The sequence below is a fragment of the Methylomonas koyamae genome (assembly GCF_019669905.1).
Taxonomy (GTDB): domain Bacteria; phylum Pseudomonadota; class Gammaproteobacteria; order Methylococcales; family Methylomonadaceae; genus Methylomonas; species Methylomonas koyamae.
Map to the genome: position 1 here is coordinate 676,368 of NZ_AP019777.1, position 54,875 is coordinate 731,242.

58 protein-coding genes (2 of these 58 cut by a window edge) are annotated in these 54,875 nt (G+C 58.9%); 11 read left to right on the forward strand and 47 right to left on the reverse strand.

Annotation, left to right across the window (positions count from 1 at the left end; all coding sequences use genetic code 11):
• The 9 genes from MKFW12EY_RS03270 to MKFW12EY_RS23165 all read right to left on the reverse strand — a co-directional run.
• Positions 1-580, reverse strand: the 5' portion of a protein-coding gene (locus tag MKFW12EY_RS03270) for a formylmethanofuran dehydrogenase subunit C (RefSeq protein ID WP_054761288.1). 236 nt of this gene lie to the left of the window's left edge; only the first 580 of its 816 coding nucleotides appear in the window; it begins with the start codon at positions 578-580; the stop codon falls past the left edge of the window.
• Positions 577-1,473 carry a formylmethanofuran--tetrahydromethanopterin N-formyltransferase gene (gene fhcD, locus MKFW12EY_RS03275; RefSeq protein WP_221053999.1) on the reverse strand — a complete coding sequence of 299 codons (897 nt, stop codon included), beginning with the start codon at positions 1,471-1,473 and terminating at the stop codon, positions 577-579. Before fhcD ends, MKFW12EY_RS03270 begins: the two co-directional genes overlap by 4 nt.
• Positions 1,474-1,522: 49 nt before the next feature.
• On the reverse strand, positions 1,523-2,188 hold the full coding sequence (locus MKFW12EY_RS03280) for a methyltransferase (RefSeq protein ID WP_221054000.1): 666 nt from the start codon (positions 2,186-2,188) through the stop codon (positions 1,523-1,525).
• A gap of 293 nt (positions 2,189-2,481) precedes the next feature.
• Positions 2,482-3,117: a hypothetical protein gene (locus tag MKFW12EY_RS03285; protein WP_221054001.1), complete on the reverse strand. Its 636-nt coding sequence runs from the start codon at positions 3,115-3,117 to the stop codon at positions 2,482-2,484.
• A gap of 191 nt (positions 3,118-3,308) precedes the next feature.
• The gene (locus MKFW12EY_RS03290; RefSeq protein WP_054761284.1) at positions 3,309-3,605 is read right to left on the reverse strand and encodes a coiled-coil domain-containing protein; all 297 of its coding nucleotides are present in this window, start codon (positions 3,603-3,605) and stop codon (positions 3,309-3,311) included.
• Complete coding sequence (locus MKFW12EY_RS03295) at positions 3,605-5,269, reverse strand: formylmethanofuran dehydrogenase subunit A (protein ID WP_054761282.1); 1,665 nt, start codon at positions 5,267-5,269, stop codon at positions 3,605-3,607. Before MKFW12EY_RS03295 ends, MKFW12EY_RS03290 begins: the two co-directional genes overlap by 1 nt.
• Before the next feature lie 9 nt (positions 5,270-5,278).
• Positions 5,279-6,538 carry a formylmethanofuran dehydrogenase subunit B gene (locus MKFW12EY_RS03300; protein ID WP_054761280.1) on the reverse strand — a complete coding sequence of 420 codons (1,260 nt, stop codon included), beginning with the start codon at positions 6,536-6,538 and terminating at the stop codon, positions 5,279-5,281.
• Between the two features lie 10 nt (positions 6,539-6,548).
• On the reverse strand, positions 6,549-6,926 hold the full coding sequence (locus MKFW12EY_RS03305) for a 4a-hydroxytetrahydrobiopterin dehydratase (protein WP_054761278.1): 378 nt from the start codon (positions 6,924-6,926) through the stop codon (positions 6,549-6,551).
• A 211-nt stretch (positions 6,927-7,137) separates the two neighbouring features.
• Entirely contained in the window at positions 7,138-7,272 is a 135-nt protein-coding gene (locus tag MKFW12EY_RS23165) for a hypothetical protein (RefSeq protein ID WP_256360821.1), read from the reverse strand.
• A gap of 96 nt (positions 7,273-7,368) precedes the next feature.
• Between MKFW12EY_RS23165 and MKFW12EY_RS03310 the strand changes: the two genes are divergently transcribed.
• Complete coding sequence (locus MKFW12EY_RS03310) at positions 7,369-7,575, forward strand: hypothetical protein (RefSeq protein WP_054761276.1); 207 nt, start codon at positions 7,369-7,371, stop codon at positions 7,573-7,575.
• A 51-nt stretch (positions 7,576-7,626) separates the two neighbouring features.
• Here the strand turns inward: MKFW12EY_RS03310 and MKFW12EY_RS03315 are convergent, their stop codons facing one another.
• Positions 7,627-7,818 carry a hypothetical protein gene (locus MKFW12EY_RS03315; protein ID WP_064040978.1) on the reverse strand — a complete coding sequence of 64 codons (192 nt, stop codon included), beginning with the start codon at positions 7,816-7,818 and terminating at the stop codon, positions 7,627-7,629.
• A 421-nt stretch (positions 7,819-8,239) separates the two neighbouring features.
• On the opposite strand from MKFW12EY_RS03315, the gene MKFW12EY_RS03320 reads away from it, so the two are divergent.
• Positions 8,240-8,536 (forward strand): VOC family protein, encoded by a 297-nt coding sequence (locus tag MKFW12EY_RS03320; protein WP_054761308.1) that lies wholly within the window; start codon positions 8,240-8,242, stop codon positions 8,534-8,536.
• 9 nt (positions 8,537-8,545) lie between these two features.
• Here the strand turns inward: MKFW12EY_RS03320 and MKFW12EY_RS03325 are convergent, their stop codons facing one another.
• The 5 genes from MKFW12EY_RS03325 to MKFW12EY_RS03345 form a co-directional block, all read right to left on the reverse strand.
• Positions 8,546-9,055, reverse strand: a complete 510-nt coding sequence (locus MKFW12EY_RS03325) for a J domain-containing protein (protein WP_054761274.1) — start codon at positions 9,053-9,055, stop codon at positions 8,546-8,548.
• A gap of 144 nt (positions 9,056-9,199) precedes the next feature.
• Positions 9,200-9,883, reverse strand: a complete 684-nt coding sequence (locus tag MKFW12EY_RS03330) for a Fe2+-dependent dioxygenase (protein WP_221054002.1) — start codon at positions 9,881-9,883, stop codon at positions 9,200-9,202.
• A gap of 3 nt (positions 9,884-9,886) precedes the next feature.
• Positions 9,887-10,597 carry a PepSY-associated TM helix domain-containing protein gene (locus MKFW12EY_RS03335; protein WP_221054003.1) on the reverse strand — a complete coding sequence of 237 codons (711 nt, stop codon included), beginning with the start codon at positions 10,595-10,597 and terminating at the stop codon, positions 9,887-9,889.
• Between the two features lie 66 nt (positions 10,598-10,663).
• On the reverse strand, positions 10,664-12,853 hold the full coding sequence (locus tag MKFW12EY_RS03340) for a TonB-dependent receptor (protein WP_221054004.1): 2,190 nt from the start codon (positions 12,851-12,853) through the stop codon (positions 10,664-10,666).
• Between the two features lie 169 nt (positions 12,854-13,022).
• Positions 13,023-13,337: a hypothetical protein gene (locus MKFW12EY_RS03345; protein ID WP_221054005.1), complete on the reverse strand. Its 315-nt coding sequence runs from the start codon at positions 13,335-13,337 to the stop codon at positions 13,023-13,025.
• A gap of 211 nt (positions 13,338-13,548) precedes the next feature.
• Between MKFW12EY_RS03345 and MKFW12EY_RS03350 the strand changes: the two genes are divergently transcribed.
• Together MKFW12EY_RS03350 and MKFW12EY_RS03355 are read left to right on the forward strand one after the other, a co-directional pair.
• Positions 13,549-13,794, forward strand: a complete 246-nt coding sequence (locus MKFW12EY_RS03350) for a hypothetical protein (protein WP_054761270.1) — start codon at positions 13,549-13,551, stop codon at positions 13,792-13,794.
• A gap of 10 nt (positions 13,795-13,804) precedes the next feature.
• A complete protein-coding gene (locus tag MKFW12EY_RS03355; RefSeq protein WP_221054006.1) occupies positions 13,805-14,098 on the forward strand; it encodes a hypothetical protein in 294 nt (97 codons plus the stop codon).
• 7 nt (positions 14,099-14,105) lie between these two features.
• Here MKFW12EY_RS03355 and MKFW12EY_RS03360 read toward each other — a convergent pair whose 3' ends face one another.
• Both MKFW12EY_RS03360 and MKFW12EY_RS03365 read right to left on the reverse strand, forming a co-directional pair.
• A complete protein-coding gene (locus tag MKFW12EY_RS03360) occupies positions 14,106-14,258 on the reverse strand; it encodes a hypothetical protein (protein ID WP_157199346.1) in 153 nt (50 codons plus the stop codon).
• Between the two features lie 463 nt (positions 14,259-14,721).
• Positions 14,722-15,264, reverse strand: a complete 543-nt coding sequence (locus MKFW12EY_RS03365) for a hypothetical protein (RefSeq protein ID WP_157199345.1) — start codon at positions 15,262-15,264, stop codon at positions 14,722-14,724.
• 79 nt (positions 15,265-15,343) lie between these two features.
• On the opposite strand from MKFW12EY_RS03365, the gene MKFW12EY_RS03370 reads away from it, so the two are divergent.
• Positions 15,344-15,580, forward strand: a complete 237-nt coding sequence (locus tag MKFW12EY_RS03370; RefSeq protein WP_157199344.1) for a hypothetical protein — start codon at positions 15,344-15,346, stop codon at positions 15,578-15,580.
• Positions 15,581-15,633: 53 nt separating this feature from the next.
• Here MKFW12EY_RS03370 and MKFW12EY_RS03375 read toward each other — a convergent pair whose 3' ends face one another.
• From MKFW12EY_RS03375 to MKFW12EY_RS03445, 15 genes are all read right to left on the reverse strand, one after another.
• The gene (locus MKFW12EY_RS03375; protein WP_221054007.1) at positions 15,634-16,446 is read right to left on the reverse strand and encodes a heme ABC transporter ATP-binding protein; all 813 of its coding nucleotides are present in this window, start codon (positions 16,444-16,446) and stop codon (positions 15,634-15,636) included.
• Position 16,447: 1 nt separating this feature from the next.
• Positions 16,448-17,542 carry a FecCD family ABC transporter permease gene (locus MKFW12EY_RS03380; RefSeq protein ID WP_221054008.1) on the reverse strand — a complete coding sequence of 365 codons (1,095 nt, stop codon included), beginning with the start codon at positions 17,540-17,542 and terminating at the stop codon, positions 16,448-16,450.
• On the reverse strand, positions 17,539-18,417 hold the full coding sequence (locus MKFW12EY_RS03385) for a heme/hemin ABC transporter substrate-binding protein (protein ID WP_221054009.1): 879 nt from the start codon (positions 18,415-18,417) through the stop codon (positions 17,539-17,541). Before MKFW12EY_RS03385 ends, MKFW12EY_RS03380 begins: the two co-directional genes overlap by 4 nt.
• A gap of 167 nt (positions 18,418-18,584) precedes the next feature.
• A complete protein-coding gene (locus MKFW12EY_RS03390) occupies positions 18,585-19,682 on the reverse strand; it encodes an IS5 family transposase (protein WP_221053058.1) in 1,098 nt (365 codons plus the stop codon).
• Positions 19,683-19,954: 272 nt separating this feature from the next.
• Positions 19,955-20,491, reverse strand: a complete 537-nt coding sequence (locus MKFW12EY_RS03395; RefSeq protein ID WP_054763819.1) for a HugZ family pyridoxamine 5'-phosphate oxidase — start codon at positions 20,489-20,491, stop codon at positions 19,955-19,957.
• Positions 20,492-20,524: 33 nt separating this feature from the next.
• Entirely contained in the window at positions 20,525-21,541 is a 1,017-nt protein-coding gene (locus MKFW12EY_RS03400) for a ChuX/HutX family heme-like substrate-binding protein (protein ID WP_221054010.1), read from the reverse strand.
• A gap of 91 nt (positions 21,542-21,632) precedes the next feature.
• Positions 21,633-22,364, reverse strand: coding sequence for a VPLPA-CTERM sorting domain-containing protein (locus tag MKFW12EY_RS03405; RefSeq protein WP_221054011.1), 732 nt, complete (start codon positions 22,362-22,364; stop codon positions 21,633-21,635).
• Between the two features lie 145 nt (positions 22,365-22,509).
• Complete coding sequence (locus tag MKFW12EY_RS03410; RefSeq protein WP_054763632.1) at positions 22,510-22,740, reverse strand: hypothetical protein; 231 nt, start codon at positions 22,738-22,740, stop codon at positions 22,510-22,512.
• Between the two features lie 11 nt (positions 22,741-22,751).
• The gene (locus MKFW12EY_RS03415; RefSeq protein ID WP_245006426.1) at positions 22,752-25,160 is read right to left on the reverse strand and encodes a TonB-dependent hemoglobin/transferrin/lactoferrin family receptor; all 2,409 of its coding nucleotides are present in this window, start codon (positions 25,158-25,160) and stop codon (positions 22,752-22,754) included.
• Positions 25,161-25,240: 80 nt separating this feature from the next.
• Entirely contained in the window at positions 25,241-25,423 is a 183-nt protein-coding gene (locus tag MKFW12EY_RS03420; protein ID WP_157199643.1) for a hypothetical protein, read from the reverse strand.
• 355 nt (positions 25,424-25,778) lie between these two features.
• Positions 25,779-26,204 (reverse strand): ExbD/TolR family protein, encoded by a 426-nt coding sequence (locus MKFW12EY_RS03425; RefSeq protein ID WP_054763634.1) that lies wholly within the window; start codon positions 26,202-26,204, stop codon positions 25,779-25,781.
• Positions 26,204-26,947, reverse strand: a complete 744-nt coding sequence (locus MKFW12EY_RS03430) for a MotA/TolQ/ExbB proton channel family protein (RefSeq protein WP_054763635.1) — start codon at positions 26,945-26,947, stop codon at positions 26,204-26,206. The genes MKFW12EY_RS03425 and MKFW12EY_RS03430 overlap by 1 nt, the downstream gene beginning before the upstream one ends.
• A gap of 4 nt (positions 26,948-26,951) precedes the next feature.
• The gene (locus MKFW12EY_RS03435; RefSeq protein WP_221054012.1) at positions 26,952-27,731 is read right to left on the reverse strand and encodes an energy transducer TonB; all 780 of its coding nucleotides are present in this window, start codon (positions 27,729-27,731) and stop codon (positions 26,952-26,954) included.
• Between the two features lie 77 nt (positions 27,732-27,808).
• On the reverse strand, positions 27,809-27,985 hold the full coding sequence (gene hemP / locus MKFW12EY_RS03440; protein ID WP_054763631.1) for a hemin uptake protein HemP: 177 nt from the start codon (positions 27,983-27,985) through the stop codon (positions 27,809-27,811).
• 8 nt (positions 27,986-27,993) lie between these two features.
• A complete protein-coding gene (locus MKFW12EY_RS03445; RefSeq protein WP_054763630.1) occupies positions 27,994-28,272 on the reverse strand; it encodes a hypothetical protein in 279 nt (92 codons plus the stop codon).
• An 800-nt stretch (positions 28,273-29,072) separates the two neighbouring features.
• Between MKFW12EY_RS03445 and MKFW12EY_RS03450 the strand changes: the two genes are divergently transcribed.
• From MKFW12EY_RS03450 to MKFW12EY_RS03460, 3 genes are read left to right on the forward strand one after another with little or no spacing between them, the layout of a single operon-like run.
• The gene (locus MKFW12EY_RS03450; RefSeq protein ID WP_054763629.1) at positions 29,073-29,684 is read left to right on the forward strand and encodes a TetR/AcrR family transcriptional regulator; all 612 of its coding nucleotides are present in this window, start codon (positions 29,073-29,075) and stop codon (positions 29,682-29,684) included.
• 1 nt (position 29,685) lies between these two features.
• Entirely contained in the window at positions 29,686-30,822 is a 1,137-nt protein-coding gene (locus tag MKFW12EY_RS03455; RefSeq protein ID WP_054763628.1) for a methyltransferase, read from the forward strand.
• A gap of 51 nt (positions 30,823-30,873) precedes the next feature.
• Positions 30,874-31,017 (forward strand): hypothetical protein, encoded by a 144-nt coding sequence (locus MKFW12EY_RS03460; RefSeq protein WP_157199642.1) that lies wholly within the window; start codon positions 30,874-30,876, stop codon positions 31,015-31,017.
• An 879-nt stretch (positions 31,018-31,896) separates the two neighbouring features.
• Here the strand turns inward: MKFW12EY_RS03460 and groL are convergent.
• From groL to glnE, 7 genes are all read right to left on the reverse strand, one after another.
• The gene (gene groL, locus MKFW12EY_RS03465; RefSeq protein ID WP_221054013.1) at positions 31,897-33,519 is read right to left on the reverse strand and encodes a chaperonin GroEL; all 1,623 of its coding nucleotides are present in this window, start codon (positions 33,517-33,519) and stop codon (positions 31,897-31,899) included.
• A gap of 59 nt (positions 33,520-33,578) precedes the next feature.
• Positions 33,579-33,869, reverse strand: a complete 291-nt coding sequence (locus tag MKFW12EY_RS03470) for a co-chaperone GroES (RefSeq protein WP_054763742.1) — start codon at positions 33,867-33,869, stop codon at positions 33,579-33,581.
• A 236-nt stretch (positions 33,870-34,105) separates the two neighbouring features.
• Entirely contained in the window at positions 34,106-36,853 is a 2,748-nt protein-coding gene (locus tag MKFW12EY_RS03475; protein WP_221054014.1) for an EAL domain-containing protein, read from the reverse strand.
• Positions 36,850-39,789, reverse strand: coding sequence for a PAS domain S-box protein (locus tag MKFW12EY_RS03480; protein ID WP_221054015.1), 2,940 nt, complete (start codon positions 39,787-39,789; stop codon positions 36,850-36,852). Before MKFW12EY_RS03480 ends, MKFW12EY_RS03475 begins: the two co-directional genes overlap by 4 nt.
• Before the next feature lie 3 nt (positions 39,790-39,792).
• Complete coding sequence (locus MKFW12EY_RS03485) at positions 39,793-40,398, reverse strand: YfiR family protein (protein ID WP_221054016.1); 606 nt, start codon at positions 40,396-40,398, stop codon at positions 39,793-39,795.
• A gap of 13 nt (positions 40,399-40,411) precedes the next feature.
• Positions 40,412-42,805 carry a TonB-dependent siderophore receptor gene (locus tag MKFW12EY_RS03490; protein WP_221054017.1) on the reverse strand — a complete coding sequence of 798 codons (2,394 nt, stop codon included), beginning with the start codon at positions 42,803-42,805 and terminating at the stop codon, positions 40,412-40,414.
• A 136-nt stretch (positions 42,806-42,941) separates the two neighbouring features.
• On the reverse strand, positions 42,942-45,818 hold the full coding sequence (gene glnE, locus MKFW12EY_RS03495) for a bifunctional [glutamate--ammonia ligase]-adenylyl-L-tyrosine phosphorylase/[glutamate--ammonia-ligase] adenylyltransferase (protein ID WP_221054018.1): 2,877 nt from the start codon (positions 45,816-45,818) through the stop codon (positions 42,942-42,944).
• 166 nt (positions 45,819-45,984) lie between these two features.
• On the opposite strand from glnE, the gene MKFW12EY_RS03500 reads away from it, so the two are divergent.
• Positions 45,985-46,464 (forward strand): cytochrome c, encoded by a 480-nt coding sequence (locus MKFW12EY_RS03500; RefSeq protein WP_054760186.1) that lies wholly within the window; start codon positions 45,985-45,987, stop codon positions 46,462-46,464.
• Between the two features lies 1 nt (position 46,465).
• Positions 46,466-47,950 carry a DcaP family trimeric outer membrane transporter gene (locus MKFW12EY_RS03505; protein ID WP_245006427.1) on the forward strand — a complete coding sequence of 495 codons (1,485 nt, stop codon included), beginning with the start codon at positions 46,466-46,468 and terminating at the stop codon, positions 47,948-47,950.
• A 187-nt stretch (positions 47,951-48,137) separates the two neighbouring features.
• Here the strand turns inward: MKFW12EY_RS03505 and ubiB are convergent, their stop codons facing one another.
• The 7 genes from ubiB to hslV are packed head-to-tail and all read right to left on the reverse strand — an operon-like array spanning position 48,138 to position 53,968.
• Positions 48,138-49,706, reverse strand: coding sequence for a ubiquinone biosynthesis regulatory protein kinase UbiB (gene ubiB, locus MKFW12EY_RS03510; RefSeq protein WP_082409716.1), 1,569 nt, complete (start codon positions 49,704-49,706; stop codon positions 48,138-48,140).
• A gap of 12 nt (positions 49,707-49,718) precedes the next feature.
• Positions 49,719-50,354 (reverse strand): ubiquinone biosynthesis accessory factor UbiJ, encoded by a 636-nt coding sequence (locus MKFW12EY_RS03515; RefSeq protein WP_221054020.1) that lies wholly within the window; start codon positions 50,352-50,354, stop codon positions 49,719-49,721.
• Entirely contained in the window at positions 50,355-50,894 is a 540-nt protein-coding gene (locus tag MKFW12EY_RS03520; protein WP_221054021.1) for a Uma2 family endonuclease, read from the reverse strand. It abuts the gene before it with no gap.
• A gap of 33 nt (positions 50,895-50,927) precedes the next feature.
• Positions 50,928-51,677: a bifunctional demethylmenaquinone methyltransferase/2-methoxy-6-polyprenyl-1,4-benzoquinol methylase UbiE gene (gene ubiE / locus MKFW12EY_RS03525; protein ID WP_054760192.1), complete on the reverse strand. Its 750-nt coding sequence runs from the start codon at positions 51,675-51,677 to the stop codon at positions 50,928-50,930.
• Between the two features lie 8 nt (positions 51,678-51,685).
• A complete protein-coding gene (locus MKFW12EY_RS03530; RefSeq protein ID WP_054760194.1) occupies positions 51,686-52,075 on the reverse strand; it encodes a gamma-butyrobetaine hydroxylase family protein in 390 nt (129 codons plus the stop codon).
• 6 nt (positions 52,076-52,081) lie between these two features.
• Entirely contained in the window at positions 52,082-53,401 is a 1,320-nt protein-coding gene (gene hslU, locus MKFW12EY_RS03535) for an ATP-dependent protease ATPase subunit HslU (protein WP_054760196.1), read from the reverse strand.
• Positions 53,402-53,404: 3 nt separating this feature from the next.
• The gene (hslV, locus tag MKFW12EY_RS03540) at positions 53,405-53,968 is read right to left on the reverse strand and encodes an ATP-dependent protease subunit HslV (protein ID WP_054760199.1); all 564 of its coding nucleotides are present in this window, start codon (positions 53,966-53,968) and stop codon (positions 53,405-53,407) included.
• Positions 53,969-54,181: 213 nt separating this feature from the next.
• Between hslV and MKFW12EY_RS03545 the strand changes: the two genes are divergently transcribed.
• Positions 54,182-54,619 carry a hypothetical protein gene (locus tag MKFW12EY_RS03545; RefSeq protein ID WP_054760201.1) on the forward strand — a complete coding sequence of 146 codons (438 nt, stop codon included), beginning with the start codon at positions 54,182-54,184 and terminating at the stop codon, positions 54,617-54,619.
• A 154-nt stretch (positions 54,620-54,773) separates the two neighbouring features.
• Here MKFW12EY_RS03545 and MKFW12EY_RS03550 read toward each other — a convergent pair whose 3' ends face one another.
• Positions 54,774-54,875, reverse strand: partial view of a hypothetical protein gene (locus tag MKFW12EY_RS03550; protein ID WP_054760203.1) — the final stretch only. The gene runs 546 nt beyond the window's last position; the window shows 102 of its 648 coding nt (coding positions 547-648); the start codon falls outside the window, past its right edge; it ends in the stop codon at positions 54,774-54,776.

Here is a 54,875-nt window from a genome sequence, read left to right on the forward strand (position 1 = left end):
GGCCGACTTGGCCCATCACGGCAATGGTTCCGGCCACCATGCGGGAGCCGCAATAATCGCCGGCATTGCCTTCCACCAGGATCTGACCGCGGCGCATATGGTCGCCGGCGCGTTGGCCGACATTGCCTTTGACCAGGATCGTACCGCCTTTCATGCCTTGCTTATTGCCGGGCAGTGCGCCGCCGAGAAAATCTCCGGCATCGCCTTCGATTTGAATCAGGCCGTTCTTCATTTCGCAGCCGGCATACAGGCCGACATCGCCAATGACGTTGATGGTGCCGCCTTTCATCTGCATGCCCAAATACGCGCCGGCTTCGCCCTGTACGCTGATGTTGCCGCTCGCCAGCTCCTTGCCGATCAAATCCAGCTTGCCTGTGCTGCCGACGATGCTAATGTCGTCGGCATTGCTACCGGTAATATGGAACAGTTGATCGACGCGAAGCTTTTGTTTGCCGCATTGCAGTTCGATTCCTGCAATCTGGTCCAGACTCAGGCCGGCCAGTTTTTGGCAGACCAGCGGCGACATGTCGATGCGCTGTGACGGCGGCGTTTCGATCAAAGTAAACGTCAACGAGGTCATGCCATGATCTCCTGCAAGTGAAAGTGGAACGGGCCGAGTTTGCCGCCGTAGTTACCGGCGCTGATGCGCTTGATGCCGTTGGCTGCACCCAGATCGCAGACGGCCTGGATACCTACTCGCATCGCCCTATCGATGTCTTCTTTGGTTAAACCGTCGATGACGATTTCCATCACCGATTCGATCTCCGGCGACAAATCGGTCCTGGTCACACCTTTCAAGGTTGGGCAGAACGCGTCGTTGGTCGAGGCGCTCAAGGCTTTGTATTTGGAACCGACCTTGGAACCGGAACGCACCACGCCGCCAGGGAAGGGCATGATCACGTTGGGGATTTGTTTCATCGCTTCGATTGCCGCTTCGCAGGCCGCCAAAGCTTGCGGTTGCGATTCGGCCAGCACCAGGAAATTGCCGCCGCCGACCGCGTCGACCATGCCGGTGGTGGCTTCGGTCAGGAATTCGCCGTCCATCACCGGCACCCGCCAATAGCGCTTGCCGCCGATTTTCTTGGCGATTTGGAAGCCGTCGCCGAAAAAGCGCAGATTTTTGCCCAACGGAATCGGCTTGCCGCCTTCGATGCCGGAGAACAGAGCGGATGTCGGTGAAGTCAAAACGCACTGGCCGGCCCGGGTTTCCAATTGCTTGGCCAAACCCTTGCCGCCCATCGCGTAGATCATGATGGCGACGCCAGGCCGTCCGTCCGGGGTTTCGTCCGGGCTCAATACCCGCTCGATGCCGGCCTCGCAGCCGCAGGCAATCACCGAAGTGGCAAAGCCGGTCATCGCCTGGGCGGAAATCATCGCCCATTTCTCATTCTGGGCGGTGATGATGGCTCGCGTCGCCTTCATCGGAAAGGCTTCGGCGAAGGTTTTGTCTATGGTGACGCCGTTAATAATCATCGTGGTTACTCATAGTTCGGAGTTCTGCATGTCGATTAGCCGTGCCGGTTTAATCGATTGGATTTTGATTGATTTGGTAAATCACGTGTCGGCCCGCATGGTTGTGGGTTTCGGCAACGGCATTTACGTTAAAGCCATATTCCGGAGCGACATGTTTAGGGTCGTGCTCGGCGCCGACGAAATCGGAAAACGGAATGAATATCTGCGCGTTCGGTTCGAGGTAGTCCGGCGCCTCGCTAAAAAACCGACGTAGTATCTGTTGGCCGCCGTCCGGGTTCAAGCCGAAAGTGCCGTTGGACGGATAGTAATTAAAGTTGAACACAACCAGGTCGAAACGCTTGGCCGGTACCGAAGCGAACAAATCGCTGTGAATGAATGCGTCCGGCGACAACTCCGGATTTTGCAAACCGTTGTGGCGGGCACAGGCAACGGCGTCGGGGTTAAAGTCGACGCCGACAACTTCTTCGCAGCCGATTTTTTTCAAGATGAACGCGAAATAGCCGCTGCCGCAGCCCATGTCCAATCCCGTCTTGCCGGGTTTTTGTTTCAACATGAAGTTGCCGAAAAACGAACTGGTCAAGCCAAAATCCGACGGAAATACGTTTTTGGCTATCGTTAGTTTGATGCCATCTTGTTCAACCGAATAGGGTTGGCGCGCCAGATAGTCGGCTAATTCCGCTTCCCGGTCGGCTATAGTGATGCCAGTTGTAGTCATATTTTGTTTGTATCGACTTTGAAGTTATTGTTTACCAAGTAGTCGGTGAATTTACTATTCATTATATTCGACTTTGTGTAATACCAAGGCATTTTCAAAAGCCGATTGCGAGGTTATTTGCACCGCTAAAAAGTCAGCCTGAAAATTAGCGGCCTTTATAATCAACACAGGTCTCTTTTTATGCGCGGCAGATAATCTCTATTTAATGTCTAATCAATTGTTTTTCAAAAACCTACTAACTTAAAAATTAGTTGCCCAAGTACTAGATATTCCTTGAGAAGCTTGTTTTATAATTACTTAATTAATGACAAAATGCTCTTTTCAAGATTTCCTGTGGGAATGCACTCGGTGGATTGTGCTTGGTTATTTATAGGAAATGATGCTCCGTTACCAGTTCCAAATGAAATCGTATCTGAAAAGTCGCCTCTTGCCCCGTCGCCAGCATGGATAGCAGTTCCTTGTTTTGTAAGGATATATTTGGTATTAACCGTAACTTGTGTTTTATCTGGAGTTAGCTCCTGAAAAATAACGTTTATGCGCCCCTCCAGGCTCATTTTTCTTTGTATTGAGAATAAGTTAATTCCATCGAGCATTTCATAGGTTTGTAGCGAGCTTGACGCAGGGAAATTATATGTTCTTTCTCCACGCGCATTTTTTACATAGGACGAAATTGTTCCGCAATCAACATACTGCTCAGGGTCTCCGCTATAGCTTATGTTAATCAGTCCTGATGACTTATCCAGATTATTGATTACAAAAAATTTTTTCCCAAGTTCGGGGACGCTTGAATTCCAAACCAGATCACGTGGGCGGTCTATTAATTTGATATTAGTATTGCCAGAATGATTGCTTGGTTTTATGTAATCCAACTTTCCTGATGCACAACCTGATAGAAAAAATACAGCGAACAACACTAGAATGCGTTTCATTTTTTGTCCATTTTAATGTTAAATCCACTGAGTTTTTGTCTGGTAGAACGCATAGTCCTGTAGGGTTACGCATCGCGTACCTTTAGGTATTGGTTATCGTCCAGCTAATTGGTACGCAATGCGTACCCTACGGTGTTTTGGACGCAAGCCCGAGCAGCTCAGATTAGCGATAGCGTAATCGGAGAAACCACTCATATCCCGTTGCTCAATTTCAGCAGCAAAGCCGTAATCAAGGCGGTTTGTAAGAATCCCGCGCCCACTATCCAGCGAATCAAATCGGATTTGGTTTCGGCTATTTTCAATTCGAGCCGTAACTCGGTTTCTTTCAAATCCTGTTTGCTGGCTAACTCACGTTGGTGAATTTGTTCCAGGGTTGCATTGACAATTTCCTGAGACAACTCAGCCAATCGTTCCGCTTGCTCGTCGGTAAAGCCAACTTCATGCAGGCGTTTTACAAAGGCATGTGTATCGAACGCCAGCGTAGTCATTACGCCACACCTCGCAACGGATGCGCCGTCAAGCTGCCGCGCCCGTCCTCAGAAATTTCGTCGTCGCTGATTTTAAAGTTGCCCAGTTTCATCGTCAGGTATTTGTCGAAATACGGTTTCAGCTCGCTTTCTATCGACAAATCGTATTCCGGTTTGACGATGTGGGTGGTGCCCCAGGTGACCTTGACGACTTGACCGTCCTTGACCACCAGCTCGCCGTCCTTGAACACGTAATCCGGCTTGGTAAACATCGCCTGTCTGTCGGCATTTTCGGTGTAGACCGTGATGTCGGCGAAGTTGCCGGGAGTCAGTGCGCCACGGTCTTTGAGGCCGATGATGCGGGCCGCGCCGGCGCGGGTCATGATGGCGATTTCGTTCAGCGTGTATTCGCGCTCGATGGATGCCAGCGTGGTCATTTTTTGCGCTTCCGGATGGATGGTCGCCAGCATGTCGTTACGGAAGCTGCGGTCCATCAGCAGACGGATCAAGTGTGGATAGCTGGTGAACGGCGCGCCGTTGGGGTGGTCGGTGGTCAGGAAAATCCGCCAGGGGTCTTCGACCAGCAGGAAGATTTCCAAACCAATCGCCCATTGCAAGGCGTTGACGAAATTTTGGTCTTTGTATTTGAACGGCACCACGCCACAGCCGGCGTCGCATTCGATGTCCATGCACACCCATTTGTTGGGGCTGGCGAAGCGGTGGTTGGCGTGTTGGCGCATATTGTCGCCGGAGGCGGTGACGGTTTGGCCGAACAGGATTTGACCGACGTCGGCGGTGATATTTGGATTGCTGTTGATCGCTTCGGCGATTTGCGCGGCGCCTGAGGAGAATTTGAAGTCGCCCTCGGTACCGTAGCTGTGGAACTGGATGTGGGTCAAATGCATCGGCAAACCTTCCACGCCTTGAATGGTATTCAAGGTGGTGTCGACGTTGCCGGGCACGCCCAGGTTACAGCCATGCACGTGCAGCGGGTGGGTGATGCCCAGTTCTTTCACGGCGCGAGCCAGGGTTTGCAGGATTTGCCTTGGCGTGACGTCGTAATGGCTGTTCTTCTCGTCCAGGTCCAGTTGGCGCTGGTTGAATTTGAAGGCGCTGATGCCGCCGGCGTTGACCACTTTAATGCCGATGCCTTTGGCAGCGTTCAGCGTCCAGGCTACGTAATCGTTGATGGCCTTTTGATCTTTTTTCGCGGTCAGCATGCGCAGCAAAAAGTCGTCGCTGCCCAGCATCACATAGCCGCCCTTATCCACAATCGGCGTATCACCCATTTCCATATGTGCTTGGCGGGCGTTGACCGGCAGCACTGCAGGTTCGAAGCATGCCGTGTAGCCCATTTCCGCGTAGCGATAGCCCGCGACATAGGTGCTGGGCATCGCGTGACCGTTACCGGAGCGAGTAATCGACGTGCGGTGTACCGGGTCGGCGCGGTGGTCTTCCGGCAGCAGGGTACGGGCGATGTTGCCTTTGCCGCCGCCGATGTGGGTGTGCATGTCGATGGCGCCGGACATGACTACTTTGCCGCGCAAATCGTATTCTTGGTCGACCGGGCGGCCGTCTTTCGGCGCGTCGACGATGCGGCCGTCTTGTACATAAATGTCCTGCTGCTGGCCGTCGATGCCGCTGGCCGGGTCGTAAACGGTGCCGCCTGTGAGTTTTATCAGCATGTCGGTATCCTAAAGGGCTTGTTCAATGGCGTGTAGCACTTCGGCGGTGCTAGGCAGGCCGGAATCGCGGAGTTTTTTCAGGCGGATCGCCACTACGTTGTCCAGCCGGTAGGCATGGCCTGCATGGTCGATGCCAGGCGTGCCGACCGGGATGAACACGTCGGGTTCTTTATCGAACACCATGCCGGAGCGGCCAACCACGATGGTGGGTAACTCGGTTATAGGCGGCTTGGCGCTGGCGTTGAAAGCGTTAACCCAAACCAAGGCATCGGCTTCGCCGCTGGCGAGCATGGCCTGGCTGTCGTACAGAAACGGATCGTATTCCGGGTAGCCGCGGGCGAAATTGACCCGCGCCGGATAGCCGGTGGTCCAGCCGCACACCTGGTTGGCGGTCTGGTCGCCTTCCTTGCCGCCGAGCGGGAAACCGGAGCAGCGCGTGCCTTGCAAATTGATGTCCTTGACGATGTTGCAAATGGCTTGCACGGTCAGTTCGGCGTGGTCGTAGGCCAGAGTGCCGGCTCCCCACAACACGACGCTGTATTTAGCGCCGCGCAATTTATCGGCGACGGTTTGCAAGTCGGCGACGGCGATGCCGGCTACGCTTTGCGCCTGTATCGGTTGTTTCTTGACCAGCGCCGATAATACCGCGACGACATCGGGCAGATCGGCATCGGCGCAAGCCAGTACTTGGGCTTTTTGCCCGGACGGTGAGGTGGAGGCGTCGCCGCAGGGCGTTTTACCCAAATAAACGACTTCGCGGGCGGAGGTATCCGGCAGATACATCGCGTCTTCGGTCCACAGATAGCGTTCGAAAAAACGCGGCGCGAAACCCTCCGGCACGGTGCCGACGATGAGCAGCAAGTCGCAACGGTTTTTGATTTCCGCCAAGGTGGTGTTCATCCAGCCGCTATCCTGTAAGGCCAGCAAGTTGCGGCGGGCAATGTTGAAATTCCCGGTATCGACCACGGCACCAGCTTTGTCGGCCAAGGCCAACAGCGCGCGCATGCCGTTGACGTCGGTCGCGCAGCCGCCGATGGCCGGTTGCTTGGTGCCGCGCAGCAATTCGGCCGCTTTAGCCGCTGCCGTTGCCAGGTCTACCGCTTGGCCCTGCACGCGTGGGGATAGGTCGCCGATCGGCTGTTCGAAAGCCGGCGTGTTGACCGCGCAACCGTTGGCGGTCACTTTCAAATTTACGCCTTCCACCCTGATCGTCAGGTCGTCGGTACCGATACCGCAGAACGGGCTGGGTACCTCGGTGATTTCAGTCATCGTGCTGTCCTCAGTCTTTTTTAATGTATTTGAAACGCGGATCGTCCGGCGTGCCTTCGAAGATGCCGTTGGACTCGTTCGCCGCATCCCACTGCAAGACGTCCTCGATTTTCTTGGCCAACGCAAAATCCTTGTCGGTCACGCCTTTGGCGGCGTGAGTGACCAGTTTAACGATCACGAAAGCATAGGAAACCGTCAGGTCCGGGTGGTGCCAGGCTTTTTCCGCCAAATGGCCTACCGTGTTGACTACCATCAACGTGGCTTTCCAACCGCTGGTCTTATATTTGCGGCGAATCCAGCCGTTTTCGTAGTACCAATGCGGTAATTCGCGGCTTAAACGTTCGGCAATTTCGGCTTCGCTGTAAACCTTGGGCGTATCGTGCGGCATCGTCTATCCCCGGGCTAAAGTCAATGCGGCATTCTATCGCACAGTTTGGTCCGGTGTCTTTATGCTGCGGGGCGGCTCAGTCGTTTTAACCAATTTTCCAGCCGCCGCCGAGTCGGATCGCTCATTCGACCGCAAACCGCTTGCCGCCAATCGGGCAAATTGCCCAATTTCCACAGGAGCCAACGGTTGCCGATAATTTTCCGGATAAGTGTCACAGTTTGGCGCTCGCCCGGTACAGATTTTTCTGCGCCGGCCGCTTAACCGGATGAGCGTTGCCGATATCGCTTTCATGCAGACTTCCGCCGTCGATGCGGCCGGTCAGGCGGGGCCGGCAAACGTGGGGCATTGAAAATCCGAGGTTTCGTCTCCAATTCGGCACTGAACTCAACGCCGATAACCGGAGTTCGAAGCCAAAAAACTAACTCAAACGGGGGATAAAAATATGTCTACGATGTCTTTGGAAGCATTATTACGAACCGTGTCCGAGCAGGAAGCCCAGATCGTTGAATTGAAGCGCCAAGTCATGTGGCTGCAATCCTTGCTGGAGAACCAGCGCCGGCTGCATTTGGCGCAAGAATTGGTCCAGATGGTTTGCCAGTATCCGGACAAACTGGACCGGCCGATGGTGGTTTCGACCGAGATACATTGATTCGGCCTGCGCTTGGCGTGAGCGATTTGGTGCGCTTACGCCGGTCCGGGTCTAGCCTTTCGACAGCCACTCGTTGCGCATCTCTTCGACTCGCCGCATCATCTCGTCGAGCGCTTTAACGGATTCCTGATGCAGCGGGTGGGCGCGGTTATGCACCGGATGCTTGGTGTCGTTGAGCAATTCTTCAATGAACCGCTCGTATTCCATCAGTTCGGTGGGTATGGAGTCTGGCTTTTCTTTCATCAGAATAACAAGTTGAATGAAGTGATAAGAACATAAAAAAGCCCACGATAAAGTGGGCTCCGTCCGGTGTTTTTATGTTTTTTGATGGACGCCTACCCGATGTGGCGGTAGGTTAAAGTGTTGCGCTATTTTTCTTGTTATACCGCCGAAGCGGTCGCTTACCTCCTCCCCCTTTTTAAAGATGCGCCGTTGCAAGGCGCATTGACCTGAGTCAAGGTGGGCGCATTCTATTGAAGAAAAATGCGCTTGTCCAGAAAAAACGCGACAATTTGTCGCATAATGAATTTATGGGTTTTACCCGGCGTGCGAATAGCGGCTCGCTGCTACGCTAGTGCTTGATTTCACTGAACTTGCCGCAAAACTGTTGTGCGGTATAAATTGGCCGGAAATTTCTCCGCAACCGGCCGTTGGAGCTTACCCGATGGACACCATTCACCACATTGCCATTCAAGTCGACGATATTCAGCAAAGCGTGGACTGGTACAAAAGCCGCTACCAACTAAAGGTGGCATACCAGGACGAAACCTGGGCTTTGCTGCAATTCGCCAACGTGGCCCTGGCGTTGGTATTGCCCAACCAACACCCGCCGCATTTCGCGATTGTATCCGAGCATGCCGAGGACTACGGCCCGTTGCAAACCCATCGCGACGGCACCGCGTCGGTCTATATCCAGGACCCGGCCGGCAATCAGATCGAGATGATCCGTCTGGCCAAATGACGCCGGTAGTCATACCCGACCGGCTTCCTGCAGCATCGCATAGGCGGCATTAATTCTTCGGGTTTCATCTTCCGCGACCTGCCTGATTTTCGCGCCCAGATTTTCCACCTTGTCCGGGTGGTATTCCGAAATTTTCTTTTTGTAAGCGGTGCGAATGTCCATTGGAATCGCATCGGCCTTGACATCCAGAACGGTAAAGCATTCGTCCAAGGTTTTGATCGCGGTATCGTCTTCCGGCAGTTTGATTTCGGTGATATAGACGTTGCCGTGCGCGTCCACGTCCAATTTAAATTGCGCCGCACATTTGCGGCATTGGGCCTTATTGCTTTTGAGCGGGAGCGTGAATTTGATTTGCTGGGCGCAAGCCGGGCAGGAGATGACCCGGTCGTCGGGATTGGGCTTGGTTACCGCGGGCTTCGGCAATTTCCGCCGCTTTTGTCTGGCGCGGTGCCTGATCAGCAAATAGCTAAAGGCCAGTGCGGCGACGAATGCCGCTATGGCGAAAATAATCGGATTCATTGGCGGGTGGTCTGCGAAGCTTTGAGCGCGGGTTGCCGGTGTCGAAAAGTGTAGACGATACCGGCGCAACCGGCTGCCGCCGCGGCTCGGCTGCCATGTGAAACAGTGCCCGCGCCGCCGCTTGCAGAAAGTTTGGCAGCGCGCTTAAACCTCAGCCCACATCCGCAGCAGGTTATGGTAGCAGCCGGTTAGATTGACCACCGGCTCGCTGTCGCCGCCGGTATTGCGCAATTGCAGGACGGCCATGTCCATTTCGAACAGCAGCCGGCGGCGCTCGGTTTCGCGAACCATGCTTTCCAACCAAAAAAATGACGCCACTCTGGCGCCGCGGGTTACCGGTTCCACCCGATGCAGGCTGGAACCGGGGTACAGCACCATGTCGCCGGCTGCGAGTTTGACGGCGTGCTGGCCGTAGGTGTCTTCGATCACCAGTTCGCCGCCGTCGTAACTGTCCGGATCGGCCAGAAAAATCGTCGCCGACAGGTCGGTGCGCACCCGCTGGCCGGTCACCGGACAATGGCGGACCGCATTGTCGATATGGTTACCGAAGGTGTTGTGTTTGCCCTCGTAACGGTTGAACAAGGGCGGGAAAATGCGCTTGGGCAAGGCCGCCGAGAGGAACAGCGCGTTTCGATTCAAAGCCGCCAGTAACACGGCACGAGCGGCCGCACTCTGTTCCGATTGTTCCGGCAATTGCCAATTGTTTTTGACTTGCGCCGACTGGCTGCCGGCCGTGATGAGGCCATCGGCCCAGGCAGCGTCGGCCAGGATGGCGCGAACTTGGTTAAGTTCGTCCGCGTTCAACACCTCCGGAATTTCGATCAGCATGGTTCAAGCCCCAATCGCATCGAAAGCAAAATAAAGCATCAGGCTCAACGAACCCAAACCCAAGCCGGCCGCGGCCAGCCGGTTGCCGTGCAGCCGGGTCCACAGCAAAGTGCCGGTCAAGCTTAATAAGATCAAGCCGCCAGCCAGCGTATCGACCAACAACACCCAACCCATGCCCATGCCGACGCCCTTGTGCAGATTGTTCAAGGTTTGCAACAGGTTGGCATCGCTTTGTTTGACCGTGACGAAGGCGTTGCCTTCCCAATATTCTGCCGACAACAGGTGTTGCGGGTTGCGCAAATTGATTTGCCACGACGCCGGCTGTTGTACCGGCTGGTTATTCCAGGTCACGGTCTTGCCCGGCTCTTTACGCGCCCTGGCGTGGCTGGTATCGACGTTGAGGGTTTGGCCCAGCCAGGCCGCCAACGCTTTCGGGTCGGCCGGTTTCGGCTCGGGCAGGGCCATCTGGATTTCCTTGGGTTCCATGCGGCCAATCGGTATTTTCAAGATGTCGCGATGATTCATCAAAATCCCGGTAAAGCCAAACAACAGGCCCAGTGTCGCCCCCCACAGTCCGAACCAGGCATGGGTGCGGCGCAGCCATTTTAAAAATGCGCCGCGGGACAGGCTTCTCGGCAAAAAAAGATAGCCGCCGTTGGTTTTCTGCGGCGGGCGGTTGGCTGGCTTAGACAAAATTTCGGCGCTGCTATTCATGGCGATTTACCCAATAAAGCGGAATCAGGTTACGGGAAACGCCGGCTTCGGCGTTTCCCGGCAAGGTTAATATTTGAAACTGACGGTCAATTGGCCGGACACCGGGCTACCCGGCAGAGCCGAGTTTTGCTGGCCCGACTCGTAATACACCGTATCGGTCAGGTTGAACACGTTCAGTTGCACATCGTAATGCTTCTGGTGGTAAGCCACCACTGCGTCCAACCGGGCATAGCCGGGCAGCACGGCTTCGTTGACGTTGTCGGCGTAACGGTGGCTGGCGTAAAACACGCCGCCGCCGATTTCCCAATGGTCGGTTAAATGGTAAGTGGTCCAGGCCACGCCGCTATCCTCCGGCACGTTGACCGGCGTCATGCCCAGAAAGGATTTGACCGCGCCGCTGACCGAGCCGGTGGCCGTTGACGTTGATTTGGTAATTTCCGCATCGAGGTGGGCATAGGTGATCGATGCATCCCAGTTCGGCATGATTTCTCCGGCCAAGCCCAGCTCGAAGCCGTCGGTGCGTTGCTCGCCGGCCAAAATTTGCAAATTTGGGTCTAGCGGCGACGTGGTGCGGGCGTTGGTTTTTTCCAGGCGGAATATCGCGGCGGTGGCCGACAGTTTGCCGTCGAACAAATCCCACTTGGCACCGATCTCGTAATTGTGGTTTTGCTCGGGCGGCAGGTTGGCGTTGTTGGCCGACAAACTCAGGCTTTCCGCCGACGGATTGAAGGATTTGCCGTAGCTGAAGTAGTAAGACTGCTCCTTGCTGGGTTGCCAGATAATGCCGCCGCGCGGGCTCCATTGCGAGACGCTGGAATCGAAATTGCCGGTGCTGATCCGGTCGATTTGCTGGGCTTCGAATACGTCGTAACGAGTGCCACCGAGGATTTTCCATTCCGGCGTGATTTCGAATTGGTCCATCAAATAGCCGGCGTAGGTTTGAGCCCGAGTCAAGCGGTTGGTGGCCAAAACGCCGCTGAAGTCGTAAGCCAGGCCGCTGGTGCTGGCCGTGATGCGCGGATCGAACACCGAGACTCGGCTCAAGCCGGTCGAGTTTTTGGATTTGAAGTCGTACTCTTCCCAACCGAATTCGCTGCCGAACATCAAGGTATTGACGTGGCCGAACAGCGGTTTCTTGTACACGAAGTCGGTCTGGTTATAGACGTTTTCCTGCGTGTTCAGCCGCAAGGCCTGGCTGCGGTTGATGGTGCCGGCATTGACGCCGGAAAGCGCCGCGGCTCCCGAATAGAGATGAGTCAGGTATTTACGCTCGTAGTCGCCGTAACGCACAGTGTTTTTCACCGAAAAATCCTGGTTGAAGCGGTGGGTCAGGGCGACGGTGGCGACGTTGACGTCAGTGTCCATCATCCGGTTGTCGTAATAACCGTAGAAGGTATTGATCGGCACGTCGGCCGGTCGGCCGTTATACATCGGTACGCCGTAGTCGAAGACGCCGTCTTCCTGTTGGTGCAACAGATTCAAGGTCAAGTCGGTGTCGGCCGTAATATCCCATTTGAACGACGGCGCGATGCCCCAGCGGTTGGTGTAGTTGTAGTCGCGGAACGAATCGGCATCCTGGTACAGCACATTCAAACGTGCGCCAAAATCCTGGTATTTGGTTTCGGCGTCGATGGTGGTGCGTTTGAAGTCGTACAGGCCGTAGGTAAAGTTACCGGTGATGCCGGTTTTGCCCGTGGGCTTTTTGAACACCTGGTTGATCACGCCGCCGGTGGCGCCGCGGCCGAACAGAATCGACGATGCGCCCTTCAGCACTTCGGCGCGTTCTATGAAAAACGTATCGCGGGCATACTGGCCGTTGTCCTTGACCCCGTCCAGATATTGGTCGGAGTTGGCGGAAAAACCGCGCAGCGTGATCGAGTCGCCGGTACGGCCGCCTTCGCCGGCGGCGATGGTCAGGCCGCTGACGTTGCGCAAAGCGTCGCGCAAATTAAAGGCGTTTTGCGATTCGATCAATTCTTCCTTGACCACGCTGATCGATTGCGGAATGTCGCGAATCGCCATTTCGGTTTTACTGCCGGTGGTCGAGGTGTCGGCCTTGAACCGGTTGACCGGTTTGTCGCGGTTGGCTTTGACCTTAACGTCGTCCAGCACCACTTCTTGGTCGGGATCGGCGGCTTGCTCGGCCGGCGGCGCGGCTAAAGCCATGCCGCTCAAGGCTGCGCCAAGCGGCAATAAGGCGCCCAGCCGCCACTTGGCGTTGCCGGATTTAGTACGGAGTTGTTTGGTGTCGGACATACGTTCCCCTAAGTTGGCATGATTCGGTTGGCTGCCTGGCGAGGAACGCTGGGTGGCTATTTCAGTGTTGCGATTCTTGTCTCCGGCGCGGTTGACGGCGGAAGATCGGACTATTGAGAACTTGGATAAAAACAGCGTTGCTGGAATCGTTCTCAAATAATAACGATTCTCATTTTATGTGTTTCGTTTTGATTGTCAACCGTTGCTCAAGCGCAACAAGTTGCAATGGACGCCGTTTTTGGTGGCCTAATCCACAGGCCACAGAGCCGGCGTGGAAGGTGCTATTTCTATTCGAAATTCCGGCGAGCTTGGGTTTGGTGCGGCCAAGCTTGATCAATTCCTCGAACTGATCCGGCATTGTTGGGTGCGGCGAAAAAAATAATTTCATCGCAACAAGGGAAAAAGCTTTACTGTGCAAATGAGAATAATTATCATTTGTTTCAAATTCACTGCCTGTCAGTACCCGTGAAACGACTATTTTCATTTTTAGACAAAGCGGATTGTGTCAATCTGGCGATTGCACCGGACGTGCTGGCGGCGTTGGTCGAAAAAGGCCAACTGCACGCCACCGATTTTCGTTGCCTGGATCTGGGTTCCAAGCAAATCGTTTGGAAGATGTTTTTAGGATTAGCCGCGGCCAAACTAGGCGGCCGGCAGCGCCAGACGGAACTTTCACTTAACTTGAGGAACCAGCGATGAGCAAGAAACCCTGCAACCACGAATACCTGGCGGCGACCGAATTCGGTAAGGCGCAAATCTGCCGCGAATGCGGCGTCGTCCATCTGCACATCCAGAATTTGACGATGCGCTTCGAAGTGGCGGATTTTCTTGGATTGGCCGATACGCTGGCCGATGCGGCAATCCAGGCCAGAACCGGCGACAAGGAAAAAGCCAAACGCGCCGGCTTTACCGTGCTCAAATCCAGCCAACGTTTGAACTAGGCGTGCGGCCATGCGTTACCATCCGCAGGCGCTTGTCATCGCCATTCTGTCGGCAACGATAGGATTCAGCTTCGTCGTTAACGTCCTGTTTCCGCAGACCAGCGCGGAGATTTTCGCCGCGTTGACCGACGACGCGGCGCCCATCGTCTGGCTGGCCTTGCTGCTGACGCTGATTGCATTGGCGTTTTTCGTCAAAGCCAACAAACCCATCATCGACAAGGTATTGAGCGGCCGGGCAACGCCGGCGGAAGTCTGGCGCTCGTTTGCCAAACCCGGCGCCAGCCAATCCCGCAAGCGCGATTAAGTAGCCGTTATTGGCTGGGCTCACCCTGGGCTTTAACTGCGACGGTCGGCAGGGTCGTGACGCTATCGGTTTTGGCGGCGTATGCGCCGGGCTGGCTGTATAAAAAGAGGAACGTCGCGGCAACTGCCGGCGCGACACCGGGCACTTTGGTCAATGACATGGCTTGCTTCACCTTGGGTCAATTTAATAGGTTAGGCTGCCTGGCACGGGGCTGGGGGGCGGTGGGTGGTTGTTACATCGTTGTTTTCTCGGTTTTTATGGCTGGATGCGTGCTCGGGGCAGTCTATGGGTTCTCACGCGGAAGCATGGAAACCGGAGAAACAAAGCCCCGCAGCTGGTAGGCGGCCGATGTTGGTTGCCCCTGGCTTTCCGCCGTCCAACCGTCGCGTGCGGTGAGGTAACGAACCGCACGGAATAAAGTAAGCCGTTTCGCGAAGGGTGCGGTTCGCAAGCTCACCGGTATCTATGTCAGCGGATGTTGCGAGCAGAGGTAGGGTGGGCAAAATTGCCCACCATTCAAATCCGCGTGGGCATAAAGCTCGTGCCCTCCCTACGGGACCAAGAGGTGCGTCGAAGGCGCGTCCCAGCGACCAAAGGGAGCGAACTTGAGCGCAGGGCTAGGGTTATTCCTTGTAAAGGCCAATAAGCTTTTCATAGGTGATTTCCGTTGCATCGTAGCCTGATTTTGAGCGTGAACTGACAGTGAAAATAAGAAAGAACTCGCCTTCTTCGCCATAGGTTACGCGCTCCCAATTACCAGAGCCCTTTGGAATAAACAAGAAAGACTTGAATTGCTTTCCATCAGCCGTGACAAGAGATTTAACTTCCCGAATTTCAACTCCCGGCACATTTGCCAAGAAATCTTTTTTGTCTCTCGCTATGAGCATTTCGAGGGATTTTATCTCGGGATCGCGAGGCTTAAAGATGGCCTTTGCGTACATGACGGTCTCGCTATTCGAGAACGTGGAATTGTCTGAGGCTAGTGCGTTCACGCTGAGGTGAAAGCTGGCATCTTTGTCTTGATGCCAGCCCGCAATACTGGGCAATTTTGGCCACCAATAAAACGACATTCCTTTTTCGCCAGGAATGGCAATCTTTTCAATATCCGCTTGCGCACTTGGGGCAGCGAACAAAAGAGCTATGAAGAATAATGGAAGGCGGCGCATGAGAACCATAACTAGTAATTAAACAGTTTCCGTATATCACCAAGCTAATACTCATTTCTGCAATAACTGATTGGTTAGCATGGAATTTTCCTATTCGTATACCGTTCGGCAATTAAAACCAATGACCGGTAACGGAGCAAGCGGCGTCATTGAATCACTGGATCGACCGATTGCCACAGGGCTTGCGTTGGCTGCCAGTTTATTCGATTCCAGTTCCGATAACACCATTGTCACGCCGGATAAATCTGTGGCATTGAATCGTAAGGTGCCGCCATCCCTGGCGGCTTTTGTTAACGCATTCCTCCGAACACGCTAAATCGGTCAACAATCCGGGGCGGCCGATTGCCTGCCGCATTACCGCAGACCTCTTTATCCCGCCAAGCCCGGCGCCACTTGCCGCCGCGGAATCACCAACGGCGCCGCCGGGATTTGCGGATGGCTGGCGATGCTGACCGGGTAAGCGAATACTTGCCGGATCAGCTCGCTGTTCAGGGTTTGCGCGGGCGTGCCGATGGCGGCCAGCCGGCCTTGGTGCAACAGGGCGATGCGGTCGGCGTACAGCGCGGCCAGGTTCAGGTCGTGCAATACCGCCAGCACCCCGGCCTGTTGTTCGTCGGCGAAGCGGCGGGCGATGGCCAACACCGCGTGCTGGTGGGCCAGGTCCAGCGCCGAGGTGGGTTCGTCCAGCAATAAATAGCGGTGCAGCGGGTCTTGCGGCTCCCATATTTGCGCCAGCACCCGCGCCAGTTGCACCCGTTGGCGTTCGCCGCCGGACAGCGTGGTGTAGATGCGCTCGGCCAGATGGCCGGTATCGGTCATCGCCAGCGCCTGTTCGGCGATGGCCCGGTTTTGCGCGGCGTTGTGGGTTTTGCGTTGCGGGCTGCGGCCCATCAGCGCCACGTCGCGCACCGTGAAGCGGAAGGCCAGTCCGGCACTTTGCGGCAACACGCCGCGCAGCAAGGCCGCCTGTTGCGGCGGCCATTCCGCCAGCGGCCGGCCGTTCATCAATACTTGGCCGGCGAACGGCACCAGCTCGCCGCTCAAGGCCCGCAGCAGGCTGGATTTGCCGGCGCCGTTCGGGCCGGCCACGGCCAGCACTTCGCCGGGGAGCAGTTCCAGCGTCACGTCGTCCAGCAAGGTTTTCGCGCCGGCGCGCAGGGTCAGGGCTATGGCTTGCAGCATGTCAATGGCCCATTAGTTTTTGGCGGAACAGCAGCCACAGAAAAAACGGACTGCCGAGCAGGCCGGTGACGATGCCGATTGGGATTTCGGCCGGTGCCGCCAAAGTGCGTGCCAGATAATCGGCGCAGATCAGCAATAAGGCGCCGAGCAGCGCCGACGCCGGCAACAGCCAGCGGTGGTCCGGCCCCAGCGCCAGCCGCAATAGGTGCGGCACCACCAGGCCGACGAAGCCGATCACACCGGACAAGGCCACCGCCGCGCCGACACCGAGCGCGACCAGGGCCACCACGCCGGTTTTGATGCGTTCCACCGGAAAACCCAGGTGGCCGGCTTCGGCCTCGCCGAGCAGCAAGGCGTTCAAGGCATCGGCCAACCACGGCAACAGCAGCAGATTGGCGAGTAAAAACGGCGCGCCGATGGCGACCCCGTCCCAGCCGGCGCCGTTCAGGCTGCCCAGGCTCCAGAAGGTCAAGCTGCGCAACTGGTCGTCGTCGGCCAGATACACCAGCAAGCCGGTGGCCGAGCCGGCCAGCGCGTTGATCGCGATGCCGGACAACAGCAGCGAGGCCACGTCCAGCCGCTCGCCGCTGTCGGCCAGCCGGTACACCAGCCAACTGACCCCAAAACCGCCGGCGATGGCCGCGACCGGCGATAAATAGGCACCGAACGCGCCGGCCACGGCGCCGAACAGGCTGTCGCGCAACACGATGACCGCCACCGCGGCCAGTGCCGCGCCGCTGGAAACGCCGATCAAGACCGGATCGGACAGCGGATTGCGGAACAAGCCCTGCATCGCCGCACCGGATGCGGCCAAGGCGCCGCCGACCAATAAGCCCAGCACCAGGCGCGGCGCGCGGATCGCCAGCAACACCGTTTGCTGGTCGGCGCCGAAGGTCCAGGGTAGGGCGATACCGAAGCGGTCGGCGACGATGGCGGCGGCTTGGCCGGCCGAGATTGCGACTGCGCCGCTGCCCAGCGCGGCCAAGGCGGCGACGGCCAGCAGCAGTGCCAGTAGCCAGCAAAGGCCGGCGCGAGTCAAGGTCGGTTTTAGCCGAAGACGCGGTCCGGCTGTCGCGGTCGCGGCATGGACGGTCATCGGCCGGCTCCGGCGTCGGCAGCGACAGCCGGCTCGCCGTGCAGTTGTTTGGCCAGTTCCAGCACGGCCTGGCCGCTGTGCAAACCAAAGCCGAGCAAAGCCAGGGTATCGACGATAAAGACTTTACGCTGCCGGCCGGCTGGGGTTTGGGCGATGCCGGGTTGTCGGTAGAACGCCTCCAGGCCGCCGATGGCGTTGGCGGCCACGTCGGTTAACAGAATCACGTCCGGCGCGGCGGCGACCATCGCTTCCGTGCCTATCGGTTTGTTGCCTTGCAACTCGCCGACGGCGTTGGTGGCGCCGGCCAGCGTTAACACCGCGTCGGCGGCGGTGCCATGTCCGGACGCCAGCGGCGCGCCGTGAGCGACCGCCATCAAAAACAGCACCTTGGGCTGATCGCCGCGTTGCGCGCGCCACTGCGCCAATCGCTCGAAGTCGGCTTGCACCTGCTTGACCAGCGACCGGCCTTGCTCGGGTTTATCCAGCAAGGTGGCGATGGCGCCGATTTTGGCGGCAATGCCGGCGGCGGAATAATCCTCGGCCAGCGTTTCGATGCGCACGCCGGCCGCGCGCAATTGCTCCAGCACCGCCGGTGGCCCGGCGTGGGCGCTGGCCAGCAGCAGGTCCGGGCGCAGCGACAGCACGCCTTCGGCGGATAAGGTGCGCATGTAGCCGACTTGCGGCAACGCCTTGGCGGCGGCCGGCGTCAGGCTGGTGCTGTCGACGCCGACCAGGCGCTCGGCGCCGTCCAGTGCGTAGACGATTTCGGTCAGCGCGCCGCCGACCGAGACGATGCGGTTTGGCCCGGCATTGGCCGGCGCGGTCGCCGAAAGGCAGAGGAGCGCAACGGATGCGGCTCTGACAAGTTTATGCATTAGCAGGCTGGTGAAAAACCCACTGATATTTCCCCTTACCCACGGTTTCCGTGATTTTTTCGTGTTGAAATCGGTCATGACATCGAGTTTCAACCGTTTTGCCCCTGTTTCAAGGGCTTTTTATTCGCCTGAAGCCGTCTGTGGACGGTTTTCAGGCGCACTTCGCCCTAGGTGGGCGCACTCCACGCCGGTTTCGGCGTGAACACCAATAGGTTGAGCAAGCGCGTCAGGTTGTAGGCGGCAAAGCAAAACAAGGCCTGACCTGCGACTTTGGCTAAGCCGATGTGGCGGGTTTTACGCAGGCCCCCGACGGTCTTGATCCAGCCGAAGGCTTCTTCGACGATTTTGCGGCGCTTGAGGCTTTGAGCGTACGCTTTGCCGCGCGCGGTGCGGCCATCGACGGCACTGCCGGTCTTTTTGCGAGCAACATGGGCTTTGATGTCTTGCGTCTTGAGTTTGTTGACGAACGCCGGTTGGTCATAGCCTTTGTCGGCACCGACGCTGCCGCCTTTGGGAACACGGCGTTTGATCATTGTTTGCGCGGCTTCGATTTCAGCGGTGCCGGTGGCTTGGGTGGTTTCGACATCGACAATCAGGCCGTTACGATTCTCGGATAGGGCATGGGTGATGTAACGCAGTTTGGCCTCGGTGTATTCGCCTTTCTTGTAAAGCCGCGCTTCGGGGTCTGTCGTGCTCTGATGCGTGGCATTGCTGCGCTTTTCGCCGCTGAAGTCGACCTCGGGATTGCGGCCGGCGGGTTTATCAGGACCGCTGCCGTCTTTCTTCACGAAGCTTTTGTGCGAGGCCCAGGCTTCGATCAGGCTGCCGTCGACACTGAAGTGTTCGTCGGACACCAGGTTTTGCCATTCGGCAATGGCCAAGACCCGCTCAAAAAACTCGCGACTCAGTGCTTCGGACAGCAGGCGCTCGCGGTTGGCGCTGAACACGCTGCGTTCCCAGACAGCATCGTCGATACCCAAACCGACAAACCAGCGAAACAGCAGGTTGTAGTCCAGCTGTTCCATCAACTGGCGTTCGCTACGAACGGTGTACAGCACTTGCAATAGCAAGGCGCGCAGCAGTTTTTCGGGCGCAATCGACGGGCGGCCAGTATGGGAGTAGCATTCGGCAAAGACCGCATCCATAGAGGCCAATACGCCATCGACGAGTAGCCGTAAACGACGCAACGGATGCTGTTTGGGAATACGGTCTTCCAGGCTAACGTAGCTGAACCAGCTATTTTGAATGGCATCGTGTCCGCGCATGGGGGGCTTCTCCAATTTAGATGCGCTATTTTACTTGTTTGCTGAGGCTATGCGCCTTGATGACTGCAGCTTTGGGAGTTTTTCACCAGCCTGTTAGGGATGTGGTCTGTTTCATGTTCGGGTTTTCGTTTGAGTTATTAATCCGGCCCTTAAATACCCGTTCCCGTTTTCGTGGGGCGTTCCATCTAGGGCTTCGACAGGCTCAGCCCGAACGGGATACCGGTAAAAATGCAGCCGGACTTTTAGGCTGCTTGGTCGTGGCCGCTTCCGCCTTACGCCGGCGCTTCGGCGGGTTCGCGGGCCTTATGGCCGACATCGTTGACGTGACGGATTTGCCCCAAATCGTCGCCTTCTATCGAAAATGCCTTGGCAAAACCCTGCACGAAACTGCCGCGTTGCGGACGGATACAGAACAGATGAAAGTCCTGCATGTTTTGTAACTGTTTCATGAATGCGCCGAATTTTTCCTCGAACAAAGCCATGATGTAGGCGAACGCTTCGGTATCGCGCTCGACTTCGCCGGCTGTACAGTGGTAGGTCACGCGCTGGCGGGCGAACAAATGCGCGGCCTTGGTTTCGTCTTCGACGAACAGCAGACAGACCTTGCCGTTGTCGAGCAGATTGCGAGTGTGGGCCGACAATTCGCTGACATAAATGTAATAGTCGCCGTCATGCCGCAGATAGGCAGCGTAGCTGGCTTCCGGCTCGCCGTCGGCGCTGACGGTGGCCAGCAATACCGAAGAGAAGCTTTGCGCCAATGCACTGTAACTTTGGCGGATTTGTTCGAGGTCTATGGTTTTGTCGTTCATGGTCTTGTCCTGTACCCGGAGACGGCCGGGCGGTTAATTAAAAATACGGTTGCCGGGCAGGGCATCGATGAATTCCCGCCACAACAGGCTCTCGCCGTCTGCCGGATCGTAATCGCCGAAAACGGCGGCGACGGTTTGGCCCGGGCGGTCGCGCAACTGCAAGCCGCGCAGCGTGTGCCGGCCGTAGCTGGTGTGGACGATGGCGGCCTCGGCCACGCCTTTTTCGTTCAGATGCAGATTGAAACCCTGGTCCAGTACGTTGAACCAGGGGTCGGTAATCCGCAGGTTCTGCACCGGACCGGTGTGCAATTGCAGCGCGCCGGCGTTGGCGGTCAGGATTTGCAACGGTAAGGCCATCCGCGCCAGTTGCTGCATCAGCTCCCGGAACTGGTGCCCGGAAACGAAGCCGGCAGCCGCTAGCGGTTTGCCGGTGCAGAGCGGCGCCAGACGCTGCCACAAATCGGGTAGCCCCTGAGCCGCAGCCCAATCGAAACCGGCCGGTTCGGCGTAAGGGATATCGGCGGCCGGCGTTTGGTCGGCGGCGGCAAATGCCTCGGCCAGCCGCCGGAAACGTTCCGCATCCGAGTGCTCGGTCAGGTAGATTTTGTGGACGGCTTCGCCGTCGGCGTCGAAGAATTGCAGGCTCCGGCGCGGACCGATCCGGCTTTGCTCGGTGGTGGCATAGCCGGAATGCCAGCGGCCGGTCAGCAGGCACAGCTCGATGTTATGCCCGGACACCAGCAGCAGCTCGCCGCACAGGTGCAGACGCTCGTATAAGCCGGTTTTTTCGTGCACGGCAACGTCGTTGCGGGTCAAAGCCATGACCGGTCCGAGCGTGCCGACCGCGTCGATCAACGCCGGCCAGTCGGGACGCAGCCTGATCGCGTTATCGCCGCAGCCGGTCGCCACCAGTTCGGCTTCGCTGACGCCCAGGGCACTCGCCGCGTCGCGCGGCCGCAGGTGCGGGTGGTCGGCTAACAAGTCGCGCCAAGCCAATTTCAGGTCGTAGGCGGCGGTTGCGTTTTGGGTTGTGGTCGTATTCAACATCATGTTCAACTCCAGTCAGTCGAGGGCGATGCCCGCCGAACGGGCATCGCGGTGGTGAGGCTTGGCGCCGCCGGCGCCAAGCGCACGCGGCGGCCTAAACCGCCAAGCCTTTTTTGCGGTTTACGCCCAACAATGCCATCAGCCCGGCGCCGAACATCCAGACGGCGGCCGGCAGCGGTACCCCGGACACCGGAGCGCTGTTCGGGCCGATATCCAGCGCGACTTGGCCCAAGCTCAAGCTGTGCTCGGCGCTGCTGAACGTGAATTGGTAGCTGGCGGCCGCTTCCGGCAAGTCCCAATAGGCCAGATAATGTTCCAGCGGCACGTTGCCGAACGAGCTGGGGTAGCTGGAGTCGTAGAAGGTCTGGCTGGTAAAGGTGGGCGCGATACCGTTCAGCAGGATGCTGGCATAGTCGGCCAGCGTGCCGACGGTCTCGAACTGCAGTACCGCCCGCAGCGGCCCGGAAGCGACGCTGCCGACAATGTTGGCGGCAAACTGTTCGATCACGCTGAAACTGTACAAATTGCCGGAGCCGGCGGCGAAGGTGCCGGAATTCCAGCTCAGATAAGCGTCGCTGGCGCCGGCGCTGCCGACATCGGGTGCCGCGGTGCGGGTTCCCGGATAGCTACTGTCGACGAAGGTGTCCCATTCGGCGTACAAGGTGCCGGTATCGCCGCGGCTCCAGCCGCCCCAGGCCGCTTCGTGCGGCGCGTCGAAGCCTTTGCCGGCCGCGTAAGGGTCGGGGCCGTTGGTCAAGTCGGCGCGGGCAATGCCGGATGCGGCCATCAGGCCGGCGATCAAAGTCAGTCGGTAAGTTTTGTTCATGGTTTTTCCTCTGTTAATGGATTTGGCTCAGCTCTTCGCCGTGAAGACGCTGCGCCGGGTTAGGTCAGCTATCGTTTCCGCCGCTTCGGCACCTCGCCGGCGGTCCGCCCCGGCCTATGGCCGCGGCGGTGGCGGATGAATAAATTCATGGCGGTTGGGCCGGGCCGCGTTCGGAGGCCGGAGCCAGCGCGTCGCGCGGCGGTACGTCGACCACGTAGCGGTACTGCTTGCCGCAGTAAATGATCACTTCCTTCTGGCCGCGCTTGAGTAGGCGTATTTCGACGCGCAAGTCGCCGAAACCGTCGTGGCGCAACAAGTCGTCGAATAGCGCTTCCAGTTGTTTTTTGGGGGCACCGGGCCGGAAATTGCGTTGCATGTTGGCCTCCGTCAGTAAGCGATTTTCAGCGTCACGCCCAGGTTGCGGCCGGGCCGGGAATAGCGGTCGCGGATGTCGGCATTGGCGAACGGACCCAGATTCCGGTGCGGATTGCTTTCCTGGGTGTCCACGTCTTCCCAATCGATATAGCGGCTGTCGAACACGTTGAACACGCCCAGATTCAGGCTGATGTGGCGGTTAACGTTGTAATAGGCGTTGAAATCGACGATGCCGTAGCCGCTGGTCAGATAAATCGCATCGTCCGGCGCGGTGTTGCGCTGTTTCGGGCCGACCAGGGTCAGAATCAATTCCGAGCCCCAGTCGCCGCTCGGCTGGTCGTAACGCAGGCCAAGCACGCCCTTCATCGGGCTGATTTTGCGCAAGACGACGTCGTCGGTGCGGCCGCTGCGCAGGTTGAGGCCGGCGATATACGAGCCGCTCCACATCAGGCTGGCGCCGGCCAGTTGCGGCCACGCCCAATCCAGGAAAAACCGGCCTTTGATTTCGATGCCTTGCATCCGGATCGGATCCGGGCTGTTGACGGTCTGGAAGGTCAGGTATTCGCAATCGCCGCTGGCCAGCGGATTGCACACGGTGGCGTCGTACATAAAGCGGTCGTAGTCGTTGCGGAACAACGTCAAGTCGAACTGGCCGGCGTCGCCTTGTCCGCGCAAGCCGACTTCGGCGCCGACGCTGGTTTCAGGTTGCAACGCCAGATTCGGCACGCTGGCGTAACCGAACGCGGCATTGGTGAAACCCAGATTGCTGTCGCTGAAATTCGGACCGCGGAAACCGTGCGCATATTGGCCGTGCAGCGTCAGTCGGTCGGTCAGGTGCAGTAGCGCGCCGAACTTGGGTAAAAAGGCATTGGCGTCCTTCACGGCCGGGACGATGTCGGCCGCCGCTTTTTCGAACAGGTAGTCGCTTTGCGGCAGCAGCCGGTAATATTCCCAACGCCCGCCCGGTACCAGTTCGATGCGGCGGTCGAACAGGGCGATGTTGTCTTGCAGGTAAGCCCCGGCTTTGGTCACGGTACTGAGCGGAAAATCGCGTACCGGAAATTCGTCGGGCAAAATCTCTTTGGTGACGGTGCCCAGTCCTTGCCGGCATTCCGGCGTCGGCCCGCCTATCGGTGCGGTCAGTTTGCCGGTCAGGCAAGTCAGGGTGCCGTCGCGTAGTTGGGCGACGCTGTTTTTGCTGATTTGGCCGCCGTATTGCAGATCGTGTTCGCTACCGGCAAAGCCGAAATGTTTGTCCAGCCGCAGTTGGCCGCCGAAATCCCGGTTGTCGAAGTCGAAAATCCGTTCGACCAGCACCCGGCCGTTGGCGTTGGAACGGCGGTCCTGGTTGGTTATTTGCCGGGTGGCCGACTGTTGCGTGTAAAACTGCCAGTAGGCTTGATCGAACAGCGGCGCATCCAGCCCTTTCAAGGTATGGTCCAGCGACAGGCGCCAGCGCAATTGGCTGTCGTCGGTCAACATGCTGTTGACGAAACGGCCGCTGATGTCCAAATCCCGGGCGTAAAGCGCATCGAAATCGGAGGCTTTGTGCATCCACTCTCCGGTAAGCCGCAACAAGTTGGCGTCGCTGAAGCGGTACAGCAATTTGGCCAGCAGGTTGTAGCCTTGGTTATCCTGCGGACTGGGTAGGGTGCGGGTGCCGTTCAGCGTATTCAGGCCGCCCTGGTTGTCGGTCTCGTTGCTGTGGCTGTGGTTGAACACGGCCAGGCCTTCCCAGCCGCCCAGCACGCCGGCGGCGGTTGCGGTTTGGGTGAAATTGTTGTCGGTCGTGTTGTAATGCAGTTTCAGGCCGGTGTAATAGTCGTGGCCGAACACCTGCAAGTAGTCTTGCGGGTCCTTGGTGACGAAATTGACGGTACCGCCCAACGCGTCGCCGCCGTAAGCGGCCGGGCCGGCGCCGCGGACGATGTCGACCTGTTTCAAGGCGTCCATATCCACCGCGTTGCGGGTCGAGTTGGCGAACGAGCCGATGCTGAAGCTGTCCGGCAAACGTACGCCGTCGATCTGCATCAACACCCGGTTGCCGCCCAGGCCGCGTATGGTGAAGCCGGTCGAGCCGAAGCGATGCGGGTCGCTGCCGACGTTGACGCCGGGCTCGTAACGAATCAAATCCTTGATGTCGCGCACCATGCGTTGTTCGATGGTTTTTTCGTCTATCGTCGATTGGGTGCCCGGCGGCGCGGCGGCCGGTTTGTCGGCTTGAGCTTTGACCGTGACGGTTTCAAGTTCCAGGTCCTCGGGCATTTCAACCACCTCGGGTTCGGCAGCCAAGGCCGTGCCGGCCAGCCAGCACAGCAGCGCGCAAAACAGAGCGCGCCGGCAAGTGCCGGGTTGTCCGGAGCAGGCCGCATCGGGGCAGCGCTGCGGAGCAATTGATAAATAAAACGGTTGGGTTGCCATGGCATACAGTAGTTACTGCTGGCTGCCTTGCACGACGGCTAGGGGGCTGGCGGGTTAATGCAATTTGTAATTCGTTCCGGCTATACGACGGTGGCCAGGGTTTGGCTCCCGAATAGGGTGACTTCCTTGTCGGCCGACGAATCCTTGTCGGTATCCTTTGCCGCGGCCGGTGCCGGGCAGATCGGCGCGGCGGCCGGCGGCGTTGCCGTCAATGCTCGGTTATCTGCCGGATCGGGCCGGCGGTTTGGGTTCGGTTGGGACATGGGTGCTCCAGGTTAGCAATGTCTTTAAAGTCATGGCTACCTGGCGGGAGGCTGGGTGGCGGGTTTATTTGCAGCCGGCTCCAACGGCCTGGCTTGCTCTAGCTCGACCGGTTTTGGGCAGTCCGGCGGCGAGGGGATTATTTGCACAATCTCCCCAACCCCTCTTTTCCAAAGAGGGGCGTGAAAATCATATCGCTTAACTTAACGGGATTGGTCCAACACCTGGCCCCTCAGCCAGACATACCAAAACCGGTTTGGGTTATTTCCTGCAATGCCGTCGGCATTTCCCGAGCCGGCGGGAATTCAGGCCGGTAAATCCGGCCTTGCCAATAGGCAAAGGCCGGCAATCAGCGAACTATTTTGTATCCGGCTCCGAGACAAAGCCGATTTTGCTGACGCCGGCGTTCGCGGCGTCGGCCAGGGTTTCGGCGATAAAGTGGTAAGCCACGTTGCGGTCGGCGCGAATGTGCACTTCCGGGCCGTCGGCTTGTTGGCCCAAGGGCTGCAAACGTTGTTGCAACTGTTCGCGGCTGACGGCGTCTTGGTTCCAGAACAAATGGCCGTCGCCGTCTATCGCCAGATTGACCGGTTCCACCGCCGGCGCCGGTTGCACTTGGCTGCTGGCCTTGGGCAGATCGATTTTGACGCTGTGGGTCATCATCGGTGCGGTAATCATGAAGATCACCAACAGCACCAACATCACGTCGATCAGCGGGATCATATTGATTTCGGCCATCGCATGGCCGCCGGCTTTGTTTTGGTCGAAATTTCCGAAGGCCATTATTCCGCTCCTACGCTGACCAGCGTCAGTTTTTGCGCCGGATTGGCCGGTGCGGCGCTCGGTTCGATGGCCGAGCCGGTGGTCAGGAACGCGAACAAGTCGTGGGCGAAGGCGTCGAGTTGCGCCAGCAGCACCCGGTTGGATCGCACGCAATCGTTGTAAGCCAGTACCGCCGGGATCGCCACGGCGAGACCTAAGCCGGTCATGATCAGCGCTTCGCCGACCGGGCCGGCGATTTGTTCCAGCGAACCCTGGCCGCTTTGGCCGATGCCGATCAAGGCGTGGTAGACGCCCCAGACGGTGCCGAACAGGCCGATGAACGGGGCGGTGCTGGCGACCGAAGCCAACACGGTCAGGCCCCATTCCAATTTAGCGGTTTCTTCGTCGATGACCCGGCGGATCGCCCGGGTCAGGAACTCGCCGGCCGAACCCGCTTCCTGCAGGCGTTGCGTGCCGTGCTTGGCATGGTGGCGGCTGGCGTTGATGGCGTGGTAGGTCAGATGCGAAAACGGTTCTTCGTCGCGGTGCTGGTGCAGCGATTGGGCCACTTCGTCCAACGAGGCGGCATTCCAGAATTCGCTGAGGAATTGGCTGCTGCGCCGCCGCGCCAACCGGCCTTGCCAAGCTTTGACGGCGATGAAATACCAGCTGGTGACCGACATCAGCAACAGTAGGCCGAACAGAATTTGGCCGACGGCGTCGCTTTGCGACAGAAAATGGCTGAGGTTTTGATTGAATGACATGGCTTTATCCTTCGAGGCTGAATGAAATCGGTACCACCACCCAGGCGGCGACGGCTTGTTCGGCGCGTTTGGCCGGCACGAAACGCCATTTTTTGACGGTTTCCTGCGCGGCGGCGTCCAAGCGTTCGTAACCGCTGGATTTGCGCAACGCGACTTGTTCGACGTTACCTTCGACGTTAACCAGCACCCGCAAATACACTTTGCCTTGTTCGCCCAGTTGGCGCGAAATCGACGGGTAGGCCGGCGGCGGGTTGTTCAGGTAGTCGGCGTTCAGGTTGGGTAGCGTCAAGGGCGCCTGATTGCCGTCCGCTTCGCTGCTTTTGGCGGGTGCCGGTGCGGCTTCCGCGCTAGCGGCGGCGGCTGGTGCCGGAGGCGCGGGGGCAGGCGCCGGTTCGGCCGGAACGCTGATCGGCGATGCGGTTTCGCTACGCGTAGCCAGTACCGGTTTGGGGTTGGCGACCTGCGGCAACGGTTTGGTTTTGGGTTTGGCCGTTTTCGGTTTGGGCTGGGCGGCGGCTGGCGGCGGAGCCGGCGTAGGGGCTTTGGCTGCCGGCGCGGCGATCCAATTCACCATGATGGCCTGCGGCGGCGTGATTTTGGCTTCGGGCTGGCTGTCCGGAATCAGGCAGAGTCCGGCAATGTGCAACGCCACCACCAAACCCAAACCGAGCCAATGGCCGGATGTCGACGGTTGCGGCTGCGAACCGGCACGGCGGAATGCGGGTTGCCGTTGCGGACTGGTTGCTACGGCGATGGCTTGTAGAAAACACAGATTGACGGTCATGGTGCCTCGGCTGTTGCGTGGATGGTTTAACGCTTGGCTGGCTACCGACGGGTTGGCTGGCTATGCGGAACTACGGTTTATTTGGTCAAAATCAATTTGCCGTTGCTGGTGATGCGTAAGCGATATTCTTCGCCTTGGTGTTCGATAATCACTTCGCTCTGCGCGGCGAACAGCTCGCGGGTACTGATGCGCGGGCGGTTGGCGACGTTTACGGTGTTTCGAACCTCTTTGTTTTTTTCGTTAAAGTCATTCATAACGGGACTCAGTGGTAAGCGGCGGTCGGCCGCTGTTGCTGCCTGTGGGCGATCAATTGTTGGGTTACTCCTTGCCAATGCATCAGTAGTTGTTGGTAAAGCTCGCGGCTGTCCGGCCGCGTGTCCAATTGCGGGTGGCTTAACAAATGGCCTAGTTGGCTGACGATTTGCTGCGACAATTTCGGGCAGTGCCGGCCGTTGATGAACTGGGTCATCAACAGGCAGGTCGTCGCATGCAACCGGGTCAATTCCACTTGCGATCCCACCGCGGTTTCGGCTTCGTCCATAGAGACCTCGTTGTCAGGGTGCTAACCCGGCGGCCGCTTTACTTCCAATAAAGTCGCCGGATTAACGGGCTTAAAAAACCGCATTCTCCAAGCCAGACTGAAGATGCGGAGATGCCGGCGCGAGAGAAGCAACGGCATTTGATACAAATGATAATGATTCGCAATTATAAGTCAAGCAAAAATATACGCCGCTCCTTCGGCTTGAGCCGGCTTCGGCCGAAAACCGTTCGCGTGTGACGGTATCGAGCGGTGGGTGCGGTGAAATTGGCGGAGCTTTCCAGGCGGGGTGGGGTGCGGGCGGGTAGAAACCGGAGTTTGAAGCAAGTCCGGCTCGGATCGGAGCTCGGCCATTGTCCGGGCGCCGCTCGATTCGGCCTGTAGCCGCCGTTCGGCGGCTGCGGTGCTGGGGCTGATGCCGCGGGCTCCGGGCAAACCGAGGCCGCAGATTTGGGTTTAATCCGGTTTGCCGGCCGCGGCCGGATCTAACAAGTCTCCGAGCTTGTTAGCTAAAGTTTGCTCAGTAAATCAGTCATGGGCATGTACAAGCCGGTTGGTTAAGCTGAGCCGACCGAGCAGAGTTGAAACCATCGGTTCCCAACAGCGTGCAACTGTCTTCATCAAACCAGCAAGGCGGCATTTACCTTTGCCGTGGGCTGTATGCTGCTCGGGGTGCGCTTGCTGCGCTGACTACGAACGGCTTACCGTTCAATCAAACCCCGCATCTTGATTGGCAAAACTGCTAGGGCGGTTGTGCCGCCGGTGCTAACCTGCCGCCATCATGGCTTGCAGGATTTTTTACGATGAACGACATTCGCGACCCGGTTTACGCGCGTCTGCTCAAGGCGGCGCTGGACTGTTTCCTTGCCGACGAATACCACAAGGTCACCACCCGCGCCATCGCCGACCAGGCGGGCGTCAACGTCTCGATGATCCGCTATTACTTCGGCAACAAGGAAGGCCTTTACGAAGAAATGATACGCGAGACGCTCAAGCCCCTCTTGGATATGCTCGACAGCGACACGCTGTCCGAGGCCTGCGGTTTCGCCGACTATCTGCGCCTGTATTACGACACCATGCGCAAGCATCCCGAATTCCCCAAGCTCATCCTCAAGGTGCTGGCCCTCAACCACGGGCCGGGCCGGCGTTTCATCCTGCAATTGCTGGAGCGCGGCCGTAGCGGCGGCGCGCGGCGGTTGGAACAGTTGAAGGCCAGCGGCCAGGTCGATCAGGCGATCAATCCCGACGTGGCGCGCATGGCCTTCGTCAGCCTTGCGATGATGCCGATGCTGCTGAAGGATATTTTCGAAGAACAGATGGGCGGACAGATGGATGAGGCCTTCCTCAATGAACTCGCCACGCTCAACGGCAAACTATTGGCGGCTAGCATGGCTGCCACGCTAGCGGGGATATGACATGACATTACAAAAGAACGCCGGCGCGGTACGCCGTTTCATCAGACTCGCCAGATTCGGCGCCTGGCTGCAAAATCTGCCCAACAAAATCGTGCCGCCGCCGTTCCGCCTGATGCAGATCGGTTCGGCCTTCTGGCAATCGCGGGCGTTGTATGTCGCCGTGCGGCTGGACATCGCCGGGGCGCTGGCCGACGCTGAATTGAGCATCGAAACCCTGGCCGAACGCGTCGCTGCCGACGCCGATGCGCTCTACCGCTTGCTGCGCATGCTGGTTGCGATGGGCGTGTTCGAGGAAGCGGCTGACAAGCGCTTTAAAAACAACAAGCTTTCGTCTTACTTGCGCCTGGACCATCCCAACAGCGTGCGGGCAATGGTGCTGATGCACAATTCGCCGGAAATGGGCCGGCCTTGGTTCGAACAATTGGAGCAGGGCGTGCGCAACGGCGGCGTGCCTTTCGAGTTGGCGCACGGGCAGGCTTTTTACGATTACCTGGACGCAAACCCGGAATTCGATGCGCTGTTCGCGCAGGCCATGGATAGCGTGGAAGCCTTGGCCGGCGACAGCTTTGTTACCGATTTCGACTGGTCGCGCTTCGAGCGCATCATCGACGTCGGCGGCTCCAAGGGCGCAAAATCTCTCGCGATCCTCAAACGCCATCCGCGGCTCAAGGCACTGGTGGCCGACCGCGAACAAGTCATTCGCGGCGCGGCGCAGTTTTGGAAAGACCAGGGCGAGGGCGCCGCTCTGCAACGCATGAGCTTCGAAGCCTATGACCTGCTGCAAGCCGTGCCCAAGGTGCACAGCGACAAGGACATTTACCTGCTGAGCGCCGTGCTGCATGGCTTCGACGACGATACCTGCATCGCCGCTTTATCAAACGTGGCGGAAGCCGCCTCAGGCCGTGATGCGACTATCGCCGTGATGGAGATGGTGATGCCGGACAACCGGGCCGACCAAAGCACGGCCTCGTTTGACATGCAGATGTGCGTCAACACCCGCGGCCGCGAAAGGACGCTGGCCGAATGGCGGCGGCTGATCGATGTCAGCGGGTTGGTTCTTCAGGAGGTGGTGGGCTTGCAGACGTTCGGAAAAATACTGGTGCTGCGGGCGGCCCACTGCACCGGTGAAATGGTCTAATAACCCCGGACACTTCTAAAGGCAGAATTTATATTGCTAGTAGAGGTGACCATGAGTAACGACAAAAAACACAACCGCCCCAAATACAGCCTGGAGTTCAAGCAAGATGCCGCCAAGTTGGTTCTGGAAAAAGCAAGTAGCCTCGATGGAATCGAGGATTCGAAGGCCAACACCCTTAAAATTTGCCGAGACTAGTCTGATGACGGATGGTCGACACCCTCGATTCCGCTAACGCTGCATCGAGGCTACGCAAGACCAGCTCCCGTCGTGCAATCATAAACACTACCAGGCGGCTATCCATTCCACTGCGGTCACTGAAGCCAAAGCGCCATGGTCAGCTATTGGCCGATTCAAGCCATCAAATTCTCGCTGGGTTTGTATCGGAACTGTTGGCGGCTTTGTGATTGAGAGATTCAAACTGAGTCGCGTCATGGATGAAACGCTACGCGAAGCCTGTTTGAAAACCGAGTCGCGGACCGACAACCGCGATAGTTTTCACTGCTTGTCCTCGGCAACTGCTCCATGTGTCGCTCTACCTCCTGCATCGTTGCAGTCGAAAGAAAAGTATCCAAAGAAAAGACACCCCGTTGCCGATTATTCTCTGCGTGCCGAAGGCTATGAACGGGTTTTCCGCAGGGGCTTCCCAGCCGCTACGGAAAACGCGCGGCAGCCCTGCCGCGCCCCTGACGGGCAAGTCGCTAGGTATATCCGTGTACCTCGCCCTTAGGAGGTGTGCATGCAAATCGGCTGTCCTGCCGATTTGGCTGTTCCAGCCCTTCGGTGCTCGGCGCGGCAGCGGGGATAAAACCCAGTCTTATTTGCTGCGCGGTAAGGTTGTTTGCGGTTTTTTCTGTGCTTTTTTTGCCGTTTGGCTATTAACCAGGCCCTTAAATTCCCTGGAGTCGTCATTCCCGTTAAGGCGGGAATCCACTTTAGCTGCTGGGCTCGTGCCTTCGCGGGAGCGGCGATATTTAAGGGCCGGGTTAATAAAACAACAAACCTCTATTGTCGGAAAACTGCTGCCCGCAAAAAAAGCCCCGGAATTCCGGGGCAAAAGCTTGCAGGTAGGTGCAGTTAGTAGTCGTCCATGCCGCCGGCCGGCATTACCGGTTTGTCCTGCTTGGGCAGTTCGGCGACCATGACTTCGGTGGTCAGCATCAGACCGGCGATCGACGCGGCGTTTTGCAGCGCGCAGCGGGTGACCTTGGTCGGGTCGAGGATGCCCATCGCGATCATGTCGCCGTACTCGCCGGTCGCGGCGTTGTAGCCGTAGCTGCCTGAGCCGGATTGAACCTGAGCCAGCACCACCGAGGCTTCGTCGCCGGCGTTGGTGACGATCTGGCGCAGCGGTTCTTCGATGGCCCGGCGCAGAATACCGATACCGACGTTGCGGTCGGCGTTGTCGCCTTTCAGCTCTTTCAAGGCGGCTTGGGCGCGGATCAAGGCCACGCCGCCGCCCGGCACGATGCCTTCCTCGACCGCGGCGCGAGTGGCGTGCAGCGCGTCCTCGACGCGGGCTTTTTTCTCCTTCATTTCCACTTCGGTGGCCGCGCCGACCTTGATCACGGCGACGCCGCCGGACAATTTGGCGACGCGTTCCTGCAGTTTTTCCTTGTCGTAGCTGGAGCTGGTTTCCTCGATTTGCTTACGCAACTGCTCGACGCGGGCCTTGATGTCATCGCCACTACCGGCGCCATCGACGATGATGGTGTTTTCTTTCGAAACCTGGACTTTTTTCGCGGTGCCTAGTTGTTCCAGTTCGGCTTTTTCCAGGCTGAAGCCCAGTTCCTCGGTGATCACCGTGCCGCCGGTCAGAATCGCCATGTCTTCCAACATCGCTTTGCGGCGGTCGCCGAAGCCCGGCGCTTTGACCGCGCAGACTTTGAGAATGCCACGCAAGGTGTTGACGACTAAGGTCGCCAGCGCTTCTCCTTCGACATCTTCGGCGACGATCAGCAACGAGCGGCCGGCTTTGGAGACTTTTTCCAACAGCGGGATCAGGTCGCGGATGTTCGAGATTTTCTTGTCGTGCAGCAGAATGTAAGGGTTTTCCAGTTCGGCGGTCATGCCTTCCTTCTGGTTGGCAAAGTAAGGCGAAATGTAACCGCGGTCGAACTGCATGCCTTCCACCACCTCCAGCTCGTTGTGCATGCTGGAGCCTTCCTCGACGGTAATCACGCCTTCCTTGCCGACCTTGTCCATCGCGTCGGCGATGATTTGGCCGAAGGCTTCATCCGAGTTGGCGGAAATGGTGCCGACCTGGGCAATGGCTTTGCTGTCGGTGCAGGGCTTGGACAGTTTTTTCAATTCCTCGACCGCGACGCTAACGGCTTGGTCGATGCCGCGCTTGATGTCCATCGGATTGGCGCCGGCCGAGACCGATTTCAAACCTTCGCGGACGATGGCTTGCGCCAGCACGGTAGCGGTGGTGGTGCCGTCGCCGGCGACGTCGGAGGTTTTGGACGACACTTCCTTGACCATTTGCGCGCCCATGTTCTCGAACTTGCCTTTCAGCTCGATTTCCTTGGCGACGGAGACGCCGTCCTTGGTCACGGTCGGTGCGCCGAAACTGCGTTCCAGCACCACGTTGCGGCCTTTGGGGCCTAGAGTTTGTTTTACCGCATCGGCAAGAATATTTACCCCCGCCAGCATGCGGTGGCGGGCTTCGTCGGCAAATAACACTTCTTTTGCAGCCATAAATGCTTTTCCTCCAAAAACACTTAAATCAGGATTTCAAAAACAATGCGCTTGGAAAATCAAGCGTCCAACAGGCCGAGGATTTCGTCCTCGCGCACCACGACATGCTCGACGCCGTTGATTTTGACTTCGTTGCCGGCGTGCTTGCCGATCAACACCCGGTCGCCGGCCTTGACCGCCAGCGGCCGCAGTTGGCCGTTATCCAGCGGTTTGCCGGTGCCGACGGCGATCACTTCGGCGGAGATGGGTTTTTCCTTGGCGTTATCCGGAATCACGATGCCGCCGGGCGTGGTGGTCTCGCTTTCCAGACGCTTGACGACGATGCGGTCGTATAAAGGACGTATGCTCATCAGCTTATGCCTCCTTGATATTCAACGAAAAATACAAAGACTCAACGCTGCTTGCCAGCGTCGCTGGCCTGAGTATGGGCGGCCGCTTTGTTTTTCAAGTGCCATGGATAGGCGCAGCCGGAGCGGCAATATCGTCAAGTTAAGGATGGTAGGAGCGGGCCATGTCCGCGATTAAATGCCTTCGGTCGCAGGCATGGCCTGCTCCTGCGCTTTTACGGGGGCTAAGAATGGTGGGCTTATTGCGCAGTGGCGGCGTGGATGCCGTCGTCAGGCCGTTTCTGGGCGAAGGCCTGGAGCCGGGCCTGAAATTGTTCCAGCGGCAGCGGCCGGCCGAACAGAAAGCCCTGGTACAAATTGCAGCCGTGGGCATTCAGAAAGCCAAGCTGTTCTTCGCTTTCGACGCCTTCGGCCAGGCTTTCGATGCCCAGATTCTCGGCCATGCCGATGATGGTTTGGATGATGACGGCGTCGTTTTGGGTGACGCCCAGGTTATGCACGAAGGAGCGGTCGATTTTTAATTGGTCGAACGGCAGTTTGGTCAGGTAATACAGCGACGAATAACCGGTGCCGAAATCGTCCATCGAAAAGCGCACGCCGCTTTCGCGAAGTTGTTGCATTTTGACGATGGTGTCGTCGATGTCGTCCAATACCAGGCTTTCGGTCAGTTCCAGTTTCAGCCGGCCGGGATTGAGCCCGTAGCGTTCCAAGGTGCGCCGGACCTGGGCCACGAAATCGGCCTGGCGGAATTGCGGTGCGCTGACGTTGACCGCCAACTGCAAGTCGTCCAGCCCGGCCCGGCCTTCCCAAAGTTTCAGTTGGGCGCAAGCGGTTTCGACCACCCAATTGCCGATCGGCACGATCAGTCCGGTTTCCTCGGCCAGCGGGATGAATTCCGCCGGCGGCACCAGGCCGCGTTGCGGATGCAGCCACCGGATCAACACTTCGGCACCGATGGTGCGGCCGTCTTGGTCGACTTGGGGCTGGTAATACAATACGAAACCGTTTTCCTCCAGCGCTCGGCGCAAATCGCTCTCCAGCGCGGCTTTGGCCTCCAGAGCCTGCTGCATTGCCGGGTCGTAAAATTGCATGCCGTTGCGGCCGTTGCGTTTGGCCTGGTACAGCGCGGTATCGATGCATTTCAGCAGTTCTTCCACCGTGGTGTCCGGGTCGCGAAACAAGCCGATGCCCATGCTGGCCGAGCAATGGTGTTCGTAACCGTGCAGCAGGTAGGGCCGGCCGATGGCGGCCAGAATTTTACCGCCGACCATTTTGGTTTGCGCCGAAGCCTGAGCCGCGTCGCCGTTCAGGCCGTTCAAAATCACGACGAACTCGTCGCCACCCAGCCTGGCCACGGTATCGCCTTCGCGCACGCAGGCTTCCAGGCGCCGGGCCACTTCGACCAGCAACAGATCGCCCTGGTTATGGCCCTTGGTATCGTTCAAGGCCTTGAAGTTGTCCAGGTCGATGAACAGTGCCGCGCCATGGTTGGCGGCGCGGGCGTTGGCGACGACGGCCTGGTGCAGGCGGTCGTACAGCAGGCGGCGGTTGGGCAGCCCGGTCAGCGGATCGTAAAACGCCAGGCGTTCGATTTCGGCTTCGGCTTGTTTCTGGGCGCGGGAGCGGTTGAAGTTGTCCAACGCGATATCGATGTCGGTCGCCATTTCCAGCAGCAGGTCGCGGGCGTCGCTGTCGAATGCGTTGACTTCGCCGGCATACAGCACGAACACGCCGGCCACCGCGCCGGCTTGGTGCAACGGCAGCGCGGCCGCGGCTTGCCAGCCGGCCCGCAGCGCCTGCGGCCGCCACGGCAGCGTCAACGGATCGTTTTGAAAATCCTGGCACCAATAGGGGCGCTGCTCGCGCAGCGCGACGCTGGTCGGGCTGCGGCTGAAGTCGCTGGCGGCGGTCAGCGCCATGTCGATGCTTGGCAATTCTTCGGCGCCTTCGCCGAAACTGGCGCACGGCCGCAGCGCATCTCCGTCGGCGGCCAGCAGGCCGACCCATGCCATTTTCATGCCGCCGAACTCGACCGCGGCCTGGCACACCCGCAGAAACAGGTCGGCTTCGTCGCTGGACTGGACGATGGCTTTGTTGCACCGGCTCAGCGCGGCATACAGTTGCATATGGCGCTGGATTTTGGCTTGCGCGGCCCGGCGCTCGCTGATGTCGCGGGCGATGCCCAGCACGCCGATCAAATTGCCGCTGGCGTCGCGGACCGGCGTTTTCAGCGTTTCGAACACACCGCGGTAGCCGTTGTCGGCGAACTCCAGCCATTCCTCGTTGGCGCAGACCTTGCCGGCCTGCACCGCTTTCAAGTCGTTTTGGCGGAAAAAATCGGCCAGTTCGGCGGAGACGAAGTCGCGGTCGGTTTTACCGACGATTTCGGCCTCGCGGGCACCGTATAGGCGTTCGAATTGCAGGTTGCAGGCCAAATACACGCCGTTCGGGTCCTTCAGCCAGACCAGATCGGGAATGGTATCCAGCAGCGTTTGCAATTGGGTGTGGGCGGAAATGTAATCGTCCAGCGTGGTTCTGAGTTTTTGCTCGCTGCGGCGCAATTGGCTGCTGCGTTCCGCCACGGCGTCTTCCAGCCGGTTGCGCAGGCGTTCGATTTCCAGATGGGTCCGCACCCGCGCCAGCAGCTCTTCGCGCTGGTAGGGTTTGGATACGTAGTCCACCGCGCCCAATTGGAAGCCCTGCACTTTTTCTTCGGTATCCGACAGCGTGCTGACGAAGATGACCGGCACCTGGCGCGTGGCCGGGTGCGCTTTCAACCGGCGGCAGACTTCGAAGCCGTCGATGCCGGGCATCATGATGTCCAGTAGCACCAGGTCCGGCGGATTGTCGAACGCGGATTCCAGCGCCAACTCGCCGTCGATGGCGGAACGCACCTCGTAATCCTCGGCCCTGAGCAGTTCGGACAGCAACTTCAGCGATGCCGGCGTGTCGTCGACGACGAGAATTTTAGGTTTGCTGCAGGTCATGTCGAATCGCCTCGGTTGGCTCGCAACGCTTTCAGTATCGCCGGATAGTTGTAGTTGTCGGCCAGCACAGCCAGTGCCGCCGCGAGTTGGTTATCATAAGCCTTAATCCGGCCGATGGCATCGGCAATGCGCTCGCTTTCCAGGCTTTTCAACGCGAGTTCCAGCTCGCGGCGCAGCGCCGGCGCCAGCGCGGCCAAGCTATCCGCCGCCAGGGCCGGCATTGCTGCGGCCGGTGCGTCGGAATACAGGTAACGTACCCCCAATTGCCGGGCCAGGCAATCGTAGATTTCCGCCGGGCGGTAGGGTTTGCCGATAAATTCGTTCATGCCGGCCGCCAGGATTTCGTCGCGCTGTTCGGCAAACGCGGAAGCTGAGACGCCGATGATTTTTACCGCGTCGCCGCCCGGTAAGGCGCGGATGGTTTGTGCGGCTTGCAGGCCGTCCATTACCGGCATTTGCCGGTCCATCCAGATCAAATGCGGCTGCCAGCTTTGGAACAGTGCGACGCCGTCCCGGCCGTTTTCGGCCAATTTAATCCGGAAGCCGACCGTTTCCAGCAGCCAGGACAGCAGCAATTGATTGTCGATTTGGTCTTCCACGATCAGAATCCGGTATTCCGGTTGGCCCGGCGCCAACGCCAACACTTCGCGTTCCGCCGCCGCTGCCGCTTGCGGAGCCGAGCCGGCCGCCGTTTCCGCCACCCGTAACGGCAGTTCGATCCGGAACAGCGAGCCCTTGCCCATGGTGCTTTCCACGCCAATACTGCCGTTCATCAATTGCACGAATTGGCGGGTAATGCTCAGGCCCAGGCCGGTGCCTTTGCCGTCGGCATCCTGGCCGATTTGGACGAAGGGTTCGAAGATGCGTTGCCGGTCGGTTTCGGCGATGCCGGGGCCGGTGTCTTCGACCTCTATCAGCAGATGCGAGGTGGCGTTGTGTTTGCAGCGCACGCGTACCGTGACGCCGCCGGCGCCGGTGAATTTCAGCGCGTTGCCGACCAGGTTGATCAGCACTTGCCGCAAACGGTCGCGGTCGCCGACGATGAAGCGCGGGTAAGCGGATTCCGGGTCGAGCGCCAGCTTAAGCCCTTTTTCGGCGGCGCGCGCCTGCATCATGTTCAGCACGTCGCCGACCATCTCCTGTAGATCGAACGCCGTGTCCGCCAACTGCACCCGGCCGGATTCGATTTTGGCCATTTCCAGCACCTGGTTGATCAGATTCAACAGGTGTTCGCCGCTGCGGTTGATGATATCCAGGTTGCGGCGGTCGGCCTCCGCCAGTTGCGGGCTTTTGCGCATCAGGCTGGAGAAACCCAGGATCGCGTTCAACGGGGTGCGCAGCTCGTGGCTCATGTTGGCCAGGAATACGCTCTTGGCCTTATTGGCCGTTTCCGCTGCGTCGCGCGCCAATCGCAATTCTTCGGTGCGGCGCTGCACGGTGTCTTCCAGCCGGTCGCGGTAATGCTGCAATTCTTCCTCGGCCTGCTTGCGCTGGCTGATGTCGCGGCAGATCGTCAAGTTATAGATTTTGCCGCCGAATTCGAAATAGTTGGCGGTGATTTCCACCGGAAACACCCGGCCGTGGCGGGTGCAGTGCGTGGTTTCGAACTGGATTTGCCGGCGTTCCAGCAATTGCGGCCAGAATTCGCACCATTTTTCCGGAGACCAGTTCGGGTCGATGTCGAATACGCTCATGCCGCCGGTCAACTCGGCGCGGCTGTAGCCCAGGGTATGGGCGCCGCTCTGGTTGACGTATAAAAACCGCGGGTCGTTTTCGCCCATCAGCACGATGGTTTCCCGCACCTTGTCCAGCGCGAAGCTCAACAATTGCAAACGCTGTTGGGTTTGTTTGCGTTCGGACAAATCGTAGAACAGGCCGAGGAAGCCGCCGATCCGGCCGTCCTCGTCGCGCAAAGCGGTTACCGACAAGTTTACCGGCAACCGGCTGCCGTCCTTGCGGATGAAGGACCATTCGCGCTGTTCGGCTTGGTTGCGCTGCGCCCGTGCCGTAAACACGCCGAAGCCCGGCGCTATGGTTTCGCCGAACTCGGCCGACAGTTTCCGGGCATACAGCGCGACTTCTTCGGCGTCGTGCCACAACGCCGGCGTCTGCCGGCCGACCAGCTCGGCGGCGGCATAACCCAGCAAGCGTTCCGCGGCCGGGTTGAAACTGGTGACGACGCCGTCGCGGCTGGTCGAGACGATGCCGTGGGCGGCGTTGTCCAGTATCGTGCGTTGAAACAGGCTGAGCCGGTGCAGGGTGTCGTCGCGTTGCTGAACCGCAGCCATCATCGCGTTGAAATTGCGGCCGAGTCGGGCCAGTTCGTCGTTGCCGTCGGCCGGTACCCGGTGCCGGTAATCGGCCTCGGTTCGCACCCGTTCGGTGGCTGCGGTCAACGCTGCGATCGGTTTGGTGATGGTGCGCCGCAACACCAGCAGTTGACTCCAGGTCACGCCCATCAGAATCAGCACGCCGGCGGCGAACAGCCACAAAAACTGTTGCGTCTGCTGCTGCAATTGCTTCAGGCTGATGCTCAGGCGGAGGCGGGCGCCGCTGGGCAGAGTTTGCAGCCAGTCGGCATGGACCGCGCCCAGATAGATGCCGTCGGCGTTGCCGGCCGGACCGGCGTCGGCGTGGGCGCCGATGCGGGCCAGTAGCCGGCCGTCGCCGAGCACGATGTCGGCGGCCAACAGTTGCGGATTGCCTTGCAGCGTATCGAGAATTTCCTGGGCGCGTTGGCCGTCTTCGAACGCTACTGCCGTGTCGGTGCCGACCGCGATCAACTGCGCGTAGGGTTCCATGAACTGGCGTACCCGCTGTTCCAGCGTCAGGTTTTGGTAAACCAGCAAGCCGCCGCCCATCAAGACGAAGGTCAAGACTGCCGATCCCCACAGTATCAGAGACAGCCGGCGGTGGATGGTCAGGCGCATCGGCATCGCTTATCTCATCCGGCGCAAAGCGCCGTTGAACAGGACGCCGGAGGACACCTCCAGCATCTTGGTTTGTATGGTCAGCGAAACCGCCCGAGCCTGGTCCAGATTAATGTTCATGCCCACCCGCTCGTCGACGATGAAGCCTATGACGCCGCCTTCGGTCAGAAATTCCGGCGCGTCGCCGACGGTCAGCACCGGCTTGGTGCGCAGTTCGGCCAGCGCCTGCCGCCGTTGCGAAGCCTCGGTGTAGCCGATATAGACCAGTTGACACAGCGGCAATTCGGACAGCCGTTCCGCGCGAACGATGCGAAAGCCGCGGCCCTGTTCGCTGCGGCCGCGCAGCGTGTCGTCCAGGATCTCGCCGAACGGGTCGGGGCCGAGGATGCCGATGCACCAGGGCGAGCCGTTGTCCGGCAGCGCCTGGCTGGGCCAGCCGACGTAATGGGCGAAATTGCGCAAAAAGGCGGCTTTAACCCGGTAAGGGTTTTCCTGCGCGGAGGCCGAATCCGGCGTCAACGCGAACAACAGCAACGCCAGCAGCCGTAACGCCAGGCGCCGGCTATCGCGGCGCAGGCCGGCGCCGATTGGCGGAAATTGGATGCCGTGTCGCATGGCCGGGCCGCCGTCAGTATTTGACCGAAAAGTTGAGCATCAACTCTTGCGGCCGGCCGCGGCTGCTTTGCGACGGCCGGTAGTGTTCGTCGAGCAGATTCTTGCCGATCAAGTCGAGGCTGATGCTGTGGCCGCCCACTTGCCAGGTGTAACCGACCAGCGCATTGACCAGCGCATAAGTTTGGTAGGCCGAAGCCGGCGTGTCGGATAACAGGGTTTGGCCGAACACCAAATTGACGCCGCCGCCGATATGCAGCCCGCGCAGCGGGCCGGCGTCGAAATCGTAGCGGGTCCACAGATTGGCCAGATGCGGTGCGCTCATTTGCAACGGCGCGTTGTGAAAGCGCAGCGCGTTCTTGTAATAGGCGCGGCCCGTCGCGTCCAGCGTATTCGGATCTTGGGCCAGGATCGCGGCGTCGTTGCCGGTGAATTCGGTAATTTTGGCGTCCATGAAACTGTAAGACAGGTACATCTGCCAGTTGTCGGCCAGCCGGGCCGTGGCGTCCCATTCGATGCCGCGCGAGCGTTGTTTGCCGGTGGGGACGCCGTAGATGGTGGTGATGCCGAAGGCGTCGGTCACGGCCAGGTCGTTGACAATGTTCTTGTTTTCGATGTCGAAGAAGGTCAGCGTACTGGACAGGCGGCCGTCGAACAGTTCGGCTTTCAGGCCGATGTCGACGCCGCGGCCCTCGCTCGGTTCGGGGATGCTGCGGCTGCCGTCCAGGTTGTTGACCAAAAACGTGGCGGGGACGAAGGATTCGGCATAGGTGGCGAAGGCCGTCCATTCCGGCGTGATTTTGTAGAGCAGGCCGTATTGGGGCGTGACCCGGCTGACGCTGGTTTGCGGCTGGGCGACGTTGGTCAGGCCGTCGGCGACCTGGCTGGTCGTGTTCGTCCAGCGGGCGCCCGCCAGGGCCAGCAGCCGGTCGCCGAACAGGCCCAGGGTGGTGCCGCCGTAAACCGATTTGTCGACGGCGCCGACGTCCTGGTTGAAGCGGCCGGCGGTCAGCGCGGATAGCGGTATCGCGGCATTGCGGTTCCAGGTCGTCGGGTTGCCCAAGTCCCACAGCGGCAGCGGCGAACCGATCGGGTTGTTGCCCAAGGCCGGATCGTTCGGCGCCTGGCCGGCGTCGCGGTGGAAATTGCGGTCGACGTACTGGCCGCCGAATAACAAACGTAGGCTGGCGAAACCGAGGTCGTATTTGCCGACGCCCTGAATTTCGACGGTGTCGTCGCGGTTGGTGTAGTTCTGCAGCCGTACGCGCCGGCCTTGCAACAGCGTGGCGTTGTCGGGCATGCCGAGGTTGCCGCTGAACAAGGCCTCGATATCGTATTCCAGATGCGAATAGCCGGCGCGCAGATGCCAGTGCTCGTTGGCTTTGAAGTCGAGCCAACTGCTGAAATTGTTGGTTTTGCTGTGGCGGAAGTCGCTGTAGGCCATGCTGTTCCAGGTGTCCGCCAGCCCCGGTACGTCGACGCCGGACAAGTTGGGGTCGGCGGCGCTGGGGATTAATCCGGCCCAGGTGTTGTAGCCTGGCTTTTGCATCAATTGCGGTTCTTCGATCTTTTCGAAGTGTTCGAATTTCAACGAGACGCTGAGCCGGTCGCTGGGTTGCCACAGCAGCGACGGCGAGATATTCCAGGAATGGGCGTCGTAAGCGTCCCAGTAATGCATGTCCTGGTCGTAGGACGCCGCCATGCGGTAGGCCAGCGTGTCCGAGGCCGGGCCGGTGACGTCGGCGTCGAAGCGGTATTCGCCGTAGGAGCCGTAGCGGGCGTCGGCGCTGGCGGCAAACCGGCGTTGCGGTTGTTTGGTGATGACGTTGACGATGCCGCCCGGCGCGACCTGGCCGTACAAAAACGAGGCCGGGCCTTTGACCACTTCGACCCGCGAGATATTGGTGAAATCGAAAATCGACGGGCCGTGTACGCCGTCGCGCAGGATCTGGATATTGCCGCCGGCCAGCGAGCCCACGGTAAAGCCGCGGATCGCCAGATTGGCATTGCCTTCGTTGAAGTCGTTGCTGCGGTAGGTCACGCCGGGCGAATAGCGGGCGATGTCGAAAATATCGCGCGGCTTTTGGTCGGCAATGAACGATTCGGTAAAGGCTTGCACGGCAAACGGCAAGTCGCGGATCGGTGTATCGAAACGGGAGCCGGATACCGAATTGGAGGCGCGATAGCCGAGGTCGAGATGGCTGGAGACTTCGAACGGCGATACTTTGACGCCGACCAGTTCGTCGATGTCCATGTCGGCGACCGCTTTGCTTTGGCTGGCGGCATCCGCTATGCCGCCGGTTTCGGCCGTCGCCGGGTTTGCCGCCGCCGCGACAGCCTTGGCGCCCAGCGCCAAACCGGCCGCGACCGCGGCTAGTCCGCCGAATTCCGGCCAACGTCGTTTCATCATCGGGCCTCCCGAACACGATTTATCTGGATTGCCGTCCACTTTGGCCGAGAATAGCTTCCGCCCTTAGCCCGCGCTAGCGGGCCGGTTACTGGAAAATATTAGCACGCACCCGGCGGTGCGAATTGCCGCTAACGCATCACAGCATATATTGGCGCCACAGCCGTTCGACTTCGCGGCGCAATTCGGCAAACTCGGCGCCGTCCGCCGTGGCGCTGAGCCCCTGCAACACCTGGTGGTGGCCGAAATCGCGGTAGGCGCAGTAGGCCTGTTTCAGCAGTGCGGCGTCGGCGGCCGGCATCAAACCGTGCTGCTGCAAGCCTGCCAACAGGCGCACGTTGTCGGTGTAGGTGGCCAAGTCGGGGTAGCGGGCGCTGCCGGCCAGAACCGAGTATTGGACGATGAACTCGATATCGGCAATGCCGCCGGCGCTGTGTTTCAGGTCGAATACCGCCGGGTCTTTCGGCGCCAGGTTGTCGCGCATTTTTTCGCGCATTTCCCTTACCTGGGTTTTTAACTCCGCCGGGTCGCGCGGCAGGGCCAGGATGCGGGCGCGAATGGCTTCGTAGTCGGCTTGCAGTCGCGGGTCGCCGGCGACGAAGCGGCCGCGCACCAGGGCCTGGTGCTCCCAGGTCCAGGCTGCGTCGCGCAGATAGGCTTCGTAATGGCCGATATGGGTGACCAGCAAGCCGGAGTCGCCGTTCGGCCGCAGGCGCAGGTCGGCCTCGTACAAGATGCCGGACAACATCTTGGTATCGAGGATGTGGCGGATTTTTTGGCCCAGCCGTAAATAAAACTGAGCGCTGCCGATCGGCTTTTCGCCGTCGGTGGCGGCGTTGTCGTCCGCGCTGCCGTACAAAAACACCAAGTCCAGATCGGAGCCGTAGCCGAGTTCGATGCCGCCGAATTTGCCGAATGCGACGATGGCGAAAGCGGCCGGACCGGGGCCGGTGCCCGGCGGGCAGCCGTGTTTGGCGGCCAGCATCCGCCAGGCCCGATCCAGCACCTGTTCCAGAATCGCTTCGGCGATCCAGGTCAGGTAATCGCTGACGATCATGACCGGAATCGCGCCCATGATGTCGGCGGCGGCGACCCGCAACACGTTCAGGTGTTTGAACTGGCGCAGCGCAATCATCAATTGCTCGCCGTCCTGTTCGTCGACTTTATTCAGCGCCCGCTGCAAGTCGTCGCGCAAGGCCTGCTTCTGCAGCGGTTCGTACAGCGAGCGGGTGTCCAGCAGTTCGTCGAACAAGATCGGGTATTGCGCCAGATATTCGCAAATCCACGGGCTGGCCGCGGCCAGCGTAATCAGTTGTTGCAAGGCATCCGGGTTTTCCGCCAGCAAGGCCAGATAGACGTTACGGCCGGATACGGCCTCGAACAGTTGCAGAATCCGCAGCAAAGTGGTGTCGGCTTGCTCGGTGCCGGCAACCTGCTCGATCAGTTTCGGCATCAGCCGGTCCAGCACGCCGGCGCCTTTGGCGGTCATGCGTTTTACCGCGTGGGACTCCTTAAAATCGGCGATGGCTTTTTGCATGGCCAAAGGATCGGCGAAACCGTAATCGGCCAGCGCCTCCAGCGCCTGTTCGTCGTCGGCCCCGGCGGTCCAGACCAGACGGGCGCTTTGCCGCTTGTTGTCCTGGTCGCTGAGCGAGAATACCTGCTCGAAAATTTCGTGGATCGAGGCGCGCACTCGGTCCAGCTCCCGCTTGAACTCGTCCCAGTCGGCGAAATCCAGCGAATAAGCCAGCAGCAACTGCGCTCGCGGGTCGTTCGGCAAATCGTGGGTTTGTTTATCCTGGTATTGCTGGATGTGGTTTTCCACCCGGCGCAGAAAGCGGTAGCCGAATTTCAGCGTGGCGACGACGTCGTCCTGCATCAATTGCAAATCGCGCAGCACGTCCAATACGGTCTGGATCTCCCGTTGCTGCAGCGCAACGTCCTGGCCGCCGCGGATCAGTTGGAAGGCCTGGCCGATGAACTCCACTTCGCGGATGCCGCCGGGACCGAGCTTGACGTTTTCCATCCGGTCTTTGCGCCGCAGTTCCTGCGTGATCTGGAATTTGAGCGAGCGCAATTCCTCGAAGGCGCCGTAATCCAGATAACGCCGGTAAACGAAGGGCTTGATCATCGCCGCCAGTTGCTTGCCGCTGGCGAAATCGCCGGCCACTTGCCGGGCTTTGATCATCGCGTAACGTTCCCATTCCCGGGCCTGGGTCAGGTAATACTGTTCCATGCCGTCGAAGTTCATGATCAGCGGGCCGCTGTCGCCGAACGGCCGCAACCTGACATCGGTGCGGAACACGAAGCCGTCCACGGTGATTTCGTCCAGCATTTTCACCAGCGAGCGGCACAGGCGGGTGAAGAATTCTTCGTAGCTGATTTCTTTTTTGCCATTCAGCACGCCGTCCTCGGCGTAGGCGAAAATCAGGTCGATGTCTGACGAGTAGTTCAGCTCCCAGGCGCCGAGCTTGCCCATGCCGAGTACGACGATATTGAACGGGGTGCCGTCGGCCAGCGTCGGCGTGCCCCAGCGTTGGCAGGCCTGGCGGTATAAAAAATCCAGCGCGGTCTGGATGCAGGTTTCGGCCAGCGCGGTCAGGTCGCCCAGGGTTTCGTCCAGATCCGACCAACCGGCCAGATCGCGCCAGGCGATTCTGACCATTTCCCGCCGCCGAAACAGGCGCAGTTCCCGGGCCAGCGCCGGTTCGGCATCGGCCGTAGCGGTGGCCGATGCCAGCGCGGCAGCGTAGTCCTGGCGCCGCAGCGGGGCGAACAGATCGCCGGAGCTGACCAACTCCGGCAGCAGGCCGGGATGGCGCAGCCAGTTGTCGCCGATGAATTGGCTGCAGGCGCAAACCTTCAACGCCGAGGCGCGGAAGCGGTCGTCGCCGAGTGCGGCCAGATGCTCCGGAGCCGAGGCCTCGGCCAGTCTGGCGCAAAAATCGCCGGCCCAAGCTTGCAATGCATCGGGTAAATGCGCCGAATGCTGCGACAACGAATCGAAAAGCGTCATAGGCCGGTTCCTGTAGTTGTAAACGGAAGGGCATGATACCTAAACTGCCGGGGTCTGAATAACAATATCCACACTATGATTAAGGCATGCTGCCGCAGCGTTTTCCCGCCATACTGGCATTACCGGTTTACCTCCGGATACAGTCGGCCCCAAGGAGGCTTTTCACATGAAGAACATTTATCCGATACTCGTTCTGCTGGCGCTTGCCGCGGCCTGTTCGGCGCCGGAGCAGCGCCGCCAGCAAAGCTCGGCCGGTTGGAGGGAAACCGGAACGCCGGCTCTACATGCGGTCCGCGACGGCAAATTGCGCGAACTGATGGACAGAATGGACAGCCTGATGCAGGAGCGGTTTATGACGGAGACGCAAATCGACATGCAGCGGCGCAAGTACGCGCGGCAGATTGCCGAGACCGCGCAAAGCCTGGCGGCAAACGTCGATGCCATCACCGCCAGCTTGCCCGGCCTGAACCTGACCGCCGACGAGCAAGTCGCGTTTCGGGCGTTGGCGGCAAAGCTGCGCAGCGAAATGGACTTGTTGCAGCGCCAGGCCGAATCAAACCTTATCGATCAAATCAACGATAACCTGCATGAAATCAACACTACCTGTACCTCGTGCCACGCCTTGTTCCGCAAATTGGGAGATTAGCGTGGCCGCGAGGTGTAACTTTTTTTTGAAATGGGTGGGGCTGGTTGCCATTTGCGCGCTGCTGCCCGCTCCGGCCGCAGCGGACGACGATATCAAGGCCATATTGGGCACGATGAGCCGGCAGATCGAGGAATTGAAACAGCAGGTGGCGCATTCCAATCAGCGCATCGGCCAGTTGGAGCAGGAATTGAAGCTCTATCGCAGCGAACAGTCATCGTCGCAAGCCAATTTGGCAGGGGCCTCGGGCGGTCAGCCAGTACCGGTGCCGGCCGCAGCAGCCAATGCCGGCAATTCCAAGGAAAAAGCGGTGGTAACGGTTGGCGATACCAAAGGCACCTTCAAAATACCGGGCACCGAGACTTCGATAGGTCTGGGCGGTTTTGTCAAAACGGACGTGCTGTTTAGCAGCGTCAGCGCCGGTCGCGACCGTTTGGGCGACCAGCAATTGGCCATGGCGCAGATTCCGGTCGGCGCTGCCGGCGAACGTAGTCAGATTGCATTTCACGCCAAGGAAAGCCGCTTGTGGTTCAAGTCGTTTACGCCGAGCGCCTGGGGCGACGTCAATACCTTCATCGAATTCGATTTCTACGGCGATCCGGCTACCTACACCTATACGCCGCGCTTGCGCCATGCCTACGGTTCGTTCGGCCATCTGCTGGCCGGACAAACCTGGACCACGTTTTTGAATGCGTCGGCCTTGCCCGACAATCTGGATGTGGGCGGCTCGGCCGGCGCCTTGGCCAGCCTGCGCCAGCCGCTGGTGCGCTGGACCGAGCCGTTCACTTGGCTGGATACGCCGATGGAATGGCTGCTGGCGCTGGAGGCGCCGCGCAGTCGGCTGTGGGTGGATAACCATTTGGAGACCGGCACGGCAAATCGGGCGGCGGCTGGCGATCCGAATCTGGATGCCGGCTATTGGACTACTCCGAATGCGGATCGCTACCCGGACTTAACGGCCCGACTGAATCTGAATCCAGAGTGGGGCAACGTGTCGCTGGCCGTATTGGGCCGGCAGTTGCGTTATACCAACAGCAGCAACGGCTATCGTCAGGACGCTTGGGGCGGCGGCGTCAATGTGTCCGGCAGGATCAATACCGTCGGCCTGGACAACATCCGCTTCATGGCTCACTACGGCAAGGGTGACGCCCGTTACGTGTCCACGACCAACACGTTCGCCGATGCGGCGTTGGATAGCCACGGCGCGATAGAGTTGTCAGAGAGCTACGGCGCTATGCTGGCCTACCAGCATTGGTGGGACAAACAATGGCGTTCCAGCATCACCTACGGCTTTGCCCAAACCGACTATCCGCACTACGCCAATCCGGTATTGACCCGGCAGGTGCAATCGCTGCACGCCAATTTGCTATGGAGCCCGGTCAGCCAGGCCATGCTGGGCGTGGAATACACTTATGCGGACAGGGAGCTGATCGACGGCCGCGATGGCATGCTGCAACGGGTGCAGTTTTCGGCGAAATATAGCTTTTGAGTTGCGGCCGCCCAGCCTAGCAATAATGGCGATTTCAGGGGGCGGCCGGTTTGCCTTCATTCGCACGCTCCGGCGTGGGAATGCAGATCGGCCTGTCTATTGCTTATTTGTTGCGTGTATCGGGTATGGATGCCCACGCAGGATCGTGGGAACCAGGTGAGTTGCGGTTTTGAAAGGTTGTAGCCGGTCAGCCCCGCAACAACGGCGATTGCAGGATCAGCGCGGCTGCAATCAACACCGCCGCGCCGAAGATGGCGCGCAAGGTGCGGGTGTTATTGCGCTTGAGTTGTTTGCGCAGTTGCACCATTTCTTTTTGCTGGTGTTGCAGTTGCTGCTGCATGTGCGCGGCGCTTTGCAGGGCGTTGAAAACCAAGCCGGGGATTTCCGGCAACTGCTCGCTGATTTCCGGAAACTTGCCCAACAACTCCTTGATTTTCTTCTCCGGACCCACCCGTTGTTTGAACCAGTTTTCCAGGAAGGGTTTGGCGGTTTGCCACAGGTCCAGCTCCGGATAGAGCTGGCGGCCCAGGCCTTCGATGTTGAGCAGGGTTTTTTGCAGCAGTACCAATTGCGGCTGAACCACCATGTCGAAGCGGCGTGCGGTCTGGAACAGGCGCAGCAATAGCAGGCCGAAGGAAATGTCCTTCAACGGTTTTTCGAAGATCGGTTCGCATACCGCCCGGATCGCAGCTTCGAATTCCTCGATCCGGGTGGTCGGCGGCACCCAGCCGGATTCGATGTGCATTTTCGCCACTTTGCGGTAATCGTGATTGAAAAACGCCAGAAAGTTCTCGGCTAGATAGCGCTGGTCGCTGTCCGACAAACTGCCGACGATGCCGAAATCGACCGCCAGATATTTGTCCGGCAATTGCACGAAAATGTTGCCGGGATGCATGTCGGCGTGAAAGAAATTGTCGCGGAACACCTGGGTAAAGAAAATTTCGACGCCGCGTTCGGCCAGCTTTTTGAAATCGGCTCCACCGCGGCGCAAGGCGTCGATATCGCCGACCGGGACGCCGTAGATGCGTTCCATGACCAGTACTTTCCGCCGGGTCAACGGCCAATGGATTTCCGGGATGTACAGCATCTCCGAGTTTTTGAAATTGGCGCGAATGGCGCTGGCGTTGGCCGCTTCGCGGACCAGGTCCAGTTCGTCGAGTATGGTTTTCTCGAATTCGGCGACGATTTCCATCGCTCGCAGCCGGCGGGCGTCGGCCCAAAAGCGTTCGGCCAGGCGGGCCAGTTCGTATAACAAGCCAACGTCGGAATGGATTTTGTCTTCGATATCCGGCCGCAATACTTTGACGATGACTTTTTCGCCGCTATGCAAAGTGGCGGTATGAACTTGGGCCACCGAGGCCGAAGCCAGCGGCGTCGAGTCGAATTCGGCGAATGCTTCCTCTATCGACTGGCCGAGCTGTTGTTCGATGATTTTGCGGGCGGTATCGATCGAAAACGGCGGTACCCGGTCCTGCAATTTGACCAGTTCTTCGGCGATGTCTTCCGGCAGTAAATCCTTGCGGGTCGATAAGGTCTGGCCGAATTTGACGTAAATCGGCCCCAAGTCTTCCAGGGTCCGGCGGATGCGCACGCCGCGCGGCTCGCGCGAGTTGCGGGTCCAGTAATTCGGCGACAAAAACGCCAGATAGCGGATTGGCCGGAACAAATGGGTTCTCAGTACGATTTCGTCCAGGCCGTGAAACATCATCACCCAATTGATATGAACCAGGCGCAGCAGTATTTTGGGGCGAATCACGGTGTCGGTCCTTTAGTCAGACTCTGAGAGGTTGTTGGCAGCGGCCGCCAGCCGATCCAGTCGGGCGGCGAGCCGGTCGCAATCGCTGCGGCAGCCGTCAATGCTGCGGAACAGCAATTCGGCTTCGGCTTTGGCCGGCAATTCTCGGGTTTCCTCCTGCAGGAACTCTTCCAGGTTTAGCCGGAAGGTGCGCAGGCTTTGGCCGGTCCAGCGTTTGCCGCCGCGGACGATATCGCCCAAGCGATTAGCCACGCGGTCGCCGGCGACGCGGGCCAGTTTGCCTTGCAGATCGATATCGAGTTTTTCGAACAGGCGTTGGAATTTACGGGCCAATTGGACGTCGCCCGCCAGGCGCACCTCGCCCTTGAACAGGGAACGCATCGGTGTGGCGCTGAGGCCCATCAGGCCTAGGGCCGATAGCGAACCGCTCAGCGTGGCGTCGGCCGGCTCTGGATAACTGTCCAGGATGCGGATGCTGTCGCTGCCGGGACACAAAAACAGGCTGCTGCCGAAGGTGTCGATGCGCAATTCGATGACCTTGCCGGCCATCGGCGCCAAGTATTCCGCACTGTGGCTGTCCAGCGCCAAGTAGCGGGCCAGTGCCGCTTCCAGCGCGGAGATCAGCAGCGGTTTCAGCGCGCTCGGCATTTATTGCGCCTGCTGCTGTTGTTGAATTTTCTGCAAATAGTCGCGCATGTCTTCGTTGTTGACCCGTTGGTACAAGTCGGCGACGGCTACGCTGAGGCCGATGCTGTCGAAGCTCACGGCGTCGCCGAGAAAGTAGTGCGCCGGCCGCCAATCGGTCGAGCGGCGAAACACCTCAATTTCGACATGATCGGTTTCGATCAGAACATATTCCTGCAAACTGGCTAGACCTCGGTAGGCGGCGAGCTTGACGGTCTTGTCGATGCGGCGGGCGGCTTTGGACAATACTTCGACGATAATTGTCGGCCGGTCGCTGTAATAGTCGTTACCGTTTTCGTCGTCGCAGGCCACCATCACGTCCGGGTAAAAGAAGTTGGGGCCGGCTTTGACTTTTAAGTCGGACGATAAAGTTGCGCAGGGCGAATTTTGCAGATGGTTACCCAGTAAACGCGCGCTGTTACTGACCAAAAGACTGTGGTTCCGGTTGGCGTCGGCCATTGCATAGGCTGCGCCGATCGGGTATTGCGCCTGTTGCAGAGCCATCTTCGAATCTCGCTGCCGGGTCGGTGGGGCGGCTTAAAACTTGTAACCCCGGTGCACGGCGACGATGCCTTGGGTCATGTTGAAATATTCGCAACGCTCCAGGCCGGCGTTTTCCATCATCTGCTTCAATTCGTCCTGCTTTGGGTGCATGCGGATCGATTCGGCCAGATAGCGGTAACTGTCTTCGTCCTTGGCTACGACGGCGCCGATTTTCGGCAGAATATTGAACGAATAGAAGTCGTAGACTTTTTCGGTGACCGGGTCGATCGGGTGGGAAAACTCCAGCACGATGACGCGGCCGCCCGGTTTCAATACCCGATACATCGAACGCAGTGCCGCGTCTTTGTCGGTGACGTTGCGCAAACCGAAGCCTATCGTCACGCAATCGAAAGTGTTGTCGGCAAACGGCAGGCATTCGGCGTTGACCTGGGTGTAGCGGATATTGCCGGCAACGCCTTTGTCGATCAAGCGGTCGCGGCCGGTGCGCAGCATTTCCGAATTGATGTCGGCCAATACCACCTGGCCGGACTTGCCGACCCGTTTCTCGAACAATAAGGTCAGATCGCCGGTGCCGCCGGCCAAATCCAAAACGTGGTCGCCTTCGCGGACGTTGGCCAGTTGCACCGCAATCCGCTTCCAAATCCGGTGGATGCCGAGCGACATCAGGTCGTTCATGATGTCGTATTGGCCGGCAACGGAATCGAATACGCCGCGCACCAGCGCGACTTTATCTGCCTTGGGAACCTGTTTGAAGCCGAAATGGGTGGTATTGTCGTTTGTCATGATTCAATTCAGTTGTGTAAGGGCGAGCGGCGGCTGATGCCGGCGGCTTGCAATGCTTCCAGGTAAGCTGACCACAGCAGCGGGAAATCGGAACCGAGCTTGTACAGCAAGTCCCAGCTATAAATGCCGGTGTCGTGGCCGTCGCTGAACACCAGTTTGACCGCGTAATTGCCGACCGGCAGGATGTCGGTAATGGTGACGTCTTCCTTGCCTGTCTGCAGCGTTTCCTGGCCGGGGCCATGGCCGACCGCTTCCGCAGATTGGGTGAAAACCCGCAGATACTCGCTGGGCAATTCGAAAATGCTGCCGTCGTCGAAATGGATTTCCAAAATCGCCGAGACTTTGTGCAGCTTGATTTCGGTGGGCTGGCAATGGCAGGGAGTGATGGCTACGCGCATGATCGGTTATAAAATATAGCGGCTCAAGTCTTCGTCGCCGGCCAACTCCAATAGGTGGGCGTCGACGTAAGCGGCATCGATGACGACCGATTTCTCCGGCAGGTCCGGGGCACTGAAGGAAATGTCTTCCAGCAGTTTTTCCAGAATGGTATGCAGGCGGCGGGCGCCGATATTTTCGGTTTTTTCGTTGACCTGCCAGCCCAGTTCGGCAATGCGTTTGATGCCGTCGGCGGTAAATTGCAGGTCGACGCCTTCGGTTTTCAACAAGGCCTGGTACTGCTCGGTCAAAGAGGCATCCGGTTCAGTCAGGATGCGGACGAAATCGTCGGCGCTCAGCGCGTTCAACTCGACCCGGATCGGAAAGCGGCCTTGCAGCTCGGGAATCAGGTCGGACGGTTTGGTCAGATGGAACGCGCCGGAGGCGATGAACAGGATGTGGTCGGTCTTGATTGTGCCGTATTTGGTGGTGACGGTGCTGCCTTCGACCAGCGGCAGCAAATCGCGCTGCACGCCCTCTCGGGAGACTTCGCCGCCGCCCATTTCCGCCCGCTTGCAGATCTTGTCGATCTCGTCCAGAAACACGATGCCGTGCTGCTCGACGGCTTCCAGCGCCGATTGCTTGACTTCCTCTTCGTTGACCAATTTACCGGCTTCCTCTTCCTGCAGCAGTTTCAACGCGTCCTTGATTTTTAGTTTGCGCGACTTGGTGCGGCCGCTGTTCAGGCTTTGAAACATGCCCTGCAATTGGCTGGTCATTTCTTCCATGCCCGGCGGCGCCATGATTTCGACGCCGACCGACGGTGCGGACACGTCGATTTGGATTTCCTTGTCGTTCAAGTCGCCTTCGCGCAATTTTTTGCGCATTTTCTGGCGGGTGGCTTCCTCGGTGTCGGATAGCATGCCGCCCTCGGCGCGCGGCAGCAGAATGTCCAGCACCTTGTCTTCGGCGGCGTCGGCGGCACGGTTTTGCACTTTTTCCATCGCCGATACCCGCGTCATCTTTACCGCACTGTCGATCAAGTCGCGGATGATGGATTCGACGTCGCGGCCGACGTAGCCGACTTCGGTGAATTTGGTGGCTTCGATTTTGATGAACGGCGCGTTGGCCAGCCTGGCCAGGCGGCGGGCGATTTCGGTTTTGCCGACGCCGGTGGGGCCTATCATCAGGATGTTTTTAGGCGTGATTTCGTCGCGCAGTTCCGGCGCGACCTGACTGCGGCGCCAACGGTTACGCAGGGCAATGGCGACGGAGCGCTTGGCGTCGGCCTGGCCGACGATGTGTTTGTCCAGTTCGCTGACGATTTCTCTGGGGGTCATTTGACTCATGGTTTACTCTTGCAGGGCCGTTTGCGGTTCGGCGTCCAATTCTTCGATACGTAAGTTGTGATTGGTATAAATGCAGATGTCGGCAGCGATATTCAAGGCCTTTTCGACGATGTCGCGGGCACCGAGTTCGGTATTTTCCAGCAAGGCGCGGGCCGCGCTTTGAGCGAAGGCGCCGCCGGAGCCGATGGCGATGAAATCATGTTCCGGTTCGATCACGTCGCCGGTACCGGAAATGACCAATGAGGTTTTGCTGTCGGCGATAATCAATAAGGCTTCGAGTTTGCGCAAGGCGCGGTCGGTACGCCAGTCTTTCGCCATTTCCACCGCGGCGCGGGTCAGATTGCCGCGGTGCTTTTCCAGTTTGCCTTCGAAATGTTCGAATAAGGTAAAGGCATCGGCGGTGGCGCCGGCGAAACCGGCTATCACTTTGTCGTGGTACAAGCGTCTGACTTTTCTGGCATTGCCTTTCATCACGGTGTTGCCCAAGGTGACCTGGCCGTCGCCGCCGATCACGACCTTGTTGCCGCGCCGGACCGATAGAATTGTGGTGCCTCTGAAGTTGGTCATAACCTGCGTAACTGAGAACGGAAAGGCGGCGATTTTACATGTTCTGCGCGGAGATGGGTTAGAAGTTTAATAACCTCCGGCCCAGTGGGTGAAAGGCCTGGAGATTGAACAAAGCGTTAAAACTGATTAAAGTTCAAACTGCTGGTATTTTAAGGATGCGCCGGTTTTTTATGGCGTTTCCAACATTACAACAATAACAACAAGAGGCTAGTCATGAATTTGTCGATTCGCTGGAAAAGCGCGCTGCTGTTGGGCGCGATGGTTTTTTCAAGTGTGGCGTTGGCGCTGACCCCGGAGGAGGAGGAACGGTTAAAGGAATGCAAACGGCCCAAATTCCGCGATTTCGTTCCGGAGCATAAAGCCGAAGTCGATGCCGGCGTCGACCTGTCGTTCCACGTTTCGCACAATGCCGACCCGTTGTCCATCAGCGCCGAGGCCCACGGCGAGAAAATGAAGGTCGAGGTGGTCGACAAAAAGACCTTCTATTTCGTCAAATCCAAGCTGCCGCAACTTAGCCCTGGATTCGCCCGCGTCCACGTCATGGCTAAATCCGCCGAAAGCAAGGTTGAGTCCGGCTGCTGGGGGCAGGACGGTTGGTTGATCAAGATCAAGGGCGAAGAGACCGCGGCCAAGCCGGCATCGGCTCAGTAGGCCTTGGTTGCAAAAATCCGCCGCCATCCGCATCGCGCGAGTGTGTGCGCTAAATTAATTGTTTTTCGTATCTGACCTAGCGGCTCGGCATTTTGCAGCAATAAAAAAGCCGGCATTGCGGCCGGCTTTTGCTTCGATCCTAAGGTTGCTTCGGTTACGCCGCCAGGGTCTTTCTGCGTTTCAATCCCAAGACGCCGACTAAGCCGGTCAGGAACAGCCAAGTTGCTGTCGGCAGCGGCACTGCGGACGGAATAAT

Coding starts and splice junctions, on each gene's coding strand:
- fhcD (WP_221053999.1), bottom strand. CDS start 1,473: ATGATTATTAACGGCGTCACCATAGACAAAACCTTCGCCGAAGCCTTT.
- MKFW12EY_RS03280 (WP_221054000.1), bottom strand. CDS start 2,188: ATGACTACAACTGGCATCACTATAGCCGACCGGGAAGCGGAATTAGCC.
- MKFW12EY_RS03285 (WP_221054001.1), bottom strand. CDS start 3,117: ATGAAACGCATTCTAGTGTTGTTCGCTGTATTTTTTCTATCAGGTTGT.
- MKFW12EY_RS03290 (WP_054761284.1), bottom strand. CDS start 3,605: ATGACTACGCTGGCGTTCGATACACATGCCTTTGTAAAACGCCTGCAT.
- MKFW12EY_RS03295 (WP_054761282.1), bottom strand. CDS start 5,269: ATGCTGATAAAACTCACAGGCGGCACCGTTTACGACCCGGCCAGCGGC.
- MKFW12EY_RS03300 (WP_054761280.1), bottom strand. CDS start 6,538: ATGACTGAAATCACCGAGGTACCCAGCCCGTTCTGCGGTATCGGTACC.
- MKFW12EY_RS03305 (WP_054761278.1), bottom strand. CDS start 6,926: ATGCCGCACGATACGCCCAAGGTTTACAGCGAAGCCGAAATTGCCGAA.
- MKFW12EY_RS23165 (WP_256360821.1), bottom strand. CDS start 7,272: ATGCCCCACGTTTGCCGGCCCCGCCTGACCGGCCGCATCGACGGCGGA.
- MKFW12EY_RS03310 (WP_054761276.1), top strand. CDS start 7,369: ATGTCTACGATGTCTTTGGAAGCATTATTACGAACCGTGTCCGAGCAG.
- MKFW12EY_RS03315 (WP_064040978.1), bottom strand. CDS start 7,818: ATGAAAGAAAAGCCAGACTCCATACCCACCGAACTGATGGAATACGAG.
- MKFW12EY_RS03320 (WP_054761308.1), top strand. CDS start 8,240: ATGGACACCATTCACCACATTGCCATTCAAGTCGACGATATTCAGCAA.
- MKFW12EY_RS03325 (WP_054761274.1), bottom strand. CDS start 9,055: ATGAATCCGATTATTTTCGCCATAGCGGCATTCGTCGCCGCACTGGCC.
- MKFW12EY_RS03330 (WP_221054002.1), bottom strand. CDS start 9,883: ATGCTGATCGAAATTCCGGAGGTGTTGAACGCGGACGAACTTAACCAA.
- MKFW12EY_RS03335 (WP_221054003.1), bottom strand. CDS start 10,597: ATGAATAGCAGCGCCGAAATTTTGTCTAAGCCAGCCAACCGCCCGCCG.
- MKFW12EY_RS03340 (WP_221054004.1), bottom strand. CDS start 12,853: ATGTCCGACACCAAACAACTCCGTACTAAATCCGGCAACGCCAAGTGG.
- MKFW12EY_RS03345 (WP_221054005.1), bottom strand. CDS start 13,337: ATGAAAATAGTCGTTTCACGGGTACTGACAGGCAGTGAATTTGAAACA.
- MKFW12EY_RS03350 (WP_054761270.1), top strand. CDS start 13,549: ATGAGCAAGAAACCCTGCAACCACGAATACCTGGCGGCGACCGAATTC.
- MKFW12EY_RS03355 (WP_221054006.1), top strand. CDS start 13,805: ATGCGTTACCATCCGCAGGCGCTTGTCATCGCCATTCTGTCGGCAACG.
- MKFW12EY_RS03360 (WP_157199346.1), bottom strand. CDS start 14,258: ATGTCATTGACCAAAGTGCCCGGTGTCGCGCCGGCAGTTGCCGCGACG.
- MKFW12EY_RS03365 (WP_157199345.1), bottom strand. CDS start 15,264: ATGCGCCGCCTTCCATTATTCTTCATAGCTCTTTTGTTCGCTGCCCCA.
- MKFW12EY_RS03370 (WP_157199344.1), top strand. CDS start 15,344: ATGGAATTTTCCTATTCGTATACCGTTCGGCAATTAAAACCAATGACC.
- MKFW12EY_RS03375 (WP_221054007.1), bottom strand. CDS start 16,446: ATGCTGCAAGCCATAGCCCTGACCCTGCGCGCCGGCGCGAAAACCTTG.
- MKFW12EY_RS03380 (WP_221054008.1), bottom strand. CDS start 17,542: ATGACCGTCCATGCCGCGACCGCGACAGCCGGACCGCGTCTTCGGCTA.
- MKFW12EY_RS03385 (WP_221054009.1), bottom strand. CDS start 18,417: ATGCATAAACTTGTCAGAGCCGCATCCGTTGCGCTCCTCTGCCTTTCG.
- MKFW12EY_RS03390 (WP_221053058.1), bottom strand. CDS start 19,682: ATGCGCGGACACGATGCCATTCAAAATAGCTGGTTCAGCTACGTTAGC.
- MKFW12EY_RS03395 (WP_054763819.1), bottom strand. CDS start 20,491: ATGAACGACAAAACCATAGACCTCGAACAAATCCGCCAAAGTTACAGT.
- MKFW12EY_RS03400 (WP_221054010.1), bottom strand. CDS start 21,541: ATGATGTTGAATACGACCACAACCCAAAACGCAACCGCCGCCTACGAC.
- MKFW12EY_RS03405 (WP_221054011.1), bottom strand. CDS start 22,364: ATGAACAAAACTTACCGACTGACTTTGATCGCCGGCCTGATGGCCGCA.
- MKFW12EY_RS03410 (WP_054763632.1), bottom strand. CDS start 22,740: ATGCAACGCAATTTCCGGCCCGGTGCCCCCAAAAAACAACTGGAAGCG.
- MKFW12EY_RS03415 (WP_245006426.1), bottom strand. CDS start 25,160: ATGGCAACCCAACCGTTTTATTTATCAATTGCTCCGCAGCGCTGCCCC.
- MKFW12EY_RS03420 (WP_157199643.1), bottom strand. CDS start 25,423: ATGTCCCAACCGAACCCAAACCGCCGGCCCGATCCGGCAGATAACCGA.
- MKFW12EY_RS03425 (WP_054763634.1), bottom strand. CDS start 26,204: ATGGCCTTCGGAAATTTCGACCAAAACAAAGCCGGCGGCCATGCGATG.
- MKFW12EY_RS03430 (WP_054763635.1), bottom strand. CDS start 26,947: ATGTCATTCAATCAAAACCTCAGCCATTTTCTGTCGCAAAGCGACGCC.
- MKFW12EY_RS03435 (WP_221054012.1), bottom strand. CDS start 27,731: ATGACCGTCAATCTGTGTTTTCTACAAGCCATCGCCGTAGCAACCAGT.
- hemP (WP_054763631.1), bottom strand. CDS start 27,985: ATGAATGACTTTAACGAAAAAAACAAAGAGGTTCGAAACACCGTAAAC.
- MKFW12EY_RS03445 (WP_054763630.1), bottom strand. CDS start 28,272: ATGGACGAAGCCGAAACCGCGGTGGGATCGCAAGTGGAATTGACCCGG.
- MKFW12EY_RS03450 (WP_054763629.1), top strand. CDS start 29,073: ATGAACGACATTCGCGACCCGGTTTACGCGCGTCTGCTCAAGGCGGCG.
- MKFW12EY_RS03455 (WP_054763628.1), top strand. CDS start 29,686: ATGACATTACAAAAGAACGCCGGCGCGGTACGCCGTTTCATCAGACTC.
- MKFW12EY_RS03460 (WP_157199642.1), top strand. CDS start 30,874: ATGAGTAACGACAAAAAACACAACCGCCCCAAATACAGCCTGGAGTTC.
- groL (WP_221054013.1), bottom strand. CDS start 33,519: ATGGCTGCAAAAGAAGTGTTATTTGCCGACGAAGCCCGCCACCGCATG.
- MKFW12EY_RS03470 (WP_054763742.1), bottom strand. CDS start 33,869: ATGAGCATACGTCCTTTATACGACCGCATCGTCGTCAAGCGTCTGGAA.
- MKFW12EY_RS03475 (WP_221054014.1), bottom strand. CDS start 36,853: ATGACCTGCAGCAAACCTAAAATTCTCGTCGTCGACGACACGCCGGCA.
- MKFW12EY_RS03480 (WP_221054015.1), bottom strand. CDS start 39,789: ATGCCGATGCGCCTGACCATCCACCGCCGGCTGTCTCTGATACTGTGG.
- MKFW12EY_RS03485 (WP_221054016.1), bottom strand. CDS start 40,398: ATGCGACACGGCATCCAATTTCCGCCAATCGGCGCCGGCCTGCGCCGC.
- MKFW12EY_RS03490 (WP_221054017.1), bottom strand. CDS start 42,805: ATGATGAAACGACGTTGGCCGGAATTCGGCGGACTAGCCGCGGTCGCG.
- glnE (WP_221054018.1), bottom strand. CDS start 45,818: ATGACGCTTTTCGATTCGTTGTCGCAGCATTCGGCGCATTTACCCGAT.
- MKFW12EY_RS03500 (WP_054760186.1), top strand. CDS start 45,985: ATGAAGAACATTTATCCGATACTCGTTCTGCTGGCGCTTGCCGCGGCC.
- MKFW12EY_RS03515 (WP_221054020.1), bottom strand. CDS start 50,354: ATGCCGAGCGCGCTGAAACCGCTGCTGATCTCCGCGCTGGAAGCGGCA.
- MKFW12EY_RS03520 (WP_221054021.1), bottom strand. CDS start 50,894: ATGGCTCTGCAACAGGCGCAATACCCGATCGGCGCAGCCTATGCAATG.
- ubiE (WP_054760192.1), bottom strand. CDS start 51,677: ATGACAAACGACAATACCACCCATTTCGGCTTCAAACAGGTTCCCAAG.
- MKFW12EY_RS03530 (WP_054760194.1), bottom strand. CDS start 52,075: ATGCGCGTAGCCATCACTCCCTGCCATTGCCAGCCCACCGAAATCAAG.
- hslU (WP_054760196.1), bottom strand. CDS start 53,401: ATGAGTCAAATGACCCCCAGAGAAATCGTCAGCGAACTGGACAAACAC.
- hslV (WP_054760199.1), bottom strand. CDS start 53,968: ATGACCAACTTCAGAGGCACCACAATTCTATCGGTCCGGCGCGGCAAC.
- MKFW12EY_RS03545 (WP_054760201.1), top strand. CDS start 54,182: ATGAATTTGTCGATTCGCTGGAAAAGCGCGCTGCTGTTGGGCGCGATG.